At 40.0% G+C, this 57,671-nt stretch carries 51 protein-coding genes and 1 tRNA gene (1 of these 52 cut by a window edge); 15 read left to right on the forward strand and 37 right to left on the reverse strand.

Going from position 1 to position 57,671, the window contains the following annotated elements; translation table 11 throughout:
- Positions 1-22: 22 nt before the first annotated feature.
- Genes Q3A68_RS04415 through Q3A68_RS04425 form a run of 3 tightly spaced genes read left to right on the forward strand, consistent with a single transcriptional unit; the run spans position 23 to position 803 of the window.
- Positions 23-391: a VOC family protein gene (locus tag Q3A68_RS04415; protein ID WP_302899838.1), complete on the forward strand. Its 369-nt coding sequence runs from the start codon at positions 23-25 to the stop codon at positions 389-391.
- Between the two features lie 10 nt (positions 392-401).
- Positions 402-563 carry an SAM-dependent methyltransferase gene (locus Q3A68_RS04420; RefSeq protein ID WP_302899839.1) on the forward strand — a complete coding sequence of 54 codons (162 nt, stop codon included), beginning with the start codon at positions 402-404 and terminating at the stop codon, positions 561-563.
- The gene (locus tag Q3A68_RS04425; RefSeq protein WP_302899840.1) at positions 564-803 is read left to right on the forward strand and encodes a TrmO family methyltransferase domain-containing protein; all 240 of its coding nucleotides are present in this window, start codon (positions 564-566) and stop codon (positions 801-803) included.
- Between the two features lie 33 nt (positions 804-836).
- On the opposite strand, the gene Q3A68_RS04430 is transcribed toward Q3A68_RS04425, so the two are convergent.
- Positions 837-1,652 carry an SDR family oxidoreductase gene (locus Q3A68_RS04430; protein WP_302899841.1) on the reverse strand — a complete coding sequence of 272 codons (816 nt, stop codon included), beginning with the start codon at positions 1,650-1,652 and terminating at the stop codon, positions 837-839.
- 10 nt (positions 1,653-1,662) lie between these two features.
- Positions 1,663-2,493 (reverse strand): 5-dehydro-4-deoxy-D-glucuronate isomerase, encoded by an 831-nt coding sequence (gene kduI, locus Q3A68_RS04435; protein WP_302899842.1) that lies wholly within the window; start codon positions 2,491-2,493, stop codon positions 1,663-1,665.
- 551 nt (positions 2,494-3,044) lie between these two features.
- On the opposite strand from kduI, the gene gmd reads away from it, so the two are divergent.
- Positions 3,045-4,157 (forward strand): GDP-mannose 4,6-dehydratase, encoded by a 1,113-nt coding sequence (gene gmd, locus Q3A68_RS04440; RefSeq protein ID WP_302899843.1) that lies wholly within the window; start codon positions 3,045-3,047, stop codon positions 4,155-4,157.
- Between the two features lie 61 nt (positions 4,158-4,218).
- Here the strand turns inward: gmd and Q3A68_RS04445 are convergent, their stop codons facing one another.
- The 7 genes from Q3A68_RS04445 to Q3A68_RS04475 form a co-directional block, all read right to left on the reverse strand.
- Entirely contained in the window at positions 4,219-5,310 is a 1,092-nt protein-coding gene (locus tag Q3A68_RS04445) for a glycosyltransferase family 4 protein (RefSeq protein WP_302899844.1), read from the reverse strand.
- Positions 5,311-5,321: 11 nt separating this feature from the next.
- Positions 5,322-6,593, reverse strand: coding sequence for a glycosyltransferase family 4 protein (locus Q3A68_RS04450; protein ID WP_302899845.1), 1,272 nt, complete (start codon positions 6,591-6,593; stop codon positions 5,322-5,324).
- Between the two features lie 25 nt (positions 6,594-6,618).
- Entirely contained in the window at positions 6,619-7,839 is a 1,221-nt protein-coding gene (locus tag Q3A68_RS04455) for a glycosyltransferase (RefSeq protein ID WP_302899846.1), read from the reverse strand.
- Positions 7,840-7,938: 99 nt separating this feature from the next.
- Positions 7,939-8,439: an acyltransferase gene (locus tag Q3A68_RS04460; protein ID WP_302899847.1), complete on the reverse strand. Its 501-nt coding sequence runs from the start codon at positions 8,437-8,439 to the stop codon at positions 7,939-7,941.
- A gap of 114 nt (positions 8,440-8,553) precedes the next feature.
- Entirely contained in the window at positions 8,554-9,816 is a 1,263-nt protein-coding gene (locus Q3A68_RS04465) for a hypothetical protein (protein WP_302899848.1), read from the reverse strand.
- 39 nt (positions 9,817-9,855) lie between these two features.
- Entirely contained in the window at positions 9,856-12,252 is a 2,397-nt protein-coding gene (locus Q3A68_RS04470; RefSeq protein WP_302899849.1) for a GumC family protein, read from the reverse strand.
- 8 nt (positions 12,253-12,260) lie between these two features.
- Positions 12,261-13,055: a polysaccharide biosynthesis/export family protein gene (locus Q3A68_RS04475; RefSeq protein WP_302899850.1), complete on the reverse strand. Its 795-nt coding sequence runs from the start codon at positions 13,053-13,055 to the stop codon at positions 12,261-12,263.
- Positions 13,056-14,095: 1,040 nt separating this feature from the next.
- Here Q3A68_RS04475 and Q3A68_RS04480 point away from each other — a divergent pair.
- Entirely contained in the window at positions 14,096-15,496 is a 1,401-nt protein-coding gene (locus Q3A68_RS04480; protein ID WP_302899851.1) for an undecaprenyl-phosphate glucose phosphotransferase, read from the forward strand.
- A 100-nt stretch (positions 15,497-15,596) separates the two neighbouring features.
- On the opposite strand, the gene Q3A68_RS04485 is transcribed toward Q3A68_RS04480, so the two are convergent.
- From Q3A68_RS04485 to Q3A68_RS04565, 17 genes are all read right to left on the reverse strand, one after another.
- Positions 15,597-16,754: a right-handed parallel beta-helix repeat-containing protein gene (locus Q3A68_RS04485; RefSeq protein ID WP_302899852.1), complete on the reverse strand. Its 1,158-nt coding sequence runs from the start codon at positions 16,752-16,754 to the stop codon at positions 15,597-15,599.
- A 478-nt stretch (positions 16,755-17,232) separates the two neighbouring features.
- Positions 17,233-18,576, reverse strand: coding sequence for a right-handed parallel beta-helix repeat-containing protein (locus tag Q3A68_RS04490; RefSeq protein ID WP_302899853.1), 1,344 nt, complete (start codon positions 18,574-18,576; stop codon positions 17,233-17,235).
- Positions 18,577-19,054: 478 nt separating this feature from the next.
- On the reverse strand, positions 19,055-20,158 hold the full coding sequence (locus Q3A68_RS04495) for a glycosyltransferase family 4 protein (protein WP_302899854.1): 1,104 nt from the start codon (positions 20,156-20,158) through the stop codon (positions 19,055-19,057).
- Positions 20,159-20,257: 99 nt separating this feature from the next.
- Complete coding sequence (locus Q3A68_RS04500) at positions 20,258-26,779, reverse strand: amino acid adenylation domain-containing protein (protein WP_302899855.1); 6,522 nt, start codon at positions 26,777-26,779, stop codon at positions 20,258-20,260.
- 308 nt (positions 26,780-27,087) lie between these two features.
- The gene (gene pgl / locus Q3A68_RS04505) at positions 27,088-27,816 is read right to left on the reverse strand and encodes a 6-phosphogluconolactonase (RefSeq protein WP_302899856.1); all 729 of its coding nucleotides are present in this window, start codon (positions 27,814-27,816) and stop codon (positions 27,088-27,090) included.
- 7 nt (positions 27,817-27,823) lie between these two features.
- A complete protein-coding gene (gene zwf, locus Q3A68_RS04510; protein ID WP_302899857.1) occupies positions 27,824-29,338 on the reverse strand; it encodes a glucose-6-phosphate dehydrogenase in 1,515 nt (504 codons plus the stop codon).
- Between the two features lie 35 nt (positions 29,339-29,373).
- On the reverse strand, positions 29,374-30,798 hold the full coding sequence (gene gndA / locus Q3A68_RS04515) for an NADP-dependent phosphogluconate dehydrogenase (RefSeq protein ID WP_302899858.1): 1,425 nt from the start codon (positions 30,796-30,798) through the stop codon (positions 29,374-29,376).
- Positions 30,795-31,424: an HAD family hydrolase gene (locus Q3A68_RS04520; protein WP_302899859.1), complete on the reverse strand. Its 630-nt coding sequence runs from the start codon at positions 31,422-31,424 to the stop codon at positions 30,795-30,797. Before Q3A68_RS04520 ends, gndA begins: the two co-directional genes overlap by 4 nt.
- Before the next feature lie 5 nt (positions 31,425-31,429).
- A complete protein-coding gene (gene tal, locus Q3A68_RS04525) occupies positions 31,430-32,524 on the reverse strand; it encodes a transaldolase (RefSeq protein WP_302899860.1) in 1,095 nt (364 codons plus the stop codon).
- Positions 32,525-32,544: 20 nt separating this feature from the next.
- Complete coding sequence (locus Q3A68_RS04530) at positions 32,545-32,988, reverse strand: RpiB/LacA/LacB family sugar-phosphate isomerase (protein ID WP_302899861.1); 444 nt, start codon at positions 32,986-32,988, stop codon at positions 32,545-32,547.
- 72 nt (positions 32,989-33,060) lie between these two features.
- A complete protein-coding gene (gene tkt / locus Q3A68_RS04535; protein WP_302899862.1) occupies positions 33,061-35,064 on the reverse strand; it encodes a transketolase in 2,004 nt (667 codons plus the stop codon).
- A 44-nt stretch (positions 35,065-35,108) separates the two neighbouring features.
- Entirely contained in the window at positions 35,109-35,861 is a 753-nt protein-coding gene (locus Q3A68_RS04540) for an ROK family protein (protein WP_302899863.1), read from the reverse strand.
- 326 nt (positions 35,862-36,187) lie between these two features.
- Positions 36,188-36,258: transfer RNA gene (locus tag Q3A68_RS04545), tRNA-Cys, on the reverse strand.
- A gap of 120 nt (positions 36,259-36,378) precedes the next feature.
- A complete protein-coding gene (locus Q3A68_RS04550) occupies positions 36,379-37,029 on the reverse strand; it encodes a redoxin domain-containing protein (protein WP_302899864.1) in 651 nt (216 codons plus the stop codon).
- A 94-nt stretch (positions 37,030-37,123) separates the two neighbouring features.
- Positions 37,124-37,576 (reverse strand): DUF4395 domain-containing protein, encoded by a 453-nt coding sequence (locus tag Q3A68_RS04555; protein ID WP_302899865.1) that lies wholly within the window; start codon positions 37,574-37,576, stop codon positions 37,124-37,126.
- Between the two features lie 39 nt (positions 37,577-37,615).
- Positions 37,616-38,506, reverse strand: coding sequence for an SMP-30/gluconolactonase/LRE family protein (locus Q3A68_RS04560; protein ID WP_302899866.1), 891 nt, complete (start codon positions 38,504-38,506; stop codon positions 37,616-37,618).
- 8 nt (positions 38,507-38,514) lie between these two features.
- The gene (locus Q3A68_RS04565) at positions 38,515-40,005 is read right to left on the reverse strand and encodes an alpha-L-fucosidase (protein ID WP_302899867.1); all 1,491 of its coding nucleotides are present in this window, start codon (positions 40,003-40,005) and stop codon (positions 38,515-38,517) included.
- Between the two features lie 102 nt (positions 40,006-40,107).
- On the opposite strand from Q3A68_RS04565, the gene Q3A68_RS04570 reads away from it, so the two are divergent.
- Positions 40,108-42,270 (forward strand): glycoside hydrolase family 3 N-terminal domain-containing protein, encoded by a 2,163-nt coding sequence (locus Q3A68_RS04570; protein ID WP_302899868.1) that lies wholly within the window; start codon positions 40,108-40,110, stop codon positions 42,268-42,270.
- A gap of 5 nt (positions 42,271-42,275) precedes the next feature.
- A complete protein-coding gene (locus Q3A68_RS04575; protein ID WP_302899869.1) occupies positions 42,276-42,737 on the forward strand; it encodes a DUF4268 domain-containing protein in 462 nt (153 codons plus the stop codon).
- On the opposite strand, the gene Q3A68_RS04580 is transcribed toward Q3A68_RS04575, so the two are convergent.
- The 4 genes from Q3A68_RS04580 to Q3A68_RS04595 form a co-directional block, all read right to left on the reverse strand.
- Positions 42,730-43,128, reverse strand: coding sequence for a VOC family protein (locus Q3A68_RS04580; RefSeq protein ID WP_302899870.1), 399 nt, complete (start codon positions 43,126-43,128; stop codon positions 42,730-42,732). The two genes, Q3A68_RS04575 and Q3A68_RS04580, sit on opposite strands and share 8 nt — an antisense overlap.
- A gap of 7 nt (positions 43,129-43,135) precedes the next feature.
- Positions 43,136-43,576, reverse strand: a complete 441-nt coding sequence (locus tag Q3A68_RS04585) for a YybH family protein (RefSeq protein WP_302899871.1) — start codon at positions 43,574-43,576, stop codon at positions 43,136-43,138.
- Positions 43,577-43,639: 63 nt separating this feature from the next.
- Positions 43,640-44,665 (reverse strand): alpha/beta hydrolase family protein, encoded by a 1,026-nt coding sequence (locus Q3A68_RS04590; protein WP_302899872.1) that lies wholly within the window; start codon positions 44,663-44,665, stop codon positions 43,640-43,642.
- Between the two features lie 66 nt (positions 44,666-44,731).
- Positions 44,732-45,301, reverse strand: a complete 570-nt coding sequence (locus tag Q3A68_RS04595) for a Crp/Fnr family transcriptional regulator (RefSeq protein WP_302899873.1) — start codon at positions 45,299-45,301, stop codon at positions 44,732-44,734.
- A 156-nt stretch (positions 45,302-45,457) separates the two neighbouring features.
- Between Q3A68_RS04595 and Q3A68_RS04600 the strand changes: the two genes are divergently transcribed.
- The 5 genes from Q3A68_RS04600 to Q3A68_RS04620 all read left to right on the forward strand — a co-directional run bounded on the left by Q3A68_RS04600 (position 45,458) and on the right by Q3A68_RS04620 (position 48,765).
- Complete coding sequence (locus tag Q3A68_RS04600) at positions 45,458-46,030, forward strand: RNA polymerase sigma factor (RefSeq protein WP_302899874.1); 573 nt, start codon at positions 45,458-45,460, stop codon at positions 46,028-46,030.
- 11 nt (positions 46,031-46,041) lie between these two features.
- On the forward strand, positions 46,042-46,461 hold the full coding sequence (locus Q3A68_RS04605; protein ID WP_302899875.1) for a hypothetical protein: 420 nt from the start codon (positions 46,042-46,044) through the stop codon (positions 46,459-46,461).
- A gap of 68 nt (positions 46,462-46,529) precedes the next feature.
- Positions 46,530-46,745, forward strand: a complete 216-nt coding sequence (locus Q3A68_RS04610) for a hypothetical protein (RefSeq protein WP_302899876.1) — start codon at positions 46,530-46,532, stop codon at positions 46,743-46,745.
- A gap of 322 nt (positions 46,746-47,067) precedes the next feature.
- Positions 47,068-47,700 (forward strand): phosphatase PAP2-related protein, encoded by a 633-nt coding sequence (locus Q3A68_RS04615; RefSeq protein WP_302899877.1) that lies wholly within the window; start codon positions 47,068-47,070, stop codon positions 47,698-47,700.
- A gap of 186 nt (positions 47,701-47,886) precedes the next feature.
- Positions 47,887-48,765 carry a diiron oxygenase gene (locus tag Q3A68_RS04620; protein ID WP_302899878.1) on the forward strand — a complete coding sequence of 293 codons (879 nt, stop codon included), beginning with the start codon at positions 47,887-47,889 and terminating at the stop codon, positions 48,763-48,765.
- Here Q3A68_RS04620 and Q3A68_RS04625 read toward each other — a convergent pair.
- The 6 genes from Q3A68_RS04625 to ribD all read right to left on the reverse strand — a co-directional run bounded on the left by Q3A68_RS04625 (position 48,762) and on the right by ribD (position 54,362).
- Positions 48,762-49,316, reverse strand: a complete 555-nt coding sequence (locus Q3A68_RS04625; RefSeq protein ID WP_302899879.1) for a histidine phosphatase family protein — start codon at positions 49,314-49,316, stop codon at positions 48,762-48,764. The genes Q3A68_RS04620 and Q3A68_RS04625 overlap by 4 nt on opposite strands.
- A 9-nt stretch (positions 49,317-49,325) precedes the next feature.
- Positions 49,326-50,324 (reverse strand): biotin synthase BioB, encoded by a 999-nt coding sequence (gene bioB / locus Q3A68_RS04630; protein ID WP_302899880.1) that lies wholly within the window; start codon positions 50,322-50,324, stop codon positions 49,326-49,328.
- Between the two features lie 45 nt (positions 50,325-50,369).
- The gene (gene mgtE / locus Q3A68_RS04635) at positions 50,370-51,728 is read right to left on the reverse strand and encodes a magnesium transporter (RefSeq protein WP_302899881.1); all 1,359 of its coding nucleotides are present in this window, start codon (positions 51,726-51,728) and stop codon (positions 50,370-50,372) included.
- Positions 51,729-51,808: 80 nt separating this feature from the next.
- Positions 51,809-52,423 (reverse strand): IMPACT family protein, encoded by a 615-nt coding sequence (locus tag Q3A68_RS04640; RefSeq protein WP_302899882.1) that lies wholly within the window; start codon positions 52,421-52,423, stop codon positions 51,809-51,811.
- A gap of 14 nt (positions 52,424-52,437) precedes the next feature.
- Complete coding sequence (locus Q3A68_RS04645) at positions 52,438-53,307, reverse strand: EamA family transporter (RefSeq protein WP_302899883.1); 870 nt, start codon at positions 53,305-53,307, stop codon at positions 52,438-52,440.
- Entirely contained in the window at positions 53,307-54,362 is a 1,056-nt protein-coding gene (gene ribD / locus Q3A68_RS04650) for a bifunctional diaminohydroxyphosphoribosylaminopyrimidine deaminase/5-amino-6-(5-phosphoribosylamino)uracil reductase RibD (protein ID WP_302899884.1), read from the reverse strand. The genes Q3A68_RS04645 and ribD overlap by 1 nt, the downstream gene beginning before the upstream one ends.
- A gap of 131 nt (positions 54,363-54,493) precedes the next feature.
- On the opposite strand from ribD, the gene prmC reads away from it, so the two are divergent.
- Positions 54,494-55,354, forward strand: coding sequence for a peptide chain release factor N(5)-glutamine methyltransferase (gene prmC / locus Q3A68_RS04655; protein ID WP_302899885.1), 861 nt, complete (start codon positions 54,494-54,496; stop codon positions 55,352-55,354).
- Positions 55,355-55,379: 25 nt separating this feature from the next.
- Here prmC and xerD read toward each other — a convergent pair whose 3' ends face one another.
- Positions 55,380-56,279, reverse strand: a complete 900-nt coding sequence (gene xerD, locus Q3A68_RS04660; protein WP_302899886.1) for a site-specific tyrosine recombinase XerD — start codon at positions 56,277-56,279, stop codon at positions 55,380-55,382.
- 40 nt (positions 56,280-56,319) lie between these two features.
- Here xerD and aroQ point away from each other — a divergent pair, with 40 nt between their 5' ends.
- A complete protein-coding gene (gene aroQ, locus Q3A68_RS04665; RefSeq protein WP_302899887.1) occupies positions 56,320-56,739 on the forward strand; it encodes a type II 3-dehydroquinate dehydratase in 420 nt (139 codons plus the stop codon).
- Between the two features lie 60 nt (positions 56,740-56,799).
- A protein-coding gene (locus Q3A68_RS04670; protein WP_302899888.1) for a mechanosensitive ion channel family protein crosses the window boundary here: on the forward strand, positions 56,800-57,671 show its beginning. It continues 1,534 nt past the right edge of the window; 872 of the gene's 2,406 nt are visible here — the first part of the coding sequence; it begins with the start codon at positions 56,800-56,802; its stop codon lies off the right edge, out of view.

A 57,671-nucleotide genomic window follows, 5' to 3' on the forward strand; every position in this document is an offset into this window, starting at 1 on the left:
CTACATTACGAAATTCTAAACAATGAAACATCAGGCTAAATCAATCCGCCCTTTTATTGGGGCAAAAGATTTCGATCTTTCAAGAAGCTTTTATCGCGATATGGGGTTTGAAGAGGTTGTCATTTCTCCTGCCATGTCTCTTTTCAAAATCAACGACGTGGGGTTCTATTTGCAAAATGCTTATATAAAAGATTGGGTCGACAACACGATGATCTTTTTAGAGGTTGATGATGCCGACAGGTATTATCAAGAGCTTTTAGCTCTTAATCTACCCTCAAAATATGAAAATATCAGGCTGACCCCCGTTCGGGTGGACTACTGGGGGAAAGAATGTTTTGTGCACGACCCATCCGGTATACTTTGGCACTTTGGCGAATTCTTCAGAAAATAATATGCTTCTTATGAACCCCACATTACAATACATAGGTATAGTTAACTCAGCGCTAAAAAATATAGACGATTGTCCGCGGCAGGCTGATGAAAACGCGCCGGAAGCGTCAATAATAATTTATCCTGAATTTACAGGCGGCATCAGAGATATAAAGCCCGGGGATGAAATATAATTGCTCACATGGCTACATATGGGCGACAGAACAGTATTAGAAACCAGACCGAGAAATAATCCTGATGCACCACTTACAGGTATATTTTCAACCCGTTCACCAGACAGGCCCAATCCTATCGGCATTCATTCTGTAAAAGTTACTTCAATAGCAAATAATGAAATTAAAATTGACGGCCTTGAGGTACTTGATCAAACACCAATAATTGATATCAAACCTATCTGGAATACGAAGCTTTAACGCATAAAAGTCGCGGTTACCTCTCTTTAAAAATCACACTCCGCTAAAAACTGAGAACCCGCCATCCACACAGACCATAGAGCCTGTAACGAATGCTGAAGCGTCGCTTAACAGCCAAACCAACGCGCCTATCAATTCATCCGGATGTCCGAAACGTTTGAACGGCGTATTTCTGATCACGGCCTCCCCTCTTGGGGTATAACCACCTTCTGGTTTGGTTAATAGGTTTCTGTTTTGTTCAGTCAGGAAAAAGCCTGGCGCAAGTGCATTCATACGGATAGCATCACCATAACGGTTGGCTAATTCAACGGCAAACCACTGGTTGTAGCAATCCATAGCTGCTTTACCCATATTATAACCGAGCACCTTAGTTACTGCTCTTTTCGAGTTCATGGATGATATATTCACAATACTTCCTTTGCCCGTTTTGGCGATTGCTTCACCAAATATCTGGGTGGGCAGTAGTGTTCCCCAAAGGTTCAGGTCCAGCACCTGCTTCATGCCATCCAGGTTCATTTTAAAAAGATCTTCATCCGGCTGCAGCACTCCTTGAGGCATATTCCCTCCGGCCCCATTCACTAATCCGTCAATCCTGCCAAAAGCATTTAATATTTTGTCCCTGGCGGCAACCAGATCACCCTGATTCAACACATCCGCAACAACAGCCAGGGCTTTCCCGCCTCTTTTATTGATAGCATCCGCCCTTTCATTAGCCGTCGCCTCATTACGGCCCAGTATTATAACGGCTCCGCCCGCGTCAGCAATTCCATTTACAAATGAGTTACCCAGGATACCGGTACCGCCGGTTACCACAATTACTTTGCCTTCTAAAGAAAATTTATCGTTCATTGATTTATAGTTATTTTATGTCAGGGATATTAATAATATCCATATCTGTGTAATCCAAATTTTCGCCGGCCATGCCCCAAATAAAGCTATAGCTAGCAGTTCCACTACCCGAATGTATACTCCATGGCGGAGAAACTATCGCCTCATTATTATTCACTGTTATATGCCTTGTTTCATCTCCTTGCCCCATGTAATGAAATACTTTTTGTCCGGCAGGCAGATCGAAATAAAAATAGACCTCCATTCGGCGGTCATGAGTGTGGGCGGGCATGGTGTTCCACACACTCCCCTCCTGTAGTATAGTTAGCCCCATTACCAGTTGACAGCTCTTTATGCCATCCATGTGGATGTACTTATTGATTGTCCGCCTATTAGCTGTCGATGCATCACCCGCATTCACTTTTGCCGCTTCTGCATTGGTCATTATTGATGTGGGGTGAAAAGCATGAGCCGGAGCAGATAGCAGGTAGAATAAGGCAGGATTTGCCGGATCTTTACTGCTGAAAGTAACATATTCGGTACCTTTACCTATGTAAATACAATCCAGCTTATTTACAGTAAAAGTTTGTCCGTCCGCTAAAACTTCACCATCGCCAGCTATATTAATAATACCTATCTCGCGTCGTTCAAGAAAATATTTTGAACGGAGATTAGGATAGGTTTTAAGTTCCAAAGACTTAGTTACAGGCTTAGCTGCTCCTATAATCATCCGGTCATAATGCGTATAAATGCAGTTAATTTGGTCTGACTCGATCAGATCATCAATCAAAAACCTTTCCCTTATCAGTGCAGTCTGGTAGGTTTTAAAGTCATCTGGATGGACGCTGTGTATTACTTTCAAAACTTAGATGGTTTAACAATTGTGCCTGCCACAAACCTTGCAAAAGATTAAATATTAACCAAATAAATAAGTGTTTTTTTAACAAATTATATTTATCGGATCAGCATGGCGTATTTTTTTAGGTAAACCATCTGGTTCCGATTAAATTTTTGGCATTTGCGGTCACTCCCAATCAATAAAATGAATATCTTAGTGGCGGAAAACATTGTCGCTATAAAAAGCACATCTGCAAAATGAAAAAAGTTCAATTATTTAGAAACTTCCTTTGGTTTCCGATAATAAGTATTACTCTTTTCAACGTAACATTTAAAATCGAGGACAAAAACTATCATATTCCGCAAAGTCATTATATTATTCTGGCTGCGCTGATTATTTTGTTCATAGCTACATTTTTCGTTGGCAAGAACTCTTAATACATTTTATAGCACTATAAAATAGAAGTTTATTTTGAGCCAGCAGAACAAAAAGGGTCAATTTTCCGTTTAAAAAACTTGAATAACTCCCTGAAATAGATCAGGATATTAACATCAGACTTAGAATAACAATTACTAATGAAAAAAGCATTAATCACAGGAATTACCGGTCAGGATGGTGCCTATCTGGCGGAACTCTTATTAAAAAAAGGCTATGAGGTACATGGCATAAAAAGAAGAAGCTCATTGTTTAATACCGATCGTATCGACCATCTCTATCAGGATCCTCATGACGCTAATATAAAATTCACGCTACATTATGGCGATTTGTCAGACTCAACTAACCTGATCAGAATTATACAACAGGTTCAGCCCGATGAGATATACAATCTTGGCGCTATGTCGCACGTAAAGGTTAGTTTCGACACCCCCGAATATACTGCTAATGCTGATGGCATTGGTACTTTACGTTTACTGGAAGCTATCCGCATATTGGGTCTGGAAAAGAAAACCAAAATATATCAAGCCTCGACCTCTGAATTGTATGGTTTGGTTCAGGCCGTGCCGCAATCAGAAACTACACCATTTTATCCACGTTCGCCTTATGCTGTTGCCAAATTGTATGCTTATTGGATTACGGTAAACTATCGTGAAGCTTATGGTATTTATGCTTGTAATGGTATTCTGTTTAACCACGAAAGTCCGCTACGCGGCGAAACTTTCGTAACCCGTAAGATCACACGCGCGGTGTCGAAGATCGCTCTTAACCTTCAAAATACATTGTTCCTGGGTAACCTGGATGCACAACGCGACTGGGGCCATGCCAAAGATTACGTTGAGGCCATGTACCTGATACTCCAACAGGAAACACCAGAAGACTATGTTATTGCGACCGGTGTAACCACACGTGTACGTGAGTTCGTAAGGATGTCATTCAAAGAGTTAGGCATCGAAGTTGAATTCCGTGGTGAAGGTGTTAATGAAAAAGGCTATGTTGTTTCATGCGCTAACCCCGATTACCAGGTTGAAATTGGCAAAGAAGTGGTAGCTGTTGATCCTAAATATTTCCGTCCTACAGAAGTTGATCTGTTAATTGGCGACCCTACTAAATCTAAAACCAAATTAGGCTGGGAGCCAAAATACGACCTGCAAATGCTGGTAAGTGAAATGGTTCAAGCAGACGTTGATCATTTCAGAAAAGAAAAGCTATTGAAAGAGTATGGCTACGCCATCAAAAATCAGTTCGAATAACATCTTACATTGTATAGAACAAAAAAGTCTTTAAGAATAATCTTAAAGGCTTTTTTATGCATTATAAAATGCTTTTATAGACCTCAAGCGTTTCATCAGCAATCAGGTTCCAGTCATATCGTCTCATATCATAATCAATGCGTTGGTTTTCTGTAAAGCTGATGTTATCCAGGTGACTTAATAAAGAAGTTTCGTTTCCTACTTCAAAATAATTCTCTCCAGGAAGATTTACCTGTGTATTTGCAGGTATGTTGCTCGACAAAATAGGCAGCCTGTAACTCATTGCCTCTAACAAGGCTATCGGCAAACCTTCATAAAATGATGGAATAATAAATAGTGCAGCATGAGAAAAAAGCTGCTGCAGCTTTTCGCCTTTGATGAAACCTGTTAGAACTATATTGTTTTTACGGGCCAATGCCTTTAGTTCCAAAGAATATTCTGATTCATGATCGGCATCACCTGCAATAACCAATTTATATTTTTTTGATATAGCCGATTTTGCATAAGCACGTATCATATAGTCAAAACCCTTTTCAGGAACAAATCTGCCAAGTGTAAAAATATACTGACCTTTTATAAGATCGAGTGACTCGATATAATCCGTGTTATCGTTGATCATGGGCCTATCAACGCCATTTGGAATGAGCACGCAATCATTTCGCCCATAAGTAGCAGCGACATGATCTTTAATCTCCTGCGATATCACAATCACCTTCTTAGAGAACTTCACGCCCATCAGCTCACCGGTCTTAAGAAAGAACTTGGCGATACCATTCCATTTCATCCTCTTATAATCGGGCCCGTGGTGGGTCATTACTACTTTCAGGCCGAGTAATCGCGCTAAACCTGCAACCAAATTGGGACCAATGGCATGAATATGTAAAACGTCGGGACGTTTAGCCGCGGCGTGTAGCACTGCTAAGGTACTATGAACAATTGCCTCAAACGACTTACTTTTAGGCGAATAGATATTCTTTAATTTAATGCCGTGATATTCTCTCAGGCTCTTATCGATGACATAGTTGCTACGGCATATAACAGTAATAGAATTTGCTCCGCCTTTTATCATTCTCGGGTAAAGGTGTTCGCAATGTGTTTCCACTCCACCCGGGATATGCGGTATACCGCGGGTGCCCATTACCATTATTTTCATCAGGGTATTACTTAGAGTGCAACATTTAAATTACTGTAGATATCCTTCAATATACCATAATGACGCTCATAGCTCACCTGGTTCGAGATAAATTTATATGCATTTTCACCAAACTCCTTGTTCATATTGTCATCATTCCACAGCTTGATGATCTTTTCGCGCAGATCATCAGCATTGAATGATTCAAACAGCAAACCAGTCTCACCATCATGTATAAGTTCCGGAATACCACCTATCCGCGCACCAACAATTGCTTTCTTAAATGACATCGCCTCAATCACAGAAAACGGATAATTTTCATACCACTCTGACGGGCAAACCGTAAACTGCGCATTGGTGATCAGGTTATAAACCTCTGGCAGGGTTTTATGACCTAACAATTGTACGTTGGTTATATTATTCTCTTTAATATGTGCCTGGAATTCCGGAAGCAGGTTCCCTCCTCCCACTATTTTAAGCGGGATATCTAGTCCGCTGATCGCTTTAAATAATGTAGATACACCTTTTATTTTCTCCAGACGACCTACATATAAAATATATTTCTCGCTGTCATTTTTCTCTTGTGCAGCCAGTGCCTCCCGGTTAAAATTAAAGCACAAATTAGTCAGCCTCAATTTATCTCTGAAAAAATTGAAGTCGTAAAATTTCTTATATAAAAACTCAGAGGGACACAGGAAGTAATCCACATGCTTAAACAGATTCATGTACCGGTGCACATAGTTTTCCAAACCGGCCAATGAACTTGCCATGTATGAGTTCTTCTTACATTTATTGATACCACATTGAATGAAGTAGCCCCCCTTACATTTTTCGCAAATGCTGCCATGTGATATAAAGGAGTTCTCAGGGCATATTAATGTATAATCATGCAGCGTCCAAACAACCGGCACCTGATGCTTTTTAAGTACAGGCAATATGCTCGGCGTAATATAATGGTTGATGTTGTGTAAGTGTGCAATATCGATTTTGGTTTCCGATAGCAGCCGCTCCATATTTATTTTGGCTTGCTTAGAGTAAATACTTTTCCCAAGGGCCTTAACACCACCCACTATGCTTTTATTGGCATTTAATTTTTTATAGTCGATGAAGTCGACAAAGTATTTATCATAACCATAACTTTCAAAGTCTTTATCCGATTTCATTGCGAAAGGGATCACATTATGCCCTTTGCCTTGATAAAGCTTTCTTACATTGTCAACGTAGGTCCAGTCGCCCCCTACCTGAAACCAGACCCAATTCACCATTAATATGTTTAAAGGGTTTTGGCTTTGTAAATTTTCCATTCGCAGATTTTGTACTTCTTAATTATTAAATTGTGTTTGTAATTTTGGGGGCTGCTTGTTTTTCCTTTTCCATTAACTCATCAAAGAAGGTAATAATACGGTCGACTTGAGTTGTATAATCAAATTCAATTTGAGCCAGTTTGCGTCCGTTTTGTCCAACTATTTCGGCTTTACCATAATCAGCAAAAATATCAGACAGTGTCTGGGCCAGACGATCCGGATCATTCGGTTCAGTTAAGAAGGAATCTTTTCTATCTGTCAGATATTGTGGGATAGATCCCGTAGATGTTGTTAATACTGGTTTACCAGTCGACAAATATTCAGCAATCTTAGTCGGAAAACAGTGTTCTGACTGCAGGTTATTAGGCTTGGCCAAAGCTAAAACTGCGGCATTTGTCATTCTTTCTATCATTACAGGTCTGTCTACATATCCGGTAATTTCGATACTATCCTGCATTTTATTTTTATCGATGAATTTGATCACATCTTCTTTATTAGGCGACACATTCAAATCACCCATCAAAACCAATTTCTTGCCTGGGTTCTTTTTAGTAAAAATAGTGTACCCCTGTAGCAGGTCCATTATTCCATCTTTAAACTGGTTAAGTGCTCCGGTATAAACAATCTCGCCACTATTATTCTGAGTATGTTTAAAGTTATTTGTGTTAGTAATAATCGGAACAATAATTTGTTTAGCTCTCTTGTTTATTTTGTCAACAAAATAGTCATATAAGCTATCAGATATAACGATTAACCCGTCAAATACTTTAAACAAGTGTTTAATGTATAGATTAATATATATCTTTCTAAAGAAACTTCGCTCTATTGCAAATACAAAGGGAAATTCACTTATCTCGAGAACAAATTTGCACCTGTCAATCAGACTAAACAACTTATAAGTAAGAATCATATACCACCTGTTATCTACTAGAAGCAAGATATCTGTATTACGTTTTTTTGTGGCTATATAACCCAAAGTATTGAAGAATGAGATAAAGTCGTTAAAGCGCCGTTTTACAAAAGATTGGCTTCTGATGGGGTTTACCGGGTACCTGAATTTAATTCCCTCGTACTCCCCTTGTTTCTCAAAATTCAGCGCTTTGGTTTTATGGCGTTCTGTTGGCCTTGGTACGATAACTTCAACATTATGACCACGTTCCTTAAACCGCCTGGCATATAAATGAATTCTGTTCGTAGCAGCCATTCCATGCGGATAGGCTTCGTTCAATATAATAGTAATGTTCATTATTAATCAAATCAGGGTCTAAAAAACTTAAAAAAATATTAAAACTTTGAGTTTTTAGCCAGTCATTATAACCCCAAACAGGCACAAGATCACATGATTTTATTCGTTTGGCTTATTAATAGGCTTTATAACCTTACAGGGATTACCTGCAGCTACTACATTAGCAGGAATACTTTTAGTTACCAAACTATTAGCACCAATGAGTGAGTTCTCACCAATAGTAACTCCTTTTAAAACAACACAATTTACACCCAGCCAAACATTATCTTCTATTATCACCTCAGCCGGTTCGCTGGTTCTTGGATCGTCCAGGTGCCAGTCGGAATCAGTTATAAGAGTATTTGCACCGCATCGAACATTTTTCCCCAATTTGATCAGTTTGAATGCTCCAATTACCGTACCGCTAAAACCACAACCGTCGCCAATTATTACTTTCGCACCATCACCTTGCGTCGAAATCATACAGGGCCTGTCAATGCCTATCCAGTTACTCCCGACAGCTGAGTTGAAAATGCAATTTTCACCTATCTCTATCTGGCTATTTTTTGATTTGAAGAAACGTGTTGTCCCATAAAATTCTGCTCCCTTGCCCACTTTCACAGTCCAAATATAAGCTCGTAAGTAGTTTCTTTTACCCCAAAATTTTATTAGTTTTTCGTATCTCCAAAATATAGACCTGGTTAATAACATTTTTATTTTTTAATCGACAAGTATTTAACTTAATGCATTATACGCATTCTGATCAGTAGTTGGTTCAGTTACAAGTTGATAATATGTTACCTGCCTTACATTGACATTTACAAAACCAATCAGAAGAGTGATGAAGTAATAAAACGCACCGGAAGAAAAAGTTACATATATAGCGAAACCTCCACACGCTAATATCCAAAAGAAGATTGTAACTTTTGCATTTGTGACCCTTAATATTTTTAAAGGATTCTTTCTGAAAAGGCTGTAAACAAGATAAAAAAAGTATACAATACAGGTTTGTAAACCAAACCACCAGATAGCTAAAAGATACTGATTATCCAACCACTCGTAAGGAGCTTTTCTATCGCCCGACCAATTCCAGGTTGCAGAAGGGCCGACGCCTTTAAACAGTTTTCTTGTATCAAATTGGTCTAAAAATTCCTTTATCTGGCTGCTTCGGCTATCTTCACCCATTCGACCGGTAAATACCGTACTCAAATCCTTTAAGGTTCCAAATTTATCAAGATTAGAAACAACATAATAGGCCGCAAATGTTACCAAAAACCCCATCATAGCTAGTAAAAAATAGCTCCTGCCCTCTTTCAAGTCCCTTCTTAGCTTAATAAACATAATGACCGCCATGATCACGAGGTAACTTCTGGATGCAATAGCAAAGGCAAAAAATGCCAGAGCAGCGATTGAGCCGTATTTGATCAGTTTTGTGAAATTAGTTTTATCGTCATCGTCCAAAAAGTAAAAAGGGTATATCCAAAGTAATGTGACAGTAGTATCCCTTATGGCATTTAGTGCTGCCGACCTGTCTGAAACAGAGCCCAATAAGCCTATTCTTACAAGGTTAAAAACGAACAAAAAGGTACATACATATTTAAAAAACTTAAATAACCGTTCAGTATACGTCGTTTCGGCAGCAAAGTATAATAATCCGAAGTTTATCCAGGTTCCCAATCCTTTTGGTGAGTAAAACAGGGTGGGCGTTGATGCAAATGTTGATAGATCGTTGAATGAAGCAATAAATACCAGGGCAACCATCAAAACATAACATGCGTTGATTATAAATGGGAAATTCCTGTGGTAAGCTACAAAACAATAAATGCTGCAAAACGTGACAAGAATGTTAAATAAAAAGGATATTTTAATATAAAAGGTTCCTGAATCGGCAGCAGAGTCCTCACCATGCATGCTTAGCTGACCTAATATAAGTGCAAAAACATTGACAAAAATCGCAGTAAGAATAAAATAGAATAAATAACGCGTTACCTTCTCCATATATAAACCAAACCTTTATCCTAAATGAGGCGACAATCTCTAAAATCTGCTTAAAAAGCCTCTCATTGCGCGGCCGAATGTATTTTTGGGACGGCTTGTGTAGGTATTGTAATAGCTATTATTATAGTTATAGCCGTACCCATACTTTTCTCTTTTTATACCGTTAAAAATGAGATTTAATTTAGGGAACCTATTCTCATTTTTCACTTCATTTATGAAGTCAAGCTCTTCTTTGAGAGTGTAGCCTTGCCTTATTACATATAAGGCCGCATCAGTTACCCTAGCAATAATCAGGGCGTCAGTAACCAGGTGTATTGGCGGGCTATCGATAATAACAAATTCATATTGCTTGCGAAGAATGTCGATCAGATTATCCAGATTGACTTTTTCCAACAACTCTGAAGGGTTTTCCTGAATCGTACCGGCGCTCATCACATCCAATCCAGGAATACCTGATGGGCGAATAAGGCTGTCGATTGTCAAATGATCGCTTTCCAGGTAATCGCTTATACCCAAATGTTCATCAGGCAATTCAAAAATCGATGCTATTTTAGGTTTTCTAAGGTCCATTTCCAGGATAATAGTCTTTCGTGCGGCGTATGCCAGCGTAACGGAAAGGTTTGCGCTTACAAAGCTTTTACCTTCACCCGATGTGCTGGAAGTAACCACACACACTTTGCCCCCTTCATTAGTACTAAGTACCTGGTATAGTTTTGAACGCAACGCCCTAAATTGCTCACCAATTGCAAAACTGCCGCGTTCTTTGGTTATGACAATCGGAGTTGATGATTCCTGGAAAGAAAGTTCTCCAAGGATAGGAATGTCTACTTCTTGTTCAATTTGCCGGCGGTGAGTAATTTTATCATCGAAGCTATTTCGGGTATAAATAACACCTATCGGAATAAGCATGCCTGCAAAAAGTGCCAGTGCATATACTATTGATGACTTTGGCCATTTTGAATCGCCGGCATGTGCATAATCCACAACTTTGGCATCCGTTACGGTCGAAGCGTATTTTAAAGAAAGCGCCTCACGTTGCTCCAATAAGAAAGAATACAATTTTGCTTCAACATCTTTATCCCTCTGCATCCCTGTCAACTGGGTCTGTTGCCCGGGGACGCTTCTGATCTGGCCTTCAGCCCTTGAGTTGTTTGATTGCAATTGTCCTCTCGTAAGCATCAGGGTTTCCTTGTCATTACGAATTTTCTCTTTTATATTAGCTTGAAGCGTACTAATCTCGTTATTAATAGGCTCAAATACCGGGTTATCGGGTGGGTTATTGGCCAGCAGATTCTGCTTCTTCAGTTCTGCATCTGTAAGCTTATCCAACATTGAGTTCAGGCTCGCATCCTGCAACCCCACAGTTGATGGTTGCTTATTTGCACCCGGCGAGTTAACATAATTCTCAATGCTATTAATAATTCTTATCTGCAAATTAATATCATCAAGCGCTTTCTGACTTGTCTGGGCATCTTGAACATAAGTCTGAGATTGTGCATCAATGTTACCTGTTAGGCCCTGAGAGCTTGCATAGCTCTGTATCTGGGCTTCACTCATGTGCAGGTCTTTCCCTATTGAATCAATACGCTTATTAATAAACCGAATAGTTGCTTCCGTTTTCCTGTTCTTTTCATCAACTGCAGCTTTCAAATAAGTGTTAATCACTGCATTTAGAATATCCACCCCCCGTTGCGGAACAACGTCAGATAGAGACAAGTTAACAAAGGGTACCTCTTTATCGTCCAATGTAGATTTTAGACCACTTACAAAACTGTCGGCAACGTTTGATGGGTCTCCAACTGTTATGCTTATTTTCGATCCAACAAAAGCATCAAGGTATGATGTGGCATCTAATTTCCATAGCCCAAAGTCACTTTGTATATATTGGCCGTACTTAAACTGACTCTGCTTACCATCTTTATCTTCTACCGTAAATCCTTGTGAGTTATTAATTGTAATGTCCAGCTTTATGCCTTTATCATCTATTTTGACAGGCATTTTTATAAACTGAAATTTTACCGGAGAATTTTTGTACAGATCGGTTGAAACCATTCCCTCTTTTTTCGAGTATCCTACCCATAGGTTCATGCTATTTACAACCTGGAGCATGATCTTTTTGGACTTCAATACCTCAACCTCGTTTTCGAAAACCACCGGGGTACTAATCTGATCGAGTTGATTAATGTTGTCTTTATCCTGTTGTCTTATGTCTTGAGATTTACTGTCTTTAAATTCGATAGTTGCATTTATAGGATAAATAGGCTTTGCATATTTTAAATAAAAGAATGCCCCTCCTATAAATATTATTAAGGATAGAAAAAATATAGGCCAATGAAAAACATACTTTTTGAAAACCTTCGCAAAATCCGTTGTTTGATTTTGCGAAACTGGTAATGTTATCGTTGTAAGCCTATTGTCGTTTGTGGTAACAGCCATTGATTTTATTATAGATTTTTACGGTAAACTAGTACTAAAGCTACTACAGAAAGTGCTGAAATGATTAGACTAACTCTCTGGAAGCCTGCTGTATTATTATTTGATATTTTAGAACGGTTTGGCGTTACAACCAATACATCGTGATTTTTTAGATAATAGTATGGTGAATCAAATAATTTCTTCGAATTCAAATCAATTGGAATGTATTCACGTTTTCCGTTGATTTCCCTAACTAAAAATATTTGGCGAACTGCCGTAATATTAAGGTCGCCCGCCATACTCAAAGCTTCAGGTATAGTAACTCTTTCGTTCTGGATTGTAAACACGTCCGGTTTCGCTACATCGCCCAATACCGATATCTTAAAATTAGTAATGCGAATATTAACGATCGGCTTTTTCAGGTAGTTTGAAAGAGACGCCTGCAACTGATCAGTTAAATTAGTTGTGTTTAAGCCAGCTACCTTAATTTGGCCAAGGTATGGCAGATTAATATTACCGTTTAAATCAACCATATACCCTATAACAGCATTCTCAGGAGTTGTTGTATCACCGGTAGTGCCGGTTCCACTTATTCTGTTAAGATTGTAACCAAACAGATTGGCTCCTTCAGACGGACTGGTAACACTGATAGCCAGAATATCACCAGGCTGTATGATCAGCGGAGAAAAGTTGTTAATATCCTCTTTGGTGATGCTGTTTTGATTTAGATCCTGGAAATAAGGAACGTTTTGATAACTGGAGCACGAGCTACAGAGTACTGCAACAAGTGCAAACAAGGCGAATAAAGTTGATTTGAAGTTCATAGTAGGGTTGCTTTAGATGTTGTACATGAGTTCTTGTAACTATTGTGCGTATACAGATTTAGCGATAGTAATATAAGTTTTATTTTTAATAAATAATTAATTTTCACAGGTTGTTACACCCGTATTTTTAACAAATTAATTCATTTAGCCATTTCAAATAAATAGCAGACTTCCGTACATATTTTTTTGATAACGCACTATCAAAATTATCTTTTAATGACTAACAGCCAACCTGATTTATGCCTGGTAAAACAATTATTAATCCGACAAATTGTTTTATATTTCTAACTTAAATCAACTCCTGCTCTATCCCGTTCACATTCGACAAAGAACAACTATTTTTTGTAGAAAAAGTTTCACCTGGTAAACTATTTTTACAATCGACATTTAACGACTTACATTAGATGAATGTTTCAATTACAAATTAAATCAGCGCGTTAAATAGTATTTGCCAATTACGAAAAAGCATACCAAAGGGCCGCAAACCAAGGCAGAAAGTTAATAATGCTGATCAATAGGTAATAATAATAAAGCTATAGTTAGAACAATTTTAACTTTTACATAAAGAAAAAAGTGATCAGACGAGATATTTCTTGCCCCTATTGTTTATTTCCGGAAAGTGCTAACTTTTAATTCATTAAATACGTACTAGGTCACCAATCTTATTGATCGTAATATTAAAATCATATTAACTAACCTAATTTCCGATGACCAACAATGGCCTTAATTGCAAACAACTGTTTTGTATTAAGTACAATATTTTCACAACAGCAAATACTTTTTGGAGCATAAAAATGCTTGTATAAAGTTTTACTCAAATGGGGATTTTTTTTCCCGGACGAGAACGTATTTTTTCTTCTTAGAAAATTAACCAACAATTTATTAGTTAAATATTTATGCGTTTAGTTATCGCATATGGGGATTTTCCTTTGTATATGTAAATAAAAGGAGAATTTTTTTGAAAAAAATATATAAGAAGTAGCAAAATTTATTTTAATGCATAGTTATTGCATAATAGTAAATATCAATCCTATTGAACTATGGTACACAGGTACAAACAATTTCATAATGTCATTAATATAACATTAGATTATTTGTTGCTGAACATATCATTAATCCTTGTTTACAGTTGGAATAATCACACTATACTCTCCTGGATAAATGATAAAAGCTACCTTCCGGCGGTTTTGGTGTTTAACCTTTTATGGCTGCTCTCTTCCAACATCACCAGTTTATATAACAATGTTTCAGACATTGACCTTAAGGTCTATCATAATGTAGCCAGAACGTATTTGTTATACCTTGGCCTGATATGTTTCATCATATTGGCTATGATGGGTACTAAATCATACTTTATCACCAGAGAATATTTATTTTACTCCATGTCGCTGTTCGGAATATTTCTGGGGATATGGAAAGTGATATTTTTCGCTATAAGAAAGAGTGATAAGGTATTGATGAATAACTCGCGCAATGCAATTATTGTTGGTGCCAGCCGGGCCGGTAATGAACTTTACAATCAATTCAACAACAAAATATTAAAGGGTTATAATCTGTTGGGATTTTTTGATGACGAACCATCGCGGGTTAACCCCAAACACCTTTATTTGGGTAATACCAGTTTATGCATGGATTATGTTCTTAAAAATAATGTTGAAGAAATCTTTTGTGCTCTGCCATACTCTGAACATAAAACTATCGAGCGTTTGATGTCCGACTCGGACAAGAATCTGATCAGATTTAAGATTGTACCTGAGTATCACGAATATTTTAAAAATACATCTTACCTGCAAAATCTAGGAAATATTCCTATACTGACCGTAAGAGCTGAACCTTTGGAAAACATTGTTAACAGAATTGTTAAGCGTGCTTTCGATATCGTGTTCTCTTTGACGGTAATAATTTTCCTTTTCTCCTGGTTGTTTCCAATAATAGCGATCCTTATAAAATTAGGATCAAAAGGTCCTGTATTTTTCAAACAGATGCGTTCGGGACGTGACAATCATGCTTTTACATGCTATAAATTCAGAAGCATGAAAAAGGACAATAAAGCTGAGCACGTTCAGGCAACCAAAGGTGACGCCCGGATAACCAAACTTGGCGCCTTTATGCGTAAAACCAGCATTGATGAGCTTCCGCAATTCTTTAATGTATTGATCGGTAATATGTCAATTGTAGGTCCGCGCCCGCACATGCTAAGTCATACAGAGCAATATGCGCAATTGATAGATCAGTTTATGGTCCGTCATTTTATGAAACCAGGAATAACCGGATGGGCACAGATCAACGGCCTGCGTGGCGAAACAAAGACAACTGAAGCGATGCTTGAGCGTGTTGAGGCTGATGTATGGTATCTTGAAAACTGGACCTTCATGCTCGATTTGAAAATCATTGCACTTACCTTCTGGAAGTCTGCCACGGGAGACAAAAACGCTTATTAACAGGTATCCCCTTAATAAATTTAAACCCTCATTTTTGAATAGAATAGTATTAACCTGCTTTCTATTCAAAATGGGGGTTGTCCATTTACCAAATTTAAGATTAAAGCTTTAATGTAACAATTACAGACGGTAATATTCCGCCATCAATATTTGCATTCAGGATATTGGTGTTCCAGCCCTGCGGTTGAGTAGCGGTGCTCGGGTCCCACCACGCGTCCATTTCTGCTCCTGATGTCTGGAAATATTTTACTTTGTTGTAACTTATGGTTACATCGGTACTAGCAGCGCCAGAATAGTTTCCGTATGCTATGCCCACCATCGTAAATGGTGTTGCCTTACCATAAATGGTGTTATGATCCATTTTGATATGGCTGCCACCTTGTACCTGAGCACCTACGGCTCCAGGGTTAACCAAAACATTATAACGGGCTACTTGGTATGTACCACCCACATCACCCAAAACAATACCTGCACCACCACCTGAATCATGCTGTACCTGGCCACCTCTGATATAGTTGCCAACAACCATGATTGAATCCCCAGGTAGTCCATTTGACTGATAAAGGCTCAAGCCATCCTGCGGATGCTGTGCAACACCTGTTACATCTTCACACTTATTATATGCAATCTGGCAACCGCTGCCATTCACATTGTTAAACTGTACAAAATTGCCTGAAGGGAACGGGCCGTTCATATTAAGGAACTGGTTATTGTTTACCTTCACGGTTGTACAGTACATGGCATTAACTCCTGCCCTTACATTGGTAACAAAGCAGCTGTCAATAGTCACATTTGTGCAATTATTAAGCACAATACCATCGTTAGTTGAGTTCATCACTTTACATTTAGTGATGTGCACATTGGTGCAATTATTCAACTTGATTCCTACTGTAGCTCCGTTACCTACATTGATTGAATCGCCACTGATAGTGATATTGCTCTGATTATTCAAACTAATTGGTGCGGATGCTTTGTAGACGATGCTGGCCGATGTACTCGATGTACCGGTGGTGCTGCCAGTTTTTCCAGTTGTGCCTGTGGTACCAGTAGTTCCCGGCGAGCCTGTTGTCGATCCAGTTGTTGTTCCTGTAGAAGTACCGGTTGAAGATGAGGAGCCTTTAACGACTCCCGAAGTATTAACCGAACTGGTGTCCGGTATGGTTGAGTCATCTTTTTGGCAGGATGTTATAACTAATGCTGCAATTAAAGCAAACGGATAGATAAGAGAAGCCATACGGCTTTGTCCAGGTCTGATCATAGTAGTTAAATTAATTATGCCTTTTTGAACGACATTTTCAGAATTTTAGTTTACTGAAAATTATTCTTCGGGATTATTAACGTCTGCAAAATATTTAAAATATCTGGTTGTCAAAGAATTATACTTTCCACATTTTTATGCACATTTTTTAATTACTATGCAAAAAAACGCTCATTCAGTTAAGAATTTTAGTGATACTAAAGACATCATGACTTCTAATTAATAATCGAAACCAAAAGGAAAAGAGAAAGCGATTAGCACATTTACCAGTATGCTAACCGCTTTACCTATAAGCCCATCTACGATTTTATAAACAAGACAGACACATTTACCGGGGTCAATTATCAACCAATTAACCTTCAATAGCTTTTCTACATAATTTTTAGTAATTACACATAAAAAGATAAACCCGGCTATATTTACATATCAACCGGGTTCGTTCTTTCGATCAGTTAAATTATCTTTCCTTTGGAACTTGTTATAAGTTGAGCGTAATAATTGAGGATGGTAATATACTTGCGTCAATAGTTGCTTTCAGAATATTAGTGGTCCATCCCTGTGGCTGACTTGCTGTACTTGGATCCCACCATGCATCCATTTCTGCTCCTGATGTCTGGTAATATTTTACTTTATTGTAACTCATGGTTACATCGCTGCTTGCTGCTCCGGAATAGTTACCGTAAGCTATACCTACCATTGTGTATGGCGTTGCTGTACTATAAATGGTGTTATGGTCCATTGTGATGTGGCTACCGCCCTGCACCTGTGCGCCAACTGCTCCCGGGTTAACCAGGACATTATAACGAGCTACCTGATACGTACCGCCAACGTCACCCAAAACAATACCTGCTGCACCACCTGAATCATGCAGCACCTGGCCGCCTCTGATATAGTTGCCAATAACCATAATTGAGTCCCCAGGCAAACCATTTGACTGGTAAACACTCAAACCATCCTGAGGGTGCTGTGCAACACCTACTATATCTTCGCACTTGTTATATTTAATCTGACATCCACCACCGTTCACATTGTTAAACTGTACAAAATTTCCTGAAGGGAATGGTCCGTTCATATTAAGAAATTGGTTACTATTTACTTTTACCGTAGTACTATACATAGCATTGACACCTGCCCTTACGTTCGTAATAAAGCAACTGTCAATAGTCACATTTGTACAATTGTTAAGTTGGATACCATCATTAGTAGAGTTCATTACTTTACATTTGGTAATGTGCACATTGCTGCAGTTGCTGAGGCGAATACCTACCGTACTACCATTACCAACATTGATCGAATCACCGCTGATAGTGATATTGCTTTGATTACTCAAACTAATTGGCGCCGATGCTTTATAGGTAAAATGTGTAGATCCGGAAGTACCAGTTGTTGTTCCGGTGGTAGTGCCGGTTGTACCTGTTGTTCCAGTGGTGGTACCAGTAGTAGTGCCGGTTGTCCCAGTTGTTCCTGTGGTTCCAGTGGTCGTACCGGTTGTAGTCCCAGTTGTACCTGTGGTTCCAGTAGTCGTACCGGTTGTAGTCCCAGTTGTACCGGTGGTTCCAGTGGTCGTACCGGTTGTAGTCCCAGTTGTACCTGTGGTTCCAGTAGTACCGGTTGTGGTTCCACCTGTTGACTTATGAGTTGTATCTATGTAACCAGTACCGTGGTGACGGTTATAATCTATGCTATTTGAGGCAGCAGTTGAACCAACTGTTGCGACTGGAGGTGTTACTGAAGAATCTTTTTGACATGATGAGAATGTAGCAGCAGTTAGTAATGCCAGAGAGCACATTACACTTGCCAGGGGGCCTTTTAATTTTTTCATTTTCATAACAGCATTTTAGGGTTTCTTCTACGCTGGCATAAGCACCGAAGTTTCATAAAAATTAATTATGAGGAAAAAAAATTAATATATACTTTAATTGATTTCGGAAAAAAAACTGATTTTCAATATGTTATAGTTTTCAAGTTTTTTATGAATAAGCTATAACCTATGACGTTTTCCATAGATTTTTCAGAGAAAAATAGCCCGGTATTAAATTATTTTCCACCAGAAAACGTCAAACATCACGACTTTGTCACAAGTTTTTTACAAACAAGCAATCCAGTGAGATTGAAATCATTAGGTGTTTTAAGAAGAAAAATTGAGCCGTGGTAGGGACTGGTCGATTCAAATAATATTCTTTTCTACGACGAGCATGATACGTAATATTTAAAGGTCAGGGATATATGCCTGACCTTTAAATATTATTTGCATATTATGAATTATGCCAGTTATTTCTCTGAATTAACATTTAAAATCATCACACATTCTCCAAAACCTTATTATAGAAGTCGACATAATTGTTTGCAGTTGTGGAAATAGTATACGTTCTCAAAAATGATTGCCGAGCTTGTAGTATCTGTTGCTTATTTTCTGTATGATCAAGGGCTTTTTCTATATTACTTATAAAGGACTCCTTAGATTCAAGGCTTGAAATATAGCAATTCGGCATATTGGTACCGATCTCAATATGCGGAGGTATATCCGAAAGAACACATGGAATACCAGCGAAAAATGCTTCCAATACTGTTATCGGCAATCCTTCCCACAATGAGGCATTAAAAAAACAATCGCAATTGCTCATTAAAGAATAAACTTCCTCCTGTGTTTTGGTACCGATAAAATGGATATTAGATATCTTGCTAAAATTCTCAAGATCCTGCTCTGCGGTTTCCTGCTTTATTCCGCACACTAAAAAATGCACATTTTTGCCCTCAAAATGCTGCGCCACTTCGCACACCATATCATAATTCTTCTGTTTTGACAATCTCCCAACACACAATACGAACCTATGTGCAACGCCATTGTTATTAAATTGCCTTAATATTGGAAGTGCACGATCATCAATTTTCAACTTGGGTATCCCGTTTTGGATAGCTACGCTCAGGCAGTCTCTTTTGGGATTTAAATCCAACGCAGAGTACGAACAATATATACTAGGTGTATGTTCGTTAAATCTATGGGTCATCCGGCTCCATTCTTCAGGAGCATTGTGTACGGTAATAACATGTCTGTTTTTCAACCTCTTTAAAGCAAATCTTAAACAAATACTTACAATTAAATGTGAGGTAGAAATATGCGTATTAATAATATCCGGGTTAACTGCTGAAAGTGTTTTTATAATACCCTTGATAGTATTAACTATAGTAATATTTCTCCCCGGTCTTCTATTGAGAAAATAAAGATCAACAGATTTTTCCCGTAAGCCTTGTACCAAAAGCTTCTGGAAATCTGAATTTATAAGCTCGTCAATTATAATTATCGAAACATCATGCCCAAGCTCTTTCTGTTCCATCGCCAATGACGCTACAAAAGTCTGTGCACCACCAGCATCCAAATTCATTATTATGTGATTTATTTTCATTTAAGTAGTTATACGCTACACTTAGGGCATTTTTATTGACCTAATCTTTACTATAGTTTTGTTTGTGTTTAAATTAATATTAACCGATAAACATTCAATTTATGTGTTCTTATTTGCTTCAGCGCTGGCGTTGTCGAGTACTTCTTGTAAAGCTCTGGCAAATGCCTCTACATTTGGCTTTAATAACATAGTCCTGTGGTCTCCTGGAATTAAAAACTCCTTCATCCCTTTTAACGCATATTTTTTCCATCCCAAATATACTTTGTCATCAGTATAGTGCAAACAATGTGTGGCTCTGAATAAGTATACAAACCCGTCAAATGGCTCCATTTTTGATTTTCTGTAGGAATCGTAATAAGTGGATCTGATGTGTTTCATTAACTTATAAAATTCCTGATCGCCACTTTCTTTGGCCAGTTTTATCGCATCATAACGATATTGCTTATCCTCCAGATATATACTCCTTTGCTTCTGAATTGTTTTATTAGGGCTACTGATAAATGAAATACCCAAATTTATCCACTTTCGGATATGCCTGTTGAGCTTTTTGGGCAGCATGGTAAAAAAGTCGTCGGTGTAATCAGCATAAGTATCAATTATGGCCAGCACCACAACCTGTTTATTTAATGCCTCAAACTGTTTCCTCATTTCAGTAGCTATAAAACCACCCAATGAATACCCGGCAAGAGCATAAGGGCCGTTTGGATCATGCTCAATTATCTCCGAAACATATATTTTGGCTATCTCACTTATTGTAGTAACAGGAGGAAATTTTCCGCCAAGTCCAAGCGCTTGAATGCCAAAAACAGGTTGATCCTTATCGAGGTACATAGCAAGGTCGGCGAAATTCATAACATTCAAGCCAACGCCATGTATAAAATACACCGGCATTTTACTACCGGATGGCTTTATGGGAACCAGCGATTTAGAAATCTTTTCAGTATCATTCTCGTTCAGGAACGCATTTAACGACTCAATATTACTATATTTAAATAAAACAGAGATCGGCAATATTTTACCTGTGTGTTTTTTTATTTGATTTACGATTTGGACAGCCAATAGCGAGTGGCCTCCTAAGTCGAAAAAGTCGTGTGTCACGCCAATATTGCCAACTTTTAATACGTCTTCCCAAATCTTAACCAATAGGTTTTCTGATTCAGTACGTGGAGCCACATATTGATCTTTAATCTGTTCTTCGGCATTAAATTCAGGCAATGATTTTTTGTCAATTTTTCCATTGGCTGTAAGTGGTATATTATCTACTTCCATCCATAATGTCGGAACCATATAATCCGGCAATTTACTTTTAAGGAAAGCTATAACAGACGCCCGGTCATAATTCTCTTTACCAACCAAGTAACCAACCAGACGTTTTTTCTTATCCTTATCAGCTTTAGCTAGTACAACAGCCTGGCTTACCTGTTCGCATTGGCGAAGAACGCTTTCTATCTCACCCAGTTCAATGCGGTACCCTCTGATCTTAACCTGGTCATCCTTGCGGCCAATAAATTCCATATTCAGGTCTGGAAGCATTCGTCCAAGGTCGCCTGTCCGATACATCCGGCCACCAGCTTTATCACTGAAAGGATCTTTTACAAAGGCGTAGTCAGTTTTTTCTTTATCGTTTGCATATCCACGGGCCACACCTACCCCACCAATGTATAATTCTCCGACAACTCCGATAGGTGCAGGCTGTAGCTTTTCATTTAAGATATAAAAGAAGTTATTATTCATTGGCCGGCCATAAGGTATACTCCCCCAGTTGCTTTCGACCCTTTCTACAGGGTAAAAGTTAGACCACACTGTGCCTTCTGTGGCACCACCAAGACTAATAACTCGGGTATTCGGAAAATAAACCTTTATACGGTCAGGAAGATTAACAGGTATCCAGTCCCCGCTCATAAACACTACACGAAGAGTTTCTTGCAAATATGATCTGTCATGGGCTTCGAGTTCCCGTACCAGATAATCCATCGTAGTTGGCACAGTATCCCAGAATGTTATCTTATAGGTTAACATCATATCCTTCAACCTGGGTACATCCAACAATTCGTTCTGTTGAACGATAACCAATGATCCGCCAGCAGATAGCATACCGAAAACATCGTAAACCGAAAGGTCGAAACACATTGATGTAATGAAGAGTAAACGATCATCAGGACCAACGTTAAACTCGGTATTTACCCATAATACCAGGTTGACAGCCATATGATGCTCAATCATTACGCCCTTTGGCCGCCCCGTAGAGCCGGATGTATAAATTGTATAGGCCAGTTGGGTACTATCAATCTTTAGCCCAGGATTGTCTTTACTGCACTCTCTCAGATCGATTTCTTTAAGTCTGACGAATAACTCCGGTGAAACAAGTGATGCAAGCGGGTATTCTCCATCGGTAACTACTTTTTTGACCGATGAATTTTGAAGAATATACTCTTGCCTGTCAATCGGATATTCAGGGTCAATAGGAACATATGCCCCTCCTGCTTTAAGGATACCAAACATGCCCACGATCATGTGAAAGTTCCGTGTAACTAATAAAGCAATATTATCACCCTTGTTTACTCCACTTTGGATCAGGTAATGGGCCAGCTGATTTGCCCGTTCGTTTAATTCCCGGTACGTCATGCTTTCGTCGTGCTGGCGTAAGGCAATAGCATCCGGGGTTCTTAATACCTGTTCCTCAAAAATATCAGCAAGTGTCTTTTCCTTCGGATAATCAACCAGTGTATCATTAAATACGTCGAAGAGCTGGTGTTTGTCTTCTTTGGTAAGAATATCAATGGCAGCTATACTTTGTTTGGGGTCCTGAGCTATAGCTGCTAGCAGATTCTCGAAATGACTTAGCATCCGATGCATCTGTGTATCACTGTAGATATCAGTATTATATTCTAAAATCAGTTCCAATCCATTTTTTGATTCGGAAAATATAAAGTTGACATCATATTTGGTTACTCTGTGTTCCCCTGTTTTATACCGACTGGTATGTAATCCGTTCAATGTAAATTCAGCGTCCTGATCCATCGAGTTTTGCAACACCACCATTACATCAAATAATGGATTACGGTTGACGTTTCTGGGTAATTTCAGTGAATCAACCAGTTCATCATATGGATACAACTGATGCTCGTAGGCGCTTAAAGTCACTTCCCTGACATGTTTATATAAGGCTTCAAAGCTACCCAAACCATCAAAACGCGTACGGATAGCCAATGTATTGACGTAGAATCCTATCTGGTTCCCCAGATCGGGATGTTCACGGCCCGCTATTTCGCTACCAATTACGATATCTTCCTGGCTGGTGTACCTGTACATCAGGGCATTTACGCATGCCAGTAAACTCATAAACAAACTTCCGCCTAATGCTTTTCCGATCCTGTTTAATTTATCAAATACATTATTGTCAATAGTTGTGGTAACGCATGAACCATTAAACGTTTTAATAGCCGGACGCTCTTTTTCTGCAGGCAGTTCCAGGATAGGCAGTTCTCCTTCGAACTGCTTCAGCCAATATTCTTTATGAGGTATAAGATTATCAGAATGCAGGTATTTATTATGCCAGGCCGCATAATCTTTATATTGTATGCTTAACGGTGCCAGTTGAGGAGCAGCCCCTGTTGAATAAGCGTTGTATAATACACCCCATTCTTTGCGGAAAATATCCATTGACCAGCCATCACTTATAATGTGATGATGCACCATAATCAGAACATGCTTATCATCTTCTAATTGAACAAGGTGACATCTCCACAGGGGACCTTCTATAAAATCAAAACCTCCGAAGCTTTCAAGCTCTATTATTTGATTTAATACTGCATATTTATCTGCATTTTTTGTTAAATCAGTTTCTTTGAGTTCAAAAACATACTTATCAGGGCTTATAACTTCCTGGAAGACAGCACCGGATTCATTCTCTTTAAAGTTCGTTCTTAAAATTTCATGGCGTAATGCCATTGCTCTAAATGCATCCGTTAAAGCAATTTTATTTAAATGACCTTCCAGTGAAATGACATACGGAATATTGTATGCACTCTGAGCACCCTCAAAATGATTTAGTATCCATAAACGTTTCTGTGCCGAAGATAACCTGTATTCGTCAGCTTCAGGGATAGTTTCTATGGCCTCATATGTATTCAATTCTCTATTAGTTATCATTGAGGCCTGGTGTTCAATAGTACCTTTAGAAAAAAGTTCGTTCAATGGTAATTTTACTCCCAATTCTTTATGTATTAATGCAAGTAGACGTATAGCTTTTATACTATGTCCACCCAGATCAAAAAAATCATTTTTTAACCCGATGGTTTTTTCGGGTATATTTAATACTTTGGCCCATAGCTTCACCAGAGATTTTTCAATTTCTGTTGAAGGTGCTATGTGAGGAGGCTTAAATATAACACTACTTTCCGGAATTGGCAACGCCTTCCTGTCTACTTTGCCCGTAATTGTAATGGGTATTGAATCCAAATGCACATAATACCCCGGCACCATATACAACGGAAGCTGTTCCTTCAAATAGTCCTTTAATTCGTTAGCCGTTGCATCACCGGCCGTATACGCGATTAGTTCATTATCAGTTTCGTTTATGGATGCAGCAATAATAATCGCTTCCCTTACTTTATGATGTTTCCGGAGCACAGAAGCTATCTCCTGTAATTCAATTCTGAAACCACGTATATTCACCTGATCATCTGCCCGTCCCACGTATTCCAGGTTACCGTCAGGCAACCATCTTCCTAAATCCCCAGTGCGGTATATTCGTTTTTCATTTTTGAACGGATCAGCTATGAACTTTTCTTTGGTTAACTCCGGCCTGTTCAAATATCCTCGACTGACGCCATCGCCACCAATATAGATTTCACCCAATGCGCCAAAAGGCAACAGACGCTGATGATCATCCAATATGTATATATCGGTATTAGCTACCGGACGACCGATAGGTACGAAGACATGGTACTTATCAGACTGTTCCGCTTTATATTCAACCGAGGTAATTGTCGTTTCTGTAGGGCCATATTCGTTAATGAACATAAAACTACCCTTCCACTTTTGAGCAAGTGATGGAGAACAGGTTTCGCCTGCTGTTATCACCCGCTTTACATTACTCATATCGTCTATAGATAATTCGACTAAGACCGCCGGCACGGTATGAATATGGCTTACCTTCTTAACTATAATATAGTTTTCCAGCGCCTTAAGATCAGATACGGTAGATTTATCAGGAACAACTAATGCAGCGCCGGTCAAAAGCGCTATCCAGAACTGTTCGGTAGAATGATCAAAAATGATGGTAGTAAATTGCAGCACTCTTTCATCAGAAGTGATTTTATATACTTCGCGTTGTGACCATATCAGATTTACTACATTTCTGTGCTCAACTAATACCCCTTTCGGATTACCAGTTGAATCGGGAGTATAAATACAATATACGAGGTTATTACCTTTAGCCCCATTTTTAAGATTATCTTTATTATAGCTGTTTTTTACTTTTTTAAATCGCTCGATCTCCTCTCCGTCTATTAATATACCGCAGGCGCTATCATTTATCATGTAGTTAATGCGCTCACCCGGATAGTCCGGATCGATTGGAACATATGCACCACCCGCTTTTAGTATACCAATTATTGCAATAATCAGCCATTCCCCTCTCTCCAGTTTAAGACCAATAAGGTCATCAGGCTTTACATCGTATGTATTTCTCAAATAATCGCCGAACTGATTACCAAGGATATTTAATTCCTTATAGCTAATTTCAAAGTCATTAAAAATTACTGCTATGTTATCCGGAGTCTTATTTACCTGTTCTTCAAATAAATCAATAAGAGATTTATCTTTTGGATATTCAATCGCAGTATTATTAAGTTCATGTAAAAGCTTATGCTCCTCTGCTTCTGTTAAAATAGGTAGCAGCCCGATGTTCTTTTTGGGATTGGCAATTATTGAACTAAGCAATATTTTGAAGTGGTCTATGATACGGCTGATTATGTCCTCTTTATAAAGATCCGAGTTGTATTCAATTCTGCTTTTTAGTACAGAACCTTCTTCTTTAACAAAAAGTGTAACATCTGATTCAAGGGTATATTCCGATGGGATTGCAACACCATTCTGTAATATGAACATCACCTGGTACAAAGGGTTAGAGCGTAAGTCTGCATCTTCAGATATTAAGGCCGTTAATTTGTCAAATGGAACATTTTGATGCTGATATGCATCATTTACAGTCGCATTTACGCTTTGGAGTAATTCTTCGAAAGTATTGCTATTGTTAATTTCTGTCCGTAAAGGAAGTATACTTAGATAGTTGTGACGACTGCTATTTACACCAGCATTGCAAATAACATTTCCTACACATATATCATCCTGTGAGCTATACCTGTATAACAAAACCTTATAAGCAGATAACAGGGTGACAAAAAGCGTTACTTTTTGTTCATCGCTAAATTTCGTTAATTGTTCCCTTAATTTTTCGTCGACAATGAACTCGGAGCTACGTTTATTATTACTTTTTTTATTAGATCTGGCTGAATCTGTGAATAAGTTTAATGGCTTTACCCGCTTCAGCTTATGTGTCCAATAATTTAGTTCCGGTTCAAAAGGCATGTTTTCAGATAAAGTAAGGTTTGACATATTGATAGTATCTACTCAAATAATCCCTCGTTAACTAGTAACTAAAATAACTAATTAATAAAACATTCAAGTTAGACGAGTCGGCTTTGTACGTGTATTTTTCAAATCTTAGTTCTTAACTTACAATTATTATACCACACGAATAATCATTTTTATAGCAGGCCGTAAAAATTGAAACGCAAAGAAAATTTGTATTAAACAAAAACAAGAAACGCCTTAAGTTCAACACTTAAGACGTTTTATATAAAGTAGCAGGCATTATCATGTTTGCCCGGGAACCTATTTTACAGATCAATTAGAACGATAGACTATTTTCGTTTTAATTGAGCAACCGCACCCGTATCCAAAAACCATTGCAAATCACCACTTTGAGGTTTTATCAACTGAGCAGGATACTCTTCAATATCTGTTTTATCTTCAATGATATGATGCACGGCGACGGCTTTACCCTCGCCATATACAAGGAAAGCCACATGGTGTGCCAGATTGATCAGAGGTGCTGTCATTGTGATTCGAAACACCTTCTGATCTTCAAGAAAAACAGCTTTTACCGAGGCTGTTTTATCATGAAGAACAGGTGTGTGCGGAAACAGCGATGCAGTATGAGAATTGTCACCCAATCCTAATAGCACTAAATCAAAACGAGGCTCAGTCCCGGCAAAATACAAATTGATGTCATTTGTATATGCTTTAGCAGCCTCATCCGGGCTTAATGAAGTATCAATCGGAAATATCTGCTTGTAACTCAACTCCAAAGGTTCAAGAATAGCCTTTTTGGCCATCAGATAATTACTTTGCGAATCGGTGTGCGGAACGTAGCGCTCGTCACCAAAAAAGAAATGGACTTTATTCCACTCAATTTTATTTTTATATGACGGGGACGCTAATAATTCATAGAGTTTTTTAGGGGAATTTCCTCCCGACAGTGCTATAGAAAATTGCCCATTTGTGGAAATTGATTCCGATGCAATTTCCACAATAAAGTTGGCCAATCCCCTAAGAACTTCGTCCTCATTTTTAAAAACATTTATTTTCATCAAATAATTATTTTTTACCTTGTACAGGTAGAGTAAACCAATTAAATCCGTCGCGTGCAATTAATGCCTCAGCTGATTCAGGCCCCCATGAGTCGGCTGAATAATTAGGAAAATTCAGGCTCTTTTTATTTTGCCATGTGCTCAATATTGGCATCACCAGTTCCCACGCAGCTTCTACCTGGTCCCCGCGCATAAACAGTGTCTGATCGCCAAGCATGGTATCCAGGATCAGGGTTTCATAAGCTTCCGGAGCCTGCTGTGTATAAGTACCTTTATAGTCAAATACCATATCAACAGCATTTAAGATCATATCAATACCAGGGCGCTTAGCCTGAACCTGCAAGCGTATACTCATCTCAGGTTGTATACTGATAATTAATCTGTTTTGCTGCCAGCTTTCAGCCGCTTCGGTAGGAAATATAAGGTGAGGGACATCCTTAAACTGGATGGTGATAACAGATGAAGATTGATGCAGGCGCTTACCGGTTCTCAGGTAAAAAGGCACACCCTGCCAACGCCAGTTATCAATGAAAAACTTGATGGCAGCAAAAGTTTCTGTGTTTGATTCGGGATCAACCTTTGGCTCGTCGCGATAAGCGGGAACTTCTTTTCCTTTCATCCAGCCGCTGCCATACTGACCACGAACTGCCGACATACGTACATCGTCCGGACCAAACTTACGCATGGCCTTCAATACGTCTACTTTACGGTCGCGCACTTCATCAGCATTAAAACTTACAGGCGGTTCCATCGCTATATGGCAAAGCAACTGCAACAAGTGGTTCTGGATCATATCACGCAAAGCGCCTGAACCATCATAGTAATCGCCGCGTTCCTCAACTCCTAACTGCTCAGAAACTGAAATCTGCACGTGTTCAATAAAATTACGGTTCCAAAGCGGCTCCATAATAGAGTTTGCAAAACGGAAAGCCATAATATTTTGTACCGTTTCTTTGCCAAGATAATGGTCTATACGATATATCTGGCACTCATCAAATATACTGGATAGCAGCTGATTAAGTTCTTTAGCCGTATCCAAATCATGTCCAAACGGTTTTTCTATTACTATCCTGGTCCTGTTCTTATCGTCAGCTAGTTTAGCCTTTGCCAGGTTAGAGGCGATGATCGGGAACAGATTAGGCGACACCGCCAGGTAATAGATCACATTTGGTTTTGCTTTCCAATCAGCGCTATGTTTTTCGATGCGTTTGCCAAATTCTTTATATGTTTCAGCATTTTTTACATCTGAAACCTGATAATATACATTTTGTGCAAATGCTGCCCATTTTTCTTTATCAGGTACACCGCTGCGTGAAAACTGACTAAGATCATTATATAGATTTTCCCTGAATTGTTCGTCAGAATATTGGGTACGACCGGTACCAATTATAGAAAATTGCGATGGCATCCAACCATCCAAAAACAGGTTGTACAGAGCAGGGCCAATTTTTCTGGAAGTCAGGTCGCCCGTACCACCAAATATGACAAAAATGGTTGGGTCTGATTTTGTGTTTGAGCTCATGGTAGTTTTTTGTTTGAACAAGGATTTTTTTGTCATTATTTTTTTTCAGCCCATTGTGTGTGAAATACACCCTCTTTTCCAATCAACTCATAAGTATGTGCACCGAAATAATCGCGCTGAGCCTGAGTAAGGTTTGATGGCATACGTTTATTAATAAAATTATCAAAATAACTGATTGATGCGGTGAAGGATGGTGCAGCTATTCCAGCAGTAATTGTTGCCGATAATACGGTGCGCGCTCCTTTAACTGCTTCTGAAACCAATGCATGAACATTATCATCCAGTAACAGGTGAGCTAAACTTGGGTTTTTGTCGTAAGCCTTGAATATATCATTCAAAAATGCTGAGCGAATGATACACCCACCGCGCCATATTTTTGCAATCTCGCCTAATTTAAGATCATATTTATATTCTTCAGATGCTCTTGAAAGCAAGTGCATACCTTGAGCATAAGAAACGATCATGCTGAAGTAGAAAGCCTGCTCTAATGACTCAAGGAACGAATCTGTATCAACATCCAGCGCTTTTTCTCCGTCACCATATAAAGCTGCAGCCTGAACTCTCAATTCTTTGTATTTAGACAGATCGCGCATAGACACCGAGCTATCTATAGTTGGTATTGGTGCCTGAAGGTCCATTGCTACCTGCGAGGTCCATTTACCCGTGCCTTTTGCTTTTGCTTCATCCTTAATATCATCTATCAGTAAATGATCTGTACCTGGCGCATTGTATTGGAAAATATCCTTGGTGATATCCAAAAGAAACGATTGTAAACGACCGGCATTCCATTTGGTAAATACATCGCCTATAGCTTCATTGTCCATTTGCAGACCTTTTTTCATGATCTCATAAGCTTCAGCGATCAGCTGCATCAGGCCATATTCGATACCATTATGCACCATTTTCACAAAGTGTCCTGATGCACCCGGACCGATATAGGTTACACATGGCGCCCCGTCAACTTTCGCTGCGATGGCTTCGAAAATGGGCTTCATTACATTATAAGCCTCTTTATCACCACCCGGCATCATACTTGGGCCACGGCGAGCCCCTTCTTCGCCACCTGAAACGCCCATGCCGAAAAAGTGCAGGCCCTTTGCTTCCAGTTCTTCTACACGGCGATTGGTATCGGTAAAATGTGAGTTACCACCATCAATTAATATATCCCCCTTTTCGAGCAGTGGGGTCATTTCTTCAATAACAGCATCGACAATTTTTCCCGCAGGTACCAACATCATGATAGCGCGCGGCGTAGTAAGACTTGCTATAAATTCCTTCGCATCACTAAAACCCTGTACATCTTTATCTTTTCCTTCTTCATTCAGCGAGTTTACTTTTGAAGCGTCTTTATCATGGCCCGCTACGGCGTAGCCATGGTCGGCCATATTAAGTAATAAACTCCGGCCCATAACACCCAGGCCTATCATGCCAAAGGCATATTTATTTGATGTTGTGCTCATTTTAGTTTTGAGTTTTCTTCTTTTAAATCTTCTAATATTTTCTTTGTCGTTTCAAAGCTGGTGTGCTGATAAGCACGCAATCCCAGTTTCCCGGCGGCAATAGCGAACATTTTCCTGTCATCGAAATAAACGCATTCCTGGGGTTGTGCCATAGCTATGCCCATCGCGAGCTTGAATATTGCCGGATCGGGTTTACGGATACCTACTTCGCAAGAGGATACAAATGCATCAAAGCATTCATGAAGCTTGAATTTTTTGATGCGATAATCATTAAGTTCTTTACCCTCATTATTAATAGATATGATCCGAAAACCGCAATCTTTTTTCCATTCCTTTAGCCAGGCAAGCATATCCGGCAACTCTTTTGATTGTTCAAACATGAATTGCTTAAAATCTTCACGTGTAAAGTCACGTGGGCGATTAAAAATTACGGTGTCGATATATTCATCCAGGTCGACACCGCTAGCTTCATAAACATTAAAGATGAACGTGTGTAAATCGTTAACTTCCTTGTAATTAAGATTAAATCGCCTGGCAGCTTCCTCGCGGGATTCGTGCCCCCAGCCGTTAGTAAGCAATATGCCTCCTATATCAAAGAATAAGAATTTTACGGCTAATGTCTCCACAATAATTAAACTTTGACTTTCTGATCCTCAATAGCTTGCAGCAGTTTCTCAAACGGTTTATTGAATTTATCGACACCTTCGTCCTCCAGTTGTTGCGTAACCTTATCTATATCGATACCAATAGCTTTTAGTTTTTCCAACACAGCAGTGGCTTGGTCAAGGCCTTGTTCTAACGTATTTGCTGCAATACCATGATCGCGGAAAGCCTCAATAGTTTCCAATGGAACGGTATCAACTGTATCCGGGCCAATTAATGCTTCAACATATTTGGTATCCTTAAATGCAGGGTTTTTGCTGCTGGTGCTTGCCCATAATAGCCGCTGTGGTTTTGCACCCTGTGCCGCCAGTTTTTCCCAACGCGGGCCACTGAACACTCTCTTATATATCTCATATGCTTTTTTAGCTGATGCGATAGCGACTTCTGCCTTTAATTCAGGTGCGCCTTTTTCATCCAGCATCGGGTCAACTAAAACATCAATACGGCTCAGGAAGAAACTTGCAACAGATGTGATATGACCGATTGAATGTCCAGCAGCCAAGTGGTCTTCCAAACCAGCAATATATGCTTCAGCCACTTCTTCATAGCGTGGCAAGCCAAACAATAAGGTAACGTTTATATTAATGCCTTTTGCTATTGAACTGCGAATGGCACCCAAACCAGGTTTAGTGCCTGGTATTTTGATCATTACGTTTTTGCGATTAACTGCCTTCCATAATTTTTCGGCCTGTTCGGCTGTTTCTTTCTCCTTAAGTGCAAGGAATGGTGAAACTTCAAGGCTCACATAACCGTCAACACCTTTTGATTCTTCGTAAACACCTTTGAAAAGGTCTGTTGCATTTTGGATATCTTTAACTGCAATGCCAAAGAATATCTCTTCATTATCATTAGTAGTTTTTGCTAATTCTGCAATATCAGCGTCGTAATCTGAGCTGCTGGTAATGGCTTTTTCAAAAATAGCCGGGTTAGAGGTTACCCCTCTTACTCCGTCTTCATCTATCAGTTTCTTTAATTCGCCAGATTTGATGATCTCACGATTGATAAAATCGAGCCAGATGCTCTGACCGAAACTGTGGATTTGTTTTACTCTATTAGTTGCCATGATTATTTTCTTTCTATTGTTTATTTTTCAAGTAAGTGAACTTTTTGCAACCGGCGCATATGCCGCTCAAGTCCCGTGAATTTTGCATTTAAAAAAGCCTGAACATATTCTTCAGCTGCCATGTACCCGGTGATGCGCCCACCAAGACATAGCAGATTTAAATTGTCATCCTCAACGCCCTGATGGGCCGAGAAATAATCATTAATTAGTGCAGCCCTCACACCTGATACCTTGTTGGCTACAACCGAGGCCCCTACGCCACTGCCGCAAATAGCAATGCCTCTTTCCACATCTTTCGTCGCGATGGCCTGTGCAAGTGGTACCACATAATCAGGGTAATCATCCTGCTCATTCAATTCGTATGCACCAAAGTCAACTACCTCATAACCAGAAGTTACCAGAAATGCGTGAAGTATTTTCTTCAATTCATATCCGCCATGATCAGCAGCTATACCTATTTTCATATCTTAGATTTGAGATGTGGGATATGAGATATGAGAAAAACTTCTCACTTCTCATATCTCATATCAAACATCTTATAATAGTGCCTTTGCCTTGTTTACAACGTTTTCAACTGTAAAGCCGAATTCCTTGAAAAGTTCTTCAGCAGGTGCCGATTCGCCGAAAGTATGCATTGCAATAATGTCGCCTTCGTCGGTTACATATTTATGCCAGCCTAACGGAGAGCCCATTTCGACAGCTAAACGTTTTTTGATCGATTTAGGGAACACTTTTTCTTTATATGCAGCATTTTGCTTTTCGAACAGTTCCCATGACGGCATACTTACTACCCGTGCCTGGATACCTTGTTCAGCCAGCTTAGCCTGTGCTGCCATAATTAATGATACTTCAGAACCAGTTGCCATCAAAATAACCTGAGGCGTTTTTTCTGAATCAGATAAGATGTAAGCACCTTTCTCTAATCCTGTAGCTTTACCATATTTATCCTGATCAATGATCGGTAATCCCTGACGGGTAAATACCAATACAACCGGACCGTCTTTGTGTTCTAGCGCTACGCGCCATGCTTGTGCAGTTTCGTTAGCATCAGCCGGACGCAGCACTACAATATTTGGAATAGAGCGCAATGAAATTAGTTGTTCGATTGGCTGGTGAGTAGTGCCGTCTTCACCTAAACCGATACTATCATGCGTATAAACAAATATCGGTCTGATCTTCATGATGGCCGCCAACCGGATCGGCGGACGCATGTATTCTGAGAACATTAGGAAGGTCGCACCGAAAGGAATAATACCTTTTGTTAATGCCATTCCGTTCAGGGCAGATCCCATCGCATGCTCGCGTATACCGAAATGGAAGTTACGCCCGTCTCTTTTTTCAACCGTGAAAGAATCATATTCTTTTAGGTTTGTTTCTGTCGAAGGTGCAAGGTCAGCTGCACCGCCTATTAAAGTTGGTAATTTGCCAGCAATTGCATTTAGCACTTTGCCGGATGCCTGACGGGTAGCCATTTTTCCGTCGGCTTTAAATACCGGCAAGGCTGCATCCCACCCTTTAGGTAATTCCCCACTTATCGCTTGTTCATATTCAGCAGCTAACTCAGGGAATTTTTCTTTGTAGGCTTTGTACAGGTCATTCCATTTCTGCTCGGTACCAGCGCCTTTTTCGCCACATTTACGATAATAATTCAAAACCTCGTCCGGCACGACAAATGATTGCTCAGGATCAAAGCCAAAAAACTGTTTAACCAATTTCAGCTCATCAGCACCCAGTGGTGAACCGTGTGCACCAGCAGTATCTACCTTATTAGGGCTACCATAAGCAATATGTGAACGAACTTTGATCAGCGACGGTTTGCTAACTTCTACCTTTGCGTTGTTGATAGCATTTGATAATGCATTAATATCGTTCACATCATTTACAACCTGTACGTGCCAGCCGTATGATTCGAAACGTTTTGCAACATCCTCATTAAAAGTGATATCGGTATCACCCTCAATCGAGATGTGATTATCATCATAGATATAAATAATGTTTCCGAGTTCAAGGTGACCTGCCAATGAGGCTGCTTCTGAGGCAACGCCTTCCATTAAGTCGCCATCGCTCACTACCGCATAAATTTTGTAGTCGAACAAATTAAAACCCGGCTTATTATAACGTGCAGCCAGATATTTTTGACCTATAGCAAAGCCTACACCATTAGCAAAACCTTGCCCCAGTGGACCGGTGGTCACTTCAATACCATCCAGTAAGCCATATTCAGGGTGACCTGCTGTTTTACTATGTAACTGCCTGAACTTTTTAAGATCGTCAAGTGTAATATCGTAACCGGTAAGATAAAGGAAACTATACTGGAACATACACGCATGGCCAGCTGATAATATAAATCTATCGCGATTGGCCCAATGTGGGTTCTTAGGGTTGTAGTGCATAAATTGCGACCAAAGCACATGACCTACCGGCGCTATTGCCATTGGTGTGCCCGGGTGTCCTGAATTGGCTTTTTGTACTGCATCGGCTGACAATACCCTTACGGTATCGATACTTAACTGTTCAATGCTTTTTGTAATTGAATCCATATTTTTAACTATAGATGAGTAATTGATTTGAATTGATTAATTTGTTAAAGCGACGGGACAGAGGTAATAAGATCATGCCTGGCATCTTTTAACCATAACCTGGATCCACCCTTAATACCATCCTGATTGGTAACCAGCTTCATGTTCTTATCCAGCTTAAATTTCAGCTTATCTGAATTTCCGCCTCCTATATATAAGGTATCGTAATTAATTACTGTTTTCAAAGACTTCAGAACCTTTTTCATTCGCCGGTTCCATTTGTCAAGCCCCTCTTTTTCGAGAGCTCTTTCACCAACATACTGGTCGTAGGTTTTTCCCTTTGCAAAAGGATGATGGGCTAATTCCAGATGCGGCATTAACTGCCCATCCACCAATAAAGCTGTGCCAAATCCTGTCCCAAGGGTAATCACCATCTCCAACCCTTTTCCACTTACCACTCCAAGTCCCTGCATGTCAGCATCATTCACTACGCGGGTGGGCTTACCCAACTCCTTTTCCAATTTTTTACTCAGATCAAAGTCCTTCCAGAAATCGGTCCCTAAATTAGGTGCGGTTTTAACTACTCCATGTTTAACGTAACCCGGAAACCCTACTGAGATATAATCGTATGCGGGAAAAGACTTTACTAACTTCTTTATAACATTAACTACGTTTTCGGGGTTTGCAGGTAAAGGTGTAGGTACCTTATCGTAATCCATTTGCAGTACACCTTTGTCGTTTAAAATAGTAGCTTTTATATGCGACCCTCCAATATCAATTGATAGAAATTTGGGTGAAGATGCGATCTTTTTTTCCATGTAATATTTAAGGGTTATGCGTTTTTCTTGCAGATGATTTTCGGCCCTTCAAATCGTTAGTTCAAAGTTAGAACATACATTGATTAACTCCGTTTTTAATGGCAATGTTTTTTATCTTATTAAAGTAATTTTTATACACGTGTAACTATCGGTATTTCTATAGCTGGTTAGTTGGCGGGTGCAATATTAAATAAATTAGATTTGGGAACAACTTTTTTTGAAGTGAAATAATATTTATTAATATTATGTTAATGAAACCTAGGCCATTTGAGGAAAACAGGCCTTATATAAACAGGTTTTTTAAAAAGTTTTTAAAAAGAATTTTGACGTCGGGGGCAGATTCGAACTGCCGTAAAAGGTTTTGCAGACCATCACCTATCCACTCGGTCACCCGACTATAGAATAACGGAAGCTTTCACTGCTCCCGTTATCAAACCAAAAAAAACTAAGAAATCACTACCTAAATAGTATCTTGATAACGTCAGCCTATTGACTAAATCTATCGCCTGTTACTGACCTATTTTAAAGTCCTTATTTTACTCTGGTGAGTACTTACTTTTTTTACAGTCGAAATAACTTCACTGGCTGGAAATGTTTTTGAAAAGTCGGGATCGATATGATCATATTCAATTTGTCCGGTTGCCGACACGACATAAGTAGCCAATAGCGGCACATTGGTATCAATGCCCGAAAACTTATTCCATATCGGATCATGATCTGAGTATATCCTGAACTTTTCAGCAATCTGTTTATCCTTGTCGAAATAGAAACTCAATGATAAACTGTTATCCCATATCAGTTTTTCCAGTTTCCGGTCTTTTTCCGAGCTAATGATTAAAAGACTCGCTTTGTTTGCCGTAATATCATTCTGCAAAGAATTTAATTGCTTGAGCAGATCAATACCGTATTGCTGCCAGTGATACGAATAAAAACCGATAACCAGCGGTTTATTCAAAAGTTGATGGAATAAAACGGGCCCGTGTACCTCGACACCATTAAAAAACTGCTGCCATCTAGCCGGGTCTTTCTCCAGTGAAAAATCAGGAAGTACGTCCCCTGACCTTACAGGTTCTGATTTTTGAAACGATCTGAAAACCGGATCTGGATCAGGTATGATCTCTGATATATCAAAGTATGGAAAACTGTTTACTTTAAGTGCTGACAACATAATCTATTTTTCTTTAGTAAATCGACAAGACAAATGTATATATAATCTATCGATTTTGTAGTAATTTATTTTAAATTTTTTATTCTTCCTTTAATTAGTTGTTTTTAAGCGAATTACTTAATTTATTTAACATACTGTAGACGCGGCATCCAGCGCAAAAGCCCAGAAATGCTTCCAGAAAAGCGAATAAAATCAGCACAGAAGTCACGATTAGCACGGCAGTAGTTAAATTTAGTAAGGTCAAAATCAATATACCTGCAGTAAATAACAGCCCTACCCCGGCAGCAAAGCGTTTAGGTGCCCTGTCAGTAGGTTTGTTCTTTATGTTGAATTGCTTTATCACAACGTCACTTAGAATTGCCAACAAGCTATATTTTCCCAGATTGTTAGCTCTTAGCAAAAAGTCGATTACCAGGAATGCCATGATGACCCATGAGTTGGTAATCAAAAACGTTCCACCTAATAGTAAGACAAAAAAAGCCGTTACCCGTGCCTTATTCTCATTCATTGAGACAAAATCTACCGGGCATTGCACATTATTCTCCATATTATAAATTAAAACGGTTCGGTTAACGGGAAAATTGGGTTACTCCACTCCTTTTACATTCATATGTAAAATATAGATGGCTTTTGACGCAGTGATGAACAGATCATCTTTATTTTTCCCGCAAAAACAAAGGTTCGCGGTCCAGGGTTCATCAATTTTTATATGGGCTATTTTAATGCCCTGGGGGTTATAAACTATCACGCCATTTCCTGTTAAATAAACATTCCCTTTTTCATCCAAGGTCATACCATCCGAGCCCTGTTCAACAAACAAATGTTTATCAGTAAGACTCCCATCAGAGGAAATTTTATATTTAAAGGTTTTGTTAGCCTTTATATCAGCAATATATAAATACTTACCGTCGGGCGTTCCTACTATTCCATTTGGCTGCTCCATATCAGAAACTACCATTACAGGTTTATCACTGCCTTTCGGAAGATAGTAAACATTTTGTCCTTCTATGTCGGGTTTTTGCCTGTCCCAAAAGTCACGCTGATAATATGGATCGGTAAAATACAGGTCGCCATTCGGTGCTGCCCATACATCATTAGGGCCGTTTAACCGATGACCATTGTAATCATTCGCTAAAACTTTGATCTTTTTTGTGGGGCTAATGGCGATTAACTGATCCCTACTTTCGGCACATGAAACCAGGTTACCATTACTATCGAAATAGGTGCCATTGGAACGCAGAGCATCCTGCATAAAAACAGACAGCTTGCCATCTGCACTATATTCCCATATTTTGTTATTGGGTTGATCAGTAAAGAAAACATTCCCCTGCTTATCAACGGACGAACCCTCTGTAAAGCTAAATTGCTTGGAGATCAACTTCGGCTTTGCTGTGGTATCATACAATTGCTGTGCCGATGTAGTTATAACAGCACCAAAACACATTAAAAATAAAAGTGATAGCTTCTGATATTTCATCTCTAAAGTTAGCCTTTTTTAGAAAGGTTCGGCTCACTGTACAATCCAAAATCACTCAAAGCAATACAAACCGGCGCTTTGGTAATTCTTAAACGTACTTTGTTTGTAGTGATATTTTCTGGTAGACGGATCAGGCGGTTACCCCCTATGCTTGTTGCAGTAGCAACCTGGCGCCATTTGCTATCCTGCCATACGTCTACCGCTACTTCGTCTATACGTTGTCCGAGTTTAATATTTTCGCGCAACTGAATAATATTGAAAGATTTCTTTTTATGAAGATCGAGCACCAGTTCGGGTGTTTTCACCTTGTCATCGGTAGCCCAATAACTATAACGATCATTATCCAATAAACGGGCCGGGCCAAATTTTGCCAGGTTCCCCCCTCTTACATTGTTTGCTTTTAAAATAGCACCTTTAGCTAAGTTATTGGCAAAAGTTTGTTTCAATAAATCACCAAACCCTTTCAGAGACTTTACGTCGTTATCACTCAATAAACCTCTTCTGTCTGGCGATAATCCCAGATCCAAACAAGCGCCATGCCCGACACTCATAAAATACAGATTAAAAAGCGAATCAGGTGTTTTCACCTTTTCATCCTGCTCTTTATGATAAAACCATCCTGGTCTTAGCGGAACATCGCATTCTGCCGGCATCCAGTATTTGCCGTCACGGTGGCCTTCTGTACCTTCAGAGTCCTTCGTAAAACCATTTCCTGGCTCTTTACCAGGCTCCGGCGCATGAGGCGTATAAGTTGCCCAGCATGTCTCGCCTGCATGACCTGCCTCATTTCCAACCCAGCGCACATCCGGACCAACATCACCGAAGATTGTTGCATTTGGCTGTAGTTTCCTTGCTATACCCCATGTTTCAGGCCAGCCATAGTAGGTTGAACGGTCTATTTTGCGCACTTCTTTTGCACCGCCATAATAGCCATCTCCGCCATTGGCGCCATCATGCCATACTATAAACAGCGGGCCATAATTACTATATAATTCTGCCAATTGTTTGCGGTAAACTTCTGTCACATACTCGGGCTTTCCGTACAATGCACTGTTCCTGTCCCATGGTGAGCAGTACACACCCAATTTAATACCTAACTTATCACAAGCTTCACGGTACTCTTTTAAAATGTCGCCTTTGCCATCCTTATATAGACTTTTCGATATGTTGTGTTCCGTTGTTTTGGTGGGCCACATGCAAAAACCGTCGTGATGTTTTGCAACGACTACTATACCCTTAAAGCCGCCTGCTTTTAGCGAACTCACTATTTGCATAGCACTAAATTCGGTTGGATTTACAATTTTGGGATCCTCATCTCCAAATCCCCATTCTTTATCAGTATAGGTATCCGGCCCGAAGTGAATAATGCAATACATTTCCGTTTCCTGCCATTGCAACTGTCCTTTTGTGGGCAAAGGGCCATAAGGCTTCGGAGCAGATTGGCTAAAAGTATAAATTACGAATAAACAAGCGAGGAGCGTCAAGCAGATTCTTTTCATTAGATATTAGTGTGGTTGGTTGCTAAAATAGCAATTTTTAGATTAACCGTTCGGTAAACATTTCTTGTGAGCTTTTATTTTTCTCCTTATGTTTAGACCGTAATGAAAAAATCAATAAAACTCTTTGCTATTGCCATTTTGGCCTGTTTTTATTCTGCGCTCGTTCAGGCTCAATCTGTGCCGTTATATAAAGATATGAGCCAACCAATCGATGGCCGTGTTAAGGACTTGGTGTCGAAATTGACCTTGGAAGAAAAGGTCTCATTATTAGGCTATAACAGCAAAGCTGTACCACGTTTGGGTATCCCCGCTTATAACTGGTGGAACGAAGGTCTACATGGCGTGGCACGTGCGGGCGAAGCAACTATATTTCCTCAAGCTATCGGAATGGCAGCGACATTTAATGATGACCTGATCAAACAGGTTTCTACTGTAATATCCACCGAAGCCCGCGCAAAATATAATCTTGCTATACAGAAGGATCGCCATTTGCAATATATGGGGTTGACTTTTTGGACGCCAAACATCAACATTTTCCGCGACCCACGCTGGGGCCGGGGTCAGGAGACTTATGGCGAAGACCCATTCCTGACAGCTACCATAGGCAGCGCCTTTGTAAAAGGCCTACAGGGTGATGATCCGCGTTATTTAAAGGCATCCGCAACCGCCAAACACTTTGCCGTTCACAGCGGGCCGGAGGCTACCCGGGATTATTTTGATGCGAAAGTGGATGAAAAAGATTTCCGCGAAACTTATTTGTATGCTTTTCATGTTCTTGTTAATTCAGGCGTCGAATCAGTAATGAGCGCCTATAATCGCATTAATGGCGTACCTAATTCGATCAATAAAGCCCTTTTGACTGATATATTAAGGAAAGAATGGGGTTTCAAAGGTCACGTGGTAACTGATTGCGGAGCTTTGGACGACGTATATTCCACGCATAAGACTTTACCAAATGCAGTTGAGGTAGCAGCAGCGGCTATTAAAGCCGGTATCGACCTGGATTGTTCGAGCATACTGCAGAACGATGTGATCAAAGCGATCGATCAGAAGCTGATAACCGAAAAAGAAGTAGATCAGCGGTTAACCGAACTTCTGCGTACTGAGTTTAAGCTTGGTTTTTATGACGATGCTCAAAAAGTACCATACCATAATTATGGAGCTGACAGTGTGCACAACGCATCACACGTGGCTTTGTCACGTAAAGTGGCGCAACAGAGCATGGTGTTATTAAAGAATAACAATAATGTACTACCTCTTAATAAAGCTGATTACCCAAGCATCATGATATTGGGCCCTAATGCAGCTGCATTCGACCCAATGGTAGGCAATTATCATGGTGTAAGCAGCAAGGTGGTGAATTTTGTGGAAGGCATTACCGGTGCGGTTGACCCCGGTACACGGATAGAATACGACCTTGGCTCCGATTATACGGACACTACCCATTTTGGTGGTACCTGGGCTGCAGGGAATTGTTCTGTTACAATAGCCGTTGTTGGCTTATCCCCGGTTTTGGAGGGTGAGGCAGGCGATGCCTTTCTTTCCAAGTCAGGCGGCGATAAAAAAGACCTGAGTCTGCCTGCCAGCGAAATCGCATTTATGAAGACTTTGAGGCACAGTGTTAAGACTCCGATTATTGCTGTGGTGACCGCAGGCAGTGATGTCGATATTTCAGCTATCGAACCTTATGCTGATGCTATTGTATTTGGCTGGTACCCGGGCGAACAGGGCGGAAATGCATTTGCAGATCTGCTTTTTGGAAAAGTATCCCCTTCGGGCCATTTGCCACTTACCTTTTATAAATCGATAAAAGATGTTCCGGATTATTCTGATTATTCTATGAAGGGCCGCACCTACCGTTATTTTAACGGACCGGTACAATATCCGTTTGGTTTCGGTTTGAGCTATACATCTTTTGAGTACCAGGCAGAACAAAGTCCTGCGAAGAAATATACTGCAAAGGATACTTTAAGTGTTACCGTAAAAGTTAAAAACACAGGTAAAATGGATGGCGACGAAGTAGTGCAAGCTTATATCGAATACCCACAGGCTGACCGCATGCCAGTGAAAGAATTAAAAGGATTTAAGAAAGTGTCCGTTACTAAAAGTGGCGAACAATCGGTAACCATCAAAATACCTGTAAAAGATCTGCAAAAATGGGATCTGAAAACCCACGGATGGAAAACATATCCTGGTAATTACAAATTAACATTAGGCAGCAGCTCGCAGGACGATAAGTTGAATTTTGCCTTTACGATAAAATAGGCGTTTTGTATTCAAAAGACGAAGCATCTCAACTCAAGCAAACCTTCTGGACTACCTTCGGTCAATACATTTCACCTCAATTATCGGCCGAAGGTTTAAGAGTGAACTGGGTAAATTATAAGACCGGTATCAAATACATCTATTTCAGGATGGAAGCCGGAAAAAAGTCGGCGTCCATAGCTATTGAAATTGTACACCCTGATGCAGGTATCCAGGAATTGTTTTTTGAGCAGTTCCTGGAGTTAAAGAATGTGCTTCATTCAGCTCTAAATGAAGAATGGGAATGGCAACTACACCGTATGGATGAGGAAGGAAAAATTACCAGTCGTATAATAAGGCAATTATATGGCGTGAGCATCTTTAACAAAAACGACTGGCCCGCATTGATTTCCTTTTTTAAGCCTAGAGTAATCGCGCTGGACGAATTCTGGAGCGATGCCAAATATGCATTCGATGCACTTAAATAACTTTCTCAATTACCCATTGATGGCCGAACGGGTCCCTGATATCTCCCTGCCTGTAGCCATAATCATAATCCTGCATAGGTGAGATCACTGTTGCGCCTGCAGCAATAGCCTTTTCCATTACCGCATCCGGATCGGCGACCATCAGCCCCATAATGGTGGTGGTACCGCCACACAAGGCCGGACTATATTGCCTTGCGCTTGGTTTTTCTTCGTGGATATGAAACAATGCGCCTCCTATTTCCAGTTCCGAAACATGAACCGTGCCATCATCATTGCTAAAGCGTCGCAGCTCAATCGCATCAAAAGCCTTCTTATAAAACGCAACAACTTCAGCACCATTTTTCGCTACAAAAAACTGCGGGACAAAGGTCGTTTGTGTAAATACTTTCATAGCAGAATTAACTTGAATGATCGTGCAATATCTTCCAGCCGTCTTTGGTCAATATCATTACCAACGAATAACGGCCAGATCTCTCCGGTAAATTATTGCCCGACAAAGTGAATTTTCCGGTCAGCAGGGCATACTTTTCTCCCAATAAGGTCACTTTCAGATCATCATAATGCAGGTTCTGTTTGGGCATTTTACCGTTAAAGTATTTCTTTTCATACAGTTCTCTAATCGTATTTATCCCTGCCGGACCGGTGGGCATCATCATGGTCGACTCATCGGTATACATCTTCATAAAGCTTTCCAGGTCACCTTTGTTCCAGTCGTTCTCTGAATTTTTCATTGCTGTAATGATCTTTGTTTGAGCATCCTGTGCACGAACAGAGATTGTAAGCACAGAAAAGCTTAAGAAACATAATAGGGGTAAGATAAACTTTGGGATGAGTTTCATATTAATTGGATTGAGATTGGTCAAGCCAATTTCTGAAATAAAAATGAGCAAATCAAAGCTTAATTATTTCAAATTCTCTTTGAAGAAATTTGCAGCCATTTGGCCTACCTGTTGGTGTATCGCATGGCGGTCAACAGATGTATCGTCCATAAAATAAACCGGTGCTTCTTTTTTTACGGGATCAGTGGCTTCGCCTAAGAACACGTAGTGATTGGCCTTGCCTTTGATCAATAAATATTTGGACGCTGGTATCAAGTCATGATAGTGTTCTGCATTGGTTTTATACGGAGTGATGCTGTCGCCTTCAACTTCAACAATATAAAGTGGTTTATCAATCTCTTTTACCTGAGATTTGTCGGCAAATCCTTGTCCTACTGCCGGGCATATTGCAAAAAATGCCTTGATGCGTTTATCCTTTAGGTGCTGTGGACTATTTTTGAAAGATTCATCCGGTTTTCCTGTTTTGATGACTTCCATCAAACCGGGAAATTCGGGTATGTTAGCTTCTTTTTGGCCTTGCGGGCTGTTAGTGAAGTTTTTCAACGCATCAAAACTGAGCACACCGCCAGCAAGGGCTATCGTAGTATAGCCGCCTATTGAGAAGCCAGCAGCTCCTATCTTGTCCTGATCAATTTCTGGACCGAATTTTGGGTCGTTCAGCAATTGGGTTAACACAAAACTGATATCGCGTGGCCTTTGCCAAGGCGTTACAAAGTCAATCGCTATTTTGTTATCATAGGTATTCCCCCAATGATCCACAGCTGCTACCATAAATCCGTTTTGCACCAATATATCGGCGAGCCACTCCAGCGTAAGCCGACCTCCGCCTGTGCCATGCGAGATCATGATGAGCGGGTATTTTTTATTGGCTATTTTTCCGTCCTTTACTGTCTCCATCCGTGGAAATGGCACAAAACCCGTGTTATGCTTTTGCATTGAATCAGTTGTTGGATACCATACTTCGGTAATCAACGGCCGTTTTCTCAGGGTATCATTAAAACGGATGGTGGCCTCTCCAATAGTTATATTTTGTGCTGAAGCAATTGCAGGTAAAAGGAATGCACTTATTATGATTATTATTCTTCTCATGTTCGATTTTTAATAAGACAAAACACGCGATAAATCATTACATCAATATTGACAAAAGTCAATAAATTAAACTTTTGATTTCAACCGGCTCAAGGTTTCCTGCGATATGCCGAGATAATCGGCAATGATCTTGGATGGCAATTTTTGAATAAGATCAGGGTTATCTTCCATCAGCAATGCATATCGTTCTTTCGCATTCATAGTGATCAGGCTTTCAATGCGTTTTATGGATGCGATATAACTCTGTTCCAGGTTAGTCAGGTATATTTTCCCCCAGGCCGGAAAAATATCGGACAATGACCTGAACTCTTTATAGTTTAAATAAAATAGTTCTGATGCTCCGATACTTTGTATAAAAGCCTGTGACGGTTCCTGCAAAATAAAACTTGGAAATGCTGTTCCGAACCAGCCCTCGGGTATCAGCATACGCGTTGATTCGCGGCCATCTTTATCCATCAAATAGACACGGAGACAGCCTTTACTTACAAAATACACATACCGGCATATGTCACCTGCTTCTAGCAATATCTCACCCCGCTTAGCCTTTTTAGATTTCAGCCTATTGCAGAACGCTGCAATTTCTTGGTCACTTATAGCTGCATGTTTTCTAAGATATTCTTCCAGTAACTGGTACATTTCGGGTTTATTTCATGTCGAATATAACCCAAATCATTGTAATAAAATTACACTTCGTTACTCTAAAAGGGCAAATAAGGTTCCCGGGAAACAATTTTTATTTTTTTTAAAATGTTTTTCAGGGACAATCGTCTCTACCTTTAAAGGAGAAACAAATTGATCACCGCTGTAATGCCCGAAGAAAAGAACAACCACATCATACATACAATAAAAGCGTATGGTAAGGGCTTGCTGGGCTTTATCCGCCGGAGGGTGAAAACCGATGCCGATGCCGAGGACATTCTGCAGGATGTTTGGTACCAGCTCAGCGCGGTAGTCAATGCCCAGCCGATAGAGCAAACCGGTGCATGGCTTTACAAAGTGGCGACCAATAAGATCATCGACAAAAACCGTAAAAAATCGGAAGAGCTATTCGACATCAACTTGTCCGGCGATGAGGATGATGAAGAAGCAATAGACTTCAAGGCCATATTGTTAACCGAAGGCACTACCCCTGAGACGGAATACATCCGCAACCTTTTTTGGGAGCAGTTATTCCTGGCCCTGGATGAAATACCCGAGGAGCAACGGCAGGTTTTTATATGGCAGGAACTTGATAACATTCCTTTTAATGAAATAGCCGAACGTACGGGCGAAAAAATACAAACGCTGGTATCACGAAAACGTTACGCAGTGCTTCATCTGCGTAAGCGGCTTAAACAGTTGTATGAAGAAATTATAGAAGATTAAAAATTAAAGACATGACAAATAAAAACTTTGAAGATGCAGCCTACAAACATAGGTTCGGCTTCAGAAAGAAATTGATTTTTATACCATTCCTGATAGTGGGGGTTTTGGCCCTTCTCAGCTACATCGTGATGCTGTTGTGGAATAATCTATTACCAGACATATTCCACATTACCGCCATTACTTATTGGCAAGCGGCAGGACTTTTGGTATTGTGCAAGATATTATTTGGGTTCGGAGGCCCACGCGGTGGCCATCGCGGAGCACCATGGATGCGTCATAAGATGGAACGTTTTAAGAATATGAGCCCCGAAGAACAACAACGTTTCAGGGAAGAAATGCGTGCCCGTTGTGGCAAATGGGGCCGCCATTATAGCGGATTTGATTGGGATGAACCCAAAACAACACAAGAAGCCCCAAAACCGGCAGAATAAAATTTTCAGGACTGTCCAATTTCAGCTATCCCGATAGTTATTGATGAAGAACACTTTAAAGTATCACTATGGAAGTATTAGTTTTTAAAACCGATGTAACCAGTAAGAGGAAAGTAAATAAAGTAAAAGCTTTGTTAACCTCTTTTCCAACCATTAAGCAATGGAATTTTGACCTGGAAGATTGCGATAAGGTACTAAGAATTGAAGCGATCGGACTTCAGCCCGCGACAGTGGAATCACTTCTGCATACTGCAGGTTTCAGTTGTCGTGAATTGGATTATTAACACTGCATTCTGCGGAATAAATTTCGCCAACTTATAACTTACAGGGCCTTTTTAGGCTCTGTAAGTTTATTTTTCAATGCGCTCTCACGATCAAATTACGAGCTCTATCTGCTCCTAACCCAACCTTTTGCTCCCTTCGTCAGGATATATATTTAATATAAACATTCTCAAAGCAGAATATTCCATCGATTTAAAGACCAATTTTCCCGACACATGTAACTATTTTTTTCTTTTTACGTCCTAGTTATTAATTTAGAGTTTAGGGAAACTTAACAATTCATTTATATTGTTATTTTTGCTCCCCGTTTATAAACTGAGAAAAGTGGCTAGACCGATTGCATTGGCATTAAGAAAGAACTGGAAAATGACCTGGAGTTCTCAACTCCAAAGGGCACAACTGATTATTGGCTCAATACTGATGATCATTATCTCTTTAATGTTGCCATCTTTTTTTAATCTGATACAAAAAAGGGACGGCACATTGCTGAATGATTGGGTACTGGCGGCTATCCCGGCTCGTGATGTGTCATGGGAGATATTTACCGTGATCTGGGGTATCGGTTTTTATGCATTATGGCGGGGTATTGAAAAACCAACGATCTATATCACTTATCTCTGGACATTTATATTTATTACCATATTGCGTGTATTGGCTATCAGCCTTGTTCCTCTGGAACCGCCAAAAGGTCTTATCGTTTTAACTGACCCGCTCACTGCCGTTTTTTATGGCAGAAGCACGATTACTAAGGACTTATTCTTCTCGGGCCATACTTCAATCCTTTATCTTGCTTACCTGTGCCTGGAAAGGAAATGGGATAAAATATTGGCCCTGATGGGCACAATCATCGTTGTTTGTTTACTTTTGATACAACACGTACATTATACCATTGATATCATCGCCGCGCCGATCATTATTTATCCGGTATTCAAAGGAGTTAAGTATATGCTTAGCTAAAAGGCAACCTTTTAATTTAAATTTTCGTCCCAACAAAAAACTCCCCACCTGGCGGCGGGGAGCCTGTTCTGGTTTTTACACCAGAACTAACCTAAACCTTATCACGAACATATAACGTGATGAGTTGTTTAGTAGTGTTAGACAATCTGGTTTTTACTTTAAAATGATATTACTGCATATTTAAGCATGGAAGCACAGGAAATTGAACGTTTGATCAGGATCAGCAAAGAACGTCCGCTGATGCCGGAGACTTACATTCCATGGCAACTGGAGCCTGATACTGATGATATATTCCTGCCCGAAATGCTTACCTCGTTGCACGGCCTCGAAATCTACGATACTTTAACTCCCGAACAAAAATTAGAACTAGGTCGGCATGAGCTCGTGCAGGTAATCGCTTCCTATGCTTGGGGCGAGTGTCTTTTTTGCCTATTTATGACCCGGCATATTCTTACTTTGCCTTTGGATAACGTGGAGCACCGTTTTCTATTAAGAGAATTAATAGAGGAATTCCGCCACCAGGAAATGTTTGGACAAGCAATTGCCAAACTTGGTGGTAAACCTATCAGACAAACGGGAATACACAAATTTTTTGGTGAATTCAGTAATAAATATCTGCCTGCTGATTATTTATTTATGGGTAGTGTATCAGTGGAGCTGGTAACGGATATTTATGGTAATTATGCGCGCAAATCACCTAATATTTATCCCGTGCTGAAGAAAATGTTCGATCTGCATAACATTGAAGAAGCACGACATATCCTATTCACTAAAAGTTTGCTGAAAACATATGCCGCTAAAGCCGGATATGTTAAACGCACATTATACAGCTATGTGATCCTTGGGAACATTCTTTTTGTGCGGACCATGTATGTAAAAAGAGAAATATATGAGCGCATCGGTCTGGCCAACCCGGATAAGGTCTATAAAATCGCAGCCAAAAACTTTAAAAAGAAGTTTGCCGAGAAGTGCCTTGATGATATTATTGAGTTTGTAAATGAATGGAAAGGCTTTAACCTCGCTACGCGTTGGGCATGGCGCTGGCTTTTGGGGGCAAATGTTTAGAATAAGCAATTTGCTGAAGGGTTCAACCCTTCTTTATCAGCAGTGAGCGTAGCTTCCCCATTTTTATAGGTAATTATCCATATACTGTCGAAGTCGCCATCGGGCCAGTCTCTGATATTTCCCTGAACGCCTAACGCTTTGGCAATGTGAGGTATGGCGTTATGCTCCCAGCATACTATCACCGTTCCCTTTTGCAGGAATACATCCTTAGCTATATGCTTGTAATCCTCTGTATCGAAACTACTGTTAACATCCAGGTTATACTTTACAGCATAGGGCGTAATGGTTTGAAACATCCTGGATGATTTGGTTTTATTCCCGGAGTTTACCGTTGGAATATAAATCTCGTTTACGACACCGTATTTGGTGTATAGCACTTTAGGCAAGGCCATAGCCCGGTTGAGTCCCTGGCAATTCAGGTTATCGCCATTATCAGGCTTTTCACCATGCCTGATAATGACAACCTTTAACGATTTTTTCTGACATGAGCCCGTGATGAATGATCCGCAAAGGATCAGCAACAAGAAAACAAGGCGCATGCAGTCTTTCATATTTAAAATTTAAGCTTCAATAGCTTCCTGAACTTTACCTGGCCTGCCATTTTTAAATGCAGCCCGGGGTTTGAGGCCCAATAATTCAAACATCGCCATATCTGCATCGAATGACGGATTTGGTGTGGTAAGCAATTTCTCACCTGCAAATATGGAGTTGGCACCTGCCATAAAACATAATGCCTGCTCTACTAAGCTCATTTCGGTACGACCGGCAGACAAACGCACCACCGTTTTCGGCATAATGATGCGCGCAGTGGCAATCATGCGCACCATATCCCAAACCGGCACCCGTGGCTGATCAGCTAATGGCGTCCCTTGTACCGGAACCAATGCATTGATCGGAACTGACTCCGGGTGCTTAGGCATGTTAGACAATGTTTTTAGCATCGAAATACGGTCCTGAACCGTTTCACCTAAACCGATGATACCACCGCTGCAAACTGTGATTTTCGCTTTGCGAACGTGCTCCAATGTTTTCAGGCGATCGTCATAAGTACGGGTAGTGATGATGCGTTTGTAATCATCCTCAGACGTATCCAGGTTATGATTATAGGCATATAGTCCCGCATCAGCTAAGCGCTGCGCCTGGCTTTCTGTCAACATGCCCAATGTACAGCACACTTCCATATCCAAATCATTCACAGCTTTTACCATCTCAATCACTTTATCAAAGTCCCGGTTATCACGCACTTCGCGCCATGCAGCGCCCATACAAAGTCTTGATGCACCGCCAGCTTTTGCCTTTTCAGCAGCAGCAATTACCTCTTCAGTCGGCATCATTGCATGAACATTCACGCCCGTGTTATAACGTGCCGCCTGCGGGCAATAAGCGCAATCTTCCGGACAGCCACCTGTTTTGATCGATATCAGTGAGCTGATCTGTACTTCTGAGTAATCTTTATTTTCGCGGTGTATAGTTGCAGCCTCGTAAATAAGATCGAGTAAAGGTTTATGGTATATTTCAGCAATTTCTTCCTTCGTCCAGTTGTTTCTAATCTCTGTCATTCGTTTCGGTTTAATTTTTCAAATTTATGGAAAAGCTCTATTGCTTTAATGATGATGCAATAAAAGCTTGGTAGCAAGGTAAAGCGGCAGTAAAAATCCTGCACAGTCTGTAAACGTTGTTATGATAATGGAGGACGCCACTGCCGGGTCAATTCCTACCCTTTTTAATATCAACGGAATGGATGATCCTGTCAGTCCGGCTATCACCAGATTGCCCGTCATCGCCAGAAATAAAACCAGGCCTAGCATTGGGTCAGCATCATACATCAGGGCTATTGCAAAAACGATTAATCCATTCGCAGCACCGTCAATCAATCCAACCAAAAACTCCTTTATAACGGTGTTGTAGGCCTGTCGGTCGGTCAGGTCACTTAATGAGATACGCCGCACGGTCACCGCCAACGCCTGTGTGGCTGCGTTGCCCCCCATACCTGCTATGATAGTCATATATGCAGCAATTTGAGGCAATAACGCGACTGTCGCATCAAAATGACGGATAATGGACGCTGCCAGGTAGGCCGTCGCCAGGTTGATCACTAACCAGGGTAAACGACTTTTTACGGCGTCCTTCCAGTTACCGCTCAGTTCTTCATCCTCAGATACACCAGATATTTTCAAGATGTCTTCGGTACTCTCCTGCTCCATTACGTCCATGATGTCATCGACTGTAATGCGGCCAAGCAGCTTCATGTGGTCGTCGACAACAGGTATGGTGGTAAGGTTATACTGAGAAATTAATCCGGCTACATCCTCCTGGTCAAGTTCTGCTTTTACGTATACAAAATCCCGATTTACCAATTCGGCAACCCGTGCATAGGCCGGCGCTTTAAGGATCGACTTAACTGAAAGAATGCCCTTGAGCATGTTATCGTTATCCACCACATAAATAGTGTAAAACTCCTCCATCTCTTCCGACTGCCGTATAATATCCTCCAAAGCATCTTTTTTATTTTGGTTGATATTCACCTTAATAACTTCAGAGTTCATGATACCACCTGCGGTATCCTCAGGATAGCTTAACAGCGCACGGATATTGCTAGCGTCTTCCTGATCGATATCTTCTAATATTTCCTGCTGGTCCTCTTCATCAAGCTGAGAAATAATATCCGTAGCATCGTCATAATCCAGCTCTTCGATAATCTCGGAACGCTTTTCGGGATCAAGGCTGATAAGCAATTCACCCGGCTCCTGCTCCTCATGCATTTCCGCAATTACTTCAGATGCTTCGTCGGCGGGCAGGATGTTGATAATTCTTTCGCGCGATTCGACCGGAAGTCTTTCGAATAGTATTGCAATCTCAGAAGCGTGGTACTCCTGCAGAACTTTCTCTAATTCAGCATCATCCCCTTCAAGCGCGGTTTTGATCCGCTCCAGGTCTTCCTTGTTGATTTCGAAGGATTGCATACCCGACTAAAATAAGGCAAATAAGCGGTAATCGGAGAGAAAAAAAGAATAAAATCGACCCGTTAAATCCGGCGTTGGCATTACATACTGTAATCGTATTTTATTTTGACAGAAGCCAATTTTTGAAGTTTTGAAATAACATGGTTTACCTGCATTTTGCGTATGGAAGCTTTTATGGAGCAACTATTATCAAATTGCTGTTCCAACAGTTGCAGGTTATCGTCTTTAACAATCCGCATCACTTCGTTCATCTGCAAATAATCGAATGTGATGGTATATACATCATTGACCGTTTTCTCGACGATCTGTGCTCCTTCCAAAGCCAATTCTGTTGCTGATTTATAAGCATTAATCAATCCCGGGACACCGAGTAAGGTGCCACCAAAATAACGCACTACCACTACTGCCACATTAGTGAGACTTTTAGATAGTAACGTATTCAATATAGGTCTGCCTGCTGTGCCCGAAGGTTCGCCGTCATCATTCAATTTAAAAACTGATCGGTCAGTGCTCCAGCGCATCGCCCAGCAATGGTGATTGGCTTTGGGATGTTCTTTCTTTAAGTCAGCGATAATGTTTTTGATATCTTGATCAGACGCAATTGGATAGGCATAACCCAGAAATTTACTGCCACGGTCCCGGAAAATACCTTCGCTTTTAGTTTCAATAGTTAAATAAGTATCCTCAAAAAGCATCCGGCAAATATCGCTTAGAAATTGAATATCTCAGGAAAATAAATGATCACAACGGCAATGATCGCCAAGATAATTCCTCCGACATTGAGGCGGCTTAACTTTTCCCTGAATATGAATAAGCCAACCAATGAACCAGCCACGATAACACCAATATCCATCGTGGAGAATACAGTTGAGGGATGATCGGCTAAAGCATTCAACCCTTTTATGTAAAAAAGTATATTTCCAAAATTTGCTGCGCCTAAAACCCATCCAATAAGTATATGAGGCCACGAGAAGCGCATCATTTTGGTGAAGACCATGTAGATCAGTCCGATAAAAGCGACAGAAAAAGCAACTGTGAAAATGATAAATAATGACGTACCAAAGGAAATATTACTTTTTGATATACTTTTTAAAAGGACATCAATAACACCCATTCCTATCAATATTACCACAAGGTAGAACCATGCGTTGGTAGATCGCCTACGCACTGCACTTCGTTGCCTCCAAGGTATCAAACACACGATAGCAACAAAACCAATAGCTATACCTATTATCTTGATTGTGTTTGGCTTTTCTCCAAAAATTAAAAATGAAGCCAGAACAGGAATAAACAATGATAATCGCTGAGCTACATCCGTGCGCACAATTCCAGTCAGCTTTATTGAAGTGGCTATTATGATAAACAATGAGGGAAACAATATTCCTAATGACAAGTAGACCAGGACAGGAGTCCCTTGCAAACTTATCAACTGTGGTCTAAAAAAAAGCCAGGTGAGAAATATGGCTGCTGAATAATTCCAAGTTATTGCCTGATAAACATCAATCTGATAGCGTTTGGCGAGTTTTAGCAACACCGAAACAGTAACACTACAACAAATGCTTAAAAAAATGTAAAACATTAATTAACAGGCGTATGGTAAAAGAATTTTAAACGATCTGTTTCGATAATATGTTCTCTGTCCGAAATACCATTAATGCAAGGTGCTTTAATGCCCCGTCCCAAAACGGCTTCACCAGTAAAAATCCGAGCCTCATCCCACAGGCCTTCATTGATAAAGCTGGTCAATGTATGCGCACCGCCTTCAATGATCACTGATTGGATATCCTGCATATATAACTGGAACAGAATATATTGCGGAACAAAACGATCAAAATCCTCGAGGGCAATATACTTAACTTTTCCGTCAATACCGGTTTTTATTTCGTTAAATATCAGTGTTTCAATATTTTGATCATATATATTCAAGTTTTTATTCAACTCAAGCTTTCGATCAATTACGATTCTTTTGGGTGATTTACCCGGCCAGTAGCGGGTATTCAGCTGCGGATTATCGATGGCGGCAGTGTATTTGCCTATCAGCACTGCATCTTCTTGACTACGCCATTGGTGTACCAGTCTACGTGACTCTTCACCTGTTATCCAAAACTGGCTTTTATCATCCGGTGCAAAATAGCCATCATTGGTTTGCGCCCATTTCAGGATCACATAAGGCCTTTGCTTTTGTACCCTTGTAAAAAAACGACGGTTAAGCCACTGACATTCAGCCTCTAAAATGCCGGTTATCACTTCAATACCTGCTTCCTTTAATTTTTCTATGCCCTTACCATCTACCTGTGCGAATGGATCCCGACAGCCCACCACAACTTTTGGAATTTGGTGCTTAATGATCAGATCGGCACAAGGTGGGGTTTTACCATAGTGGGCGCATGGCTCCAGGGAAACATAAATGGTGGATTCCTTTAGTAGCTCTTCGGCGTCTTCAAAATTTTCAAGCACCTGATTTACAGCATTTACTTCGGCATGCGCCTGACCATATTGCCGATGAAAGCCTTCGCCAATGATATTATCTTCGTGAACAATTACCGCTCCTACCATCGGATTTGGGCTTACATTGCCTGCGCCTAATTCAGCAAGTTCGATACAGCGCTGCATATATTGTTCATGAGATGGCATGCCACAAATATAGGTTTGTGTAAACCCGAATTTTTATAATGTTAAAATTTATAGAATAAGTTGTTAAATCAAGGTTAGTTAGGTGCTAAAATGAGGCGAATTGACCAAAGAACTTTTTGTTTCTTTGCTGCATGAAAACGGTTAAGCAGGTTTCGGCGGATTTTTCAGAACAATTATCAACCATTTATGACGTCAATGAAGTCAATTCACTGTGTATGATGGTGTTAGAAAATATTGTTAATATCTCTTCTGCAAGAATAAAGGCTTTTCCGGAAACAGAGATACCAACACCTGATAATGAGATAATTGCAAACATATTAACACGTTTGGCTACTGGCGAACCAATCCAATACATATTAGGTCATACAGAATTTTATGGACTCACTTTCAAAGTAAATCCGTCGGTACTGATACCCCGGCCGGAGACGGAAGAATTGGTAGACTGGATCATTTCATCAGTCGGCGGTTCTGAATTGGCATTTGGCAAGTTTTTGGATATTGGCACCGGTAGCGGTTGTATCCCCATCAGCCTGAAGAAAAACCTGCGTGGGGCCGAGGTTTCTGCAATAGATATTTCACCCGAAGCTTTGCAAACAGCAAAAGAGAATGCCGAATTAAATAAAGTCGATATCAATTTTATTCAGGACGATATTCTAAACCCTGAATCCGACATCCTAAATTCGAAATTCGAAATAATAATCAGCAATCCACCCTATGTAACCCTTGAGGATAAAAAGCTGATGCAAGCCAATGTAACGGATTTTGAACCGCACACTGCTCTGTTTGTTCCTGAAGACGATCCGCTTATTTTTTATAAAGCAATAGCTGATTTTGCTGCTAATCATCTCGAAAAAGGCGGTATGTTATTCTTCGAAATCAATGAAAGTTATGGCAAACAAATAGTTGAGATATTAAGTGATAAAATATTCACTGATATTGAGTTAAGAAAAGATATGAGTGGTAAAGACAGGATGGTGAAAGCAACTAAATAGCCCCTTCAACTCTGCCGACTGCGAACTAATTGCGAGGATGATATGATATAATCGTATCCTTTAAATACTCCCGGTCCAAATGCGTGTAGATCTCTGTCGTCGTAATACTCTCATGTCCCAGCATTTCCTGTACAGCACGCAAATCTGCACCGCCTTCAACCAAATGCGTAGCGAATGAATGACGCAAAGTGTGTGGGCTGATAGATTTCTTAATCCCCGCAGCTTCTGCCAATTGTTTGATCAGCATAAAAATATAAACCCGGCTCAATCTTGAACCTCTGCGATTCAGAAATACCATATCCTCCTCTCCTTTTTTTATTGGGATATGTACCCGATCGTGCTCTATCCAAAGTTTAAGCGCTTTTATTGCTTCACCTCCAATGGGAACCAAACGCTCCTTATTGCCTTTGCCAATTACTTTTACAAATTCTATCTCAAGATAAAGGTTAGATAGTTTAAGCTCCGTTAACTCCGATACCCGCAAACCGCAGCTATAAAGCACTTCGATAATAGCTTTATTTCGTGTACCATCTGACTTTGACAGATCAATAGCTTCGATCAACTTGTTGATGTCCTGATAGCTTAAAGTATCAGGAAGCTTACGCATTTTTTTGGGCGATTCAAGCAATTCCGCAGGATTATTCCTGATCATATCCTCGGCCAATAGGTATTTATAAAAAGATTTGATGCCTGATAATATCCTTGCTTGCGATGAAGGGATCATACCCAGCTCATTTACCCAATTGATGAATTGGCGCAGATCATTCAGCGTAAAAGTTTCGGGTTTCAAATTATTTGCAAGGCTGTCAGCAAATTGCTGCAGTTTATCTATATCTCTGCTATAAGCTTCTATCGAGTTATCAGAAAGCCCTTTTTCCAGTTTAAGATACGCCCGAAAGCCTTTTATCGCCGATCTCCAGTCCAATTGATTTTGCTTTTAATGTTTTATACTTAAGTTTGGGCTAATGAATATACAAATTATCAACGGTCCTAATTTAAACCTGCTTGGCGTTCGTGAAAAATCCATTTATGGCGATAGTAGTTTTGAAGACTATCTTGTCGCCCTGCGCAAACGCTATGCAAACATCACCATAAATTATTATCAAAGTAATGTGGAAGGTGAAATAATTAATAAGCTGCACGAAGTGGGTTTTAGCTGCGACGGTATTGTGATCAATGCGGGTGCCTATACGCATACCTCAGTGGCGATTAGCGACGCTATTGCCGGTATTAAAACCCCTGTCATTGAAGTCCACATAAGCAATGTATATAAACGAGAAGAATTCCGTCATAAATCACTGCTGGCAGCTAATTGCCGTGGTGTGATAGCGGGCTTTGGAATGGACTCCTACCGCCTTGCTGTTGAGAATTTTGTTAACGGATAATCATTCTGATCGTATAAAACTGACAATAAGCCTCTGCATCCATCGTTTTTACATTATCCTATGCGAAAAATAGCTAAAGCACTTCTTTTAATTGTAGTTGTTATAACCACGTTAGGCATTCACAACAGCTTAGCCCAGGAAAAAAAGAAAAAGCCTAAAAGTTTAAGGGATACTGAAAGAAAACTTAAGCATTCGCGTGATTCGGTTTTACAAAGTCTCAACAAGGCCGATACATCCATTCATAGTCTTTTACAGCACATTGAACAATATATTTCCACTTTTAACCAGATCAATAACGACTTGGCTGACGGCCTGGACACAATAGATGTAAGTCAAAAAATACCACGGACATACAGGAGGCTAATCAAGATACAGGAGCTTGCAAACAATAAAAAGTCGAGCACTTTGCGGTATCTTTTTGTACTGCGTGATAACCTAGATCATATTCAGGGTAATCTGGAGGATTGGCAATCAAGTCTTGACGATGTAAATTCAAAGCTTGTCCAAAATCAACATGATATTTTAAAATGTGCAAAGGATAGTTTATTGCATGTCGTACCGCAGGACTCTGCTTTAAGGAGCGCTTTCTTCGAAAAGTTAGGCAAACTCAGGGAATTATGGCGCAAAACAGATTCAGCTAACAGAGCAAATTTATTGGCCGTAAACCTATTGCAAAACCAAGTATCTGTTGCTTATACGACTGTATTAGATGAAACCGACCAGATAGATGCCAAAATAAAGCGCTTTGCTAACCGGGCTATGGATGGCGAGTTTGGCTTTATATGGGAAAAAAGTCCGCAATACAATGATTTAGGTTCTGCATTAAAAGCAACTATTGACCTTAACAACACACAACTATATTACTTCATTAAAAACGGCACTGCGACACATCTGATAGGTTTATTACTTCTGATCGCTATAACAGTATGGAT

Origin of the sequence: Mucilaginibacter tolerans (genome assembly GCF_030519375.1) — a bacterium.
GTDB lineage: Bacteria > Bacteroidota > Bacteroidia > Sphingobacteriales > Sphingobacteriaceae > Mucilaginibacter.

Coding starts and splice junctions, on each gene's coding strand:
- Q3A68_RS04620 (WP_302899878.1), top strand. CDS start 47,887: ATGGAAGCACAGGAAATTGAACGTTTGATCAGGATCAGCAAAGAACGT.
- Q3A68_RS04555 (WP_302899865.1), bottom strand. CDS start 37,576: ATGGAGAATAATGTGCAATGCCCGGTAGATTTTGTCTCAATGAATGAG.
- Q3A68_RS04560 (WP_302899866.1), bottom strand. CDS start 38,506: ATGAAATATCAGAAGCTATCACTTTTATTTTTAATGTGTTTTGGTGCT.
- Q3A68_RS04415 (WP_302899838.1), top strand. CDS start 23: ATGAAACATCAGGCTAAATCAATCCGCCCTTTTATTGGGGCAAAAGAT.
- Q3A68_RS04565 (WP_302899867.1), bottom strand. CDS start 40,005: ATGAAAAGAATCTGCTTGACGCTCCTCGCTTGTTTATTCGTAATTTAT.
- Q3A68_RS04430 (WP_302899841.1), bottom strand. CDS start 1,652: ATGAACGATAAATTTTCTTTAGAAGGCAAAGTAATTGTGGTAACCGGC.
- mgtE (WP_302899881.1), bottom strand. CDS start 51,728: ATGCAATCCTTCGAAATCAACAAGGAAGACCTGGAGCGGATCAAAACC.
- tal (WP_302899860.1), bottom strand. CDS start 32,524: ATGGCAACTAATAGAGTAAAACAAATCCACAGTTTCGGTCAGAGCATC.
- Q3A68_RS04590 (WP_302899872.1), bottom strand. CDS start 44,665: ATGAGAAGAATAATAATCATAATAAGTGCATTCCTTTTACCTGCAATT.
- Q3A68_RS04470 (WP_302899849.1), bottom strand. CDS start 12,252: ATGGCTGTTACCACAAACGACAATAGGCTTACAACGATAACATTACCA.
- Q3A68_RS04640 (WP_302899882.1), bottom strand. CDS start 52,423: ATGCTTTTTGAGGATACTTATTTAACTATTGAAACTAAAAGCGAAGGT.
- Q3A68_RS04595 (WP_302899873.1), bottom strand. CDS start 45,301: ATGTACCAGTTACTGGAAGAATATCTTAGAAAACATGCAGCTATAAGT.
- Q3A68_RS04610 (WP_302899876.1), top strand. CDS start 46,530: ATGGAAGTATTAGTTTTTAAAACCGATGTAACCAGTAAGAGGAAAGTA.
- Q3A68_RS04580 (WP_302899870.1), bottom strand. CDS start 43,128: ATGAAAGTATTTACACAAACGACCTTTGTCCCGCAGTTTTTTGTAGCG.
- Q3A68_RS04530 (WP_302899861.1), bottom strand. CDS start 32,988: ATGAAAATAGGTATAGCTGCTGATCATGGCGGATATGAATTGAAGAAA.
- gmd (WP_302899843.1), top strand. CDS start 3,045: ATGAAAAAAGCATTAATCACAGGAATTACCGGTCAGGATGGTGCCTAT.
- Q3A68_RS04625 (WP_302899879.1), bottom strand. CDS start 49,316: ATGAAAGACTGCATGCGCCTTGTTTTCTTGTTGCTGATCCTTTGCGGA.
- Q3A68_RS04450 (WP_302899845.1), bottom strand. CDS start 6,593: ATGGAAAATTTACAAAGCCAAAACCCTTTAAACATATTAATGGTGAAT.
- Q3A68_RS04455 (WP_302899846.1), bottom strand. CDS start 7,839: ATGAACATTACTATTATATTGAACGAAGCCTATCCGCATGGAATGGCT.
- aroQ (WP_302899887.1), top strand. CDS start 56,320: ATGAATATACAAATTATCAACGGTCCTAATTTAAACCTGCTTGGCGTT.
- Q3A68_RS04465 (WP_302899848.1), bottom strand. CDS start 9,816: ATGGAGAAGGTAACGCGTTATTTATTCTATTTTATTCTTACTGCGATT.
- Q3A68_RS04480 (WP_302899851.1), top strand. CDS start 14,096: ATGGTACACAGGTACAAACAATTTCATAATGTCATTAATATAACATTA.
- tkt (WP_302899862.1), bottom strand. CDS start 35,064: ATGGATTCAATTACAAAAAGCATTGAACAGTTAAGTATCGATACCGTA.
- Q3A68_RS04500 (WP_302899855.1), bottom strand. CDS start 26,779: ATGTCAAACCTTACTTTATCTGAAAACATGCCTTTTGAACCGGAACTA.
- Q3A68_RS04475 (WP_302899850.1), bottom strand. CDS start 13,055: ATGAACTTCAAATCAACTTTATTCGCCTTGTTTGCACTTGTTGCAGTA.
- Q3A68_RS04485 (WP_302899852.1), bottom strand. CDS start 16,754: ATGATCAGACCTGGACAAAGCCGTATGGCTTCTCTTATCTATCCGTTT.
- Q3A68_RS04645 (WP_302899883.1), bottom strand. CDS start 53,307: ATGTTTTACATTTTTTTAAGCATTTGTTGTAGTGTTACTGTTTCGGTG.
- Q3A68_RS04570 (WP_302899868.1), top strand. CDS start 40,108: ATGAAAAAATCAATAAAACTCTTTGCTATTGCCATTTTGGCCTGTTTT.
- gndA (WP_302899858.1), bottom strand. CDS start 30,798: ATGAGCACAACATCAAATAAATATGCCTTTGGCATGATAGGCCTGGGT.
- pgl (WP_302899856.1), bottom strand. CDS start 27,816: ATGAAAATAAATGTTTTTAAAAATGAGGACGAAGTTCTTAGGGGATTG.
- ribD (WP_302899884.1), bottom strand. CDS start 54,362: ATGCCATCTCATGAACAATATATGCAGCGCTGTATCGAACTTGCTGAA.
- bioB (WP_302899880.1), bottom strand. CDS start 50,324: ATGACAGAGATTAGAAACAACTGGACGAAGGAAGAAATTGCTGAAATA.
- Q3A68_RS04420 (WP_302899839.1), top strand. CDS start 402: ATGAACCCCACATTACAATACATAGGTATAGTTAACTCAGCGCTAAAA.
- Q3A68_RS04540 (WP_302899863.1), bottom strand. CDS start 35,861: ATGGAAAAAAAGATCGCATCTTCACCCAAATTTCTATCAATTGATATT.
- zwf (WP_302899857.1), bottom strand. CDS start 29,338: ATGAGCTCAAACACAAAATCAGACCCAACCATTTTTGTCATATTTGGT.
- Q3A68_RS04445 (WP_302899844.1), bottom strand. CDS start 5,310: ATGAAAATAATGGTAATGGGCACCCGCGGTATACCGCATATCCCGGGT.
- Q3A68_RS04585 (WP_302899871.1), bottom strand. CDS start 43,576: ATGAAACTCATCCCAAAGTTTATCTTACCCCTATTATGTTTCTTAAGC.
- Q3A68_RS04495 (WP_302899854.1), bottom strand. CDS start 20,158: ATGAAAATAAATCACATAATAATGAATTTGGATGCTGGTGGTGCACAG.
- Q3A68_RS04605 (WP_302899875.1), top strand. CDS start 46,042: ATGACAAATAAAAACTTTGAAGATGCAGCCTACAAACATAGGTTCGGC.
- Q3A68_RS04550 (WP_302899864.1), bottom strand. CDS start 37,029: ATGTTGTCAGCACTTAAAGTAAACAGTTTTCCATACTTTGATATATCA.
- Q3A68_RS04490 (WP_302899853.1), bottom strand. CDS start 18,576: ATGAAAAAATTAAAAGGCCCCCTGGCAAGTGTAATGTGCTCTCTGGCA.
- prmC (WP_302899885.1), top strand. CDS start 54,494: ATGAAAACGGTTAAGCAGGTTTCGGCGGATTTTTCAGAACAATTATCA.